The 40,517-nt window shown below is 66.3% G+C and carries 42 protein-coding genes; 36 read left to right on the forward strand and 6 right to left on the reverse strand.

Annotated elements, in window-relative coordinates; genetic code table 11:
• From rho to AC5RTT_RS09220, 5 genes are all read left to right on the forward strand, one after another.
• Positions 1-1,820: transcription termination factor Rho (rho, locus tag AC5RTT_RS09200; protein WP_494144935.1), on the forward strand; the 1,820-nt coding region annotated here is incomplete at its 5' end.
• A gap of 307 nt (positions 1,821-2,127) precedes the next feature.
• Entirely contained in the window at positions 2,128-3,201 is a 1,074-nt protein-coding gene (prfA, locus tag AC5RTT_RS09205; protein ID WP_494008642.1) for a peptide chain release factor 1, read from the forward strand.
• 12 nt (positions 3,202-3,213) lie between these two features.
• Positions 3,214-4,086 carry a peptide chain release factor N(5)-glutamine methyltransferase gene (prmC, locus tag AC5RTT_RS09210; RefSeq protein WP_494144936.1) on the forward strand — a complete coding sequence of 291 codons (873 nt, stop codon included), beginning with the start codon at positions 3,214-3,216 and terminating at the stop codon, positions 4,084-4,086.
• Between the two features lie 12 nt (positions 4,087-4,098).
• A complete protein-coding gene (locus AC5RTT_RS09215) occupies positions 4,099-4,959 on the forward strand; it encodes an L-threonylcarbamoyladenylate synthase (RefSeq protein ID WP_494144937.1) in 861 nt (286 codons plus the stop codon).
• Entirely contained in the window at positions 4,959-5,714 is a 756-nt protein-coding gene (locus AC5RTT_RS09220) for a WecB/TagA/CpsF family glycosyltransferase (RefSeq protein ID WP_494144938.1), read from the forward strand. The genes AC5RTT_RS09215 and AC5RTT_RS09220 overlap by 1 nt, the downstream gene beginning before the upstream one ends.
• A 42-nt stretch (positions 5,715-5,756) precedes the next feature.
• Here the strand turns inward: AC5RTT_RS09220 and AC5RTT_RS09225 are convergent, their stop codons facing one another.
• The gene (locus AC5RTT_RS09225; RefSeq protein ID WP_494144939.1) at positions 5,757-6,653 is read right to left on the reverse strand and encodes a glycosyltransferase; all 897 of its coding nucleotides are present in this window, start codon (positions 6,651-6,653) and stop codon (positions 5,757-5,759) included.
• A gap of 286 nt (positions 6,654-6,939) precedes the next feature.
• Here AC5RTT_RS09225 and AC5RTT_RS09230 point away from each other — a divergent pair, with 286 nt between their 5' ends.
• The 14 genes from AC5RTT_RS09230 (at position 6,940) to AC5RTT_RS09295 (ending at position 20,395) form a co-directional block, all read left to right on the forward strand.
• Positions 6,940-8,052: an MraY family glycosyltransferase gene (locus tag AC5RTT_RS09230; RefSeq protein WP_494008637.1), complete on the forward strand. Its 1,113-nt coding sequence runs from the start codon at positions 6,940-6,942 to the stop codon at positions 8,050-8,052.
• Positions 8,053-8,161: 109 nt separating this feature from the next.
• Positions 8,162-8,644: a Cg1360 family ATP-synthase-associated protein gene (locus AC5RTT_RS09235; protein WP_494144940.1), complete on the forward strand. Its 483-nt coding sequence runs from the start codon at positions 8,162-8,164 to the stop codon at positions 8,642-8,644.
• Positions 8,637-8,975: an AtpZ/AtpI family protein gene (locus tag AC5RTT_RS09240; RefSeq protein ID WP_494050752.1), complete on the forward strand. Its 339-nt coding sequence runs from the start codon at positions 8,637-8,639 to the stop codon at positions 8,973-8,975. Before AC5RTT_RS09235 ends, AC5RTT_RS09240 begins: the two co-directional genes overlap by 8 nt.
• A gap of 81 nt (positions 8,976-9,056) precedes the next feature.
• A complete protein-coding gene (gene atpB, locus AC5RTT_RS09245) occupies positions 9,057-9,857 on the forward strand; it encodes a F0F1 ATP synthase subunit A (protein WP_035751787.1) in 801 nt (266 codons plus the stop codon).
• A 107-nt stretch (positions 9,858-9,964) separates the two neighbouring features.
• A complete protein-coding gene (gene atpE, locus AC5RTT_RS09250; protein WP_009356484.1) occupies positions 9,965-10,168 on the forward strand; it encodes an ATP synthase F0 subunit C in 204 nt (67 codons plus the stop codon).
• Between the two features lie 52 nt (positions 10,169-10,220).
• A complete protein-coding gene (locus tag AC5RTT_RS09255) occupies positions 10,221-10,772 on the forward strand; it encodes a F0F1 ATP synthase subunit B (protein ID WP_009356485.1) in 552 nt (183 codons plus the stop codon).
• Positions 10,772-11,599 (forward strand): F0F1 ATP synthase subunit delta, encoded by an 828-nt coding sequence (locus tag AC5RTT_RS09260; RefSeq protein ID WP_494144941.1) that lies wholly within the window; start codon positions 10,772-10,774, stop codon positions 11,597-11,599. The genes AC5RTT_RS09255 and AC5RTT_RS09260 overlap by 1 nt, the downstream gene beginning before the upstream one ends.
• Before the next feature lie 78 nt (positions 11,600-11,677).
• Positions 11,678-13,315, forward strand: coding sequence for a F0F1 ATP synthase subunit alpha (gene atpA, locus AC5RTT_RS09265; protein WP_494144942.1), 1,638 nt, complete (start codon positions 11,678-11,680; stop codon positions 13,313-13,315).
• A 72-nt stretch (positions 13,316-13,387) separates the two neighbouring features.
• Positions 13,388-14,278 carry a F0F1 ATP synthase subunit gamma gene (locus tag AC5RTT_RS09270; protein ID WP_494050748.1) on the forward strand — a complete coding sequence of 297 codons (891 nt, stop codon included), beginning with the start codon at positions 13,388-13,390 and terminating at the stop codon, positions 14,276-14,278.
• A 78-nt stretch (positions 14,279-14,356) separates the two neighbouring features.
• A complete protein-coding gene (atpD, locus tag AC5RTT_RS09275; RefSeq protein WP_494144943.1) occupies positions 14,357-15,811 on the forward strand; it encodes a F0F1 ATP synthase subunit beta in 1,455 nt (484 codons plus the stop codon).
• A 1-nt stretch (position 15,812) separates the two neighbouring features.
• On the forward strand, positions 15,813-16,097 hold the full coding sequence (locus AC5RTT_RS09280) for a F0F1 ATP synthase subunit epsilon (RefSeq protein ID WP_009356490.1): 285 nt from the start codon (positions 15,813-15,815) through the stop codon (positions 16,095-16,097).
• A 10-nt stretch (positions 16,098-16,107) separates the two neighbouring features.
• On the forward strand, positions 16,108-16,539 hold the full coding sequence (locus AC5RTT_RS09285) for a DUF2550 domain-containing protein (protein WP_494050746.1): 432 nt from the start codon (positions 16,108-16,110) through the stop codon (positions 16,537-16,539).
• Positions 16,540-16,544: 5 nt separating this feature from the next.
• Positions 16,545-17,858: an alpha/beta hydrolase gene (locus AC5RTT_RS09290; RefSeq protein ID WP_494144944.1), complete on the forward strand. Its 1,314-nt coding sequence runs from the start codon at positions 16,545-16,547 to the stop codon at positions 17,856-17,858.
• On the forward strand, positions 17,840-20,395 hold the full coding sequence (locus tag AC5RTT_RS09295; protein ID WP_494144945.1) for a bifunctional lysylphosphatidylglycerol flippase/synthetase MprF: 2,556 nt from the start codon (positions 17,840-17,842) through the stop codon (positions 20,393-20,395). The genes AC5RTT_RS09290 and AC5RTT_RS09295 overlap by 19 nt, the downstream gene beginning before the upstream one ends.
• Positions 20,396-20,550: 155 nt before the next feature.
• Here AC5RTT_RS09295 and AC5RTT_RS09300 read toward each other — a convergent pair whose 3' ends face one another.
• Together AC5RTT_RS09300 and nucS are read right to left on the reverse strand one after the other, a co-directional pair.
• Complete coding sequence (locus tag AC5RTT_RS09300) at positions 20,551-20,754, reverse strand: cold-shock protein (RefSeq protein ID WP_133346276.1); 204 nt, start codon at positions 20,752-20,754, stop codon at positions 20,551-20,553.
• 298 nt (positions 20,755-21,052) lie between these two features.
• Entirely contained in the window at positions 21,053-21,748 is a 696-nt protein-coding gene (gene nucS, locus AC5RTT_RS09305) for an endonuclease NucS (RefSeq protein WP_494008632.1), read from the reverse strand.
• A gap of 104 nt (positions 21,749-21,852) precedes the next feature.
• Here nucS and AC5RTT_RS09310 point away from each other — a divergent pair, with 104 nt between their 5' ends.
• Both AC5RTT_RS09310 and AC5RTT_RS09315 read left to right on the forward strand, forming a co-directional pair.
• Positions 21,853-22,209 (forward strand): Rv1322 family protein, encoded by a 357-nt coding sequence (locus tag AC5RTT_RS09310; protein ID WP_494144946.1) that lies wholly within the window; start codon positions 21,853-21,855, stop codon positions 22,207-22,209.
• A gap of 44 nt (positions 22,210-22,253) precedes the next feature.
• Positions 22,254-23,054, forward strand: coding sequence for an alpha/beta hydrolase (locus AC5RTT_RS09315; protein ID WP_494144947.1), 801 nt, complete (start codon positions 22,254-22,256; stop codon positions 23,052-23,054).
• Between the two features lie 16 nt (positions 23,055-23,070).
• On the opposite strand, the gene AC5RTT_RS09320 is transcribed toward AC5RTT_RS09315, so the two are convergent.
• A complete protein-coding gene (locus tag AC5RTT_RS09320) occupies positions 23,071-24,384 on the reverse strand; it encodes an AI-2E family transporter (protein ID WP_494144948.1) in 1,314 nt (437 codons plus the stop codon).
• Positions 24,385-24,575: 191 nt separating this feature from the next.
• Between AC5RTT_RS09320 and AC5RTT_RS09325 the strand changes: the two genes are divergently transcribed.
• The 9 genes from AC5RTT_RS09325 (at position 24,576) to AC5RTT_RS09365 (ending at position 34,260) form a co-directional block, all read left to right on the forward strand.
• Positions 24,576-26,288, forward strand: a complete 1,713-nt coding sequence (locus AC5RTT_RS09325) for a DUF8094 domain-containing protein (protein ID WP_494144960.1) — start codon at positions 24,576-24,578, stop codon at positions 26,286-26,288.
• A 52-nt stretch (positions 26,289-26,340) separates the two neighbouring features.
• Entirely contained in the window at positions 26,341-27,333 is a 993-nt protein-coding gene (locus tag AC5RTT_RS09330) for a co-chaperone YbbN (RefSeq protein ID WP_494144949.1), read from the forward strand.
• Complete coding sequence (locus tag AC5RTT_RS09335) at positions 27,333-28,430, forward strand: NADH:flavin oxidoreductase/NADH oxidase (protein ID WP_494144950.1); 1,098 nt, start codon at positions 27,333-27,335, stop codon at positions 28,428-28,430. Before AC5RTT_RS09330 ends, AC5RTT_RS09335 begins: the two co-directional genes overlap by 1 nt.
• A gap of 22 nt (positions 28,431-28,452) precedes the next feature.
• Complete coding sequence (locus AC5RTT_RS09340) at positions 28,453-28,719, forward strand: DUF3253 domain-containing protein (RefSeq protein WP_494144951.1); 267 nt, start codon at positions 28,453-28,455, stop codon at positions 28,717-28,719.
• Positions 28,720-28,820: 101 nt separating this feature from the next.
• On the forward strand, positions 28,821-29,660 hold the full coding sequence (locus AC5RTT_RS09345) for an ABC transporter ATP-binding protein (RefSeq protein ID WP_494144952.1): 840 nt from the start codon (positions 28,821-28,823) through the stop codon (positions 29,658-29,660).
• On the forward strand, positions 29,642-31,213 hold the full coding sequence (locus AC5RTT_RS09350) for a transporter (RefSeq protein WP_494144953.1): 1,572 nt from the start codon (positions 29,642-29,644) through the stop codon (positions 31,211-31,213). Before AC5RTT_RS09345 ends, AC5RTT_RS09350 begins: the two co-directional genes overlap by 19 nt.
• A gap of 25 nt (positions 31,214-31,238) precedes the next feature.
• The gene (nagB, locus tag AC5RTT_RS09355; RefSeq protein WP_494144954.1) at positions 31,239-32,018 is read left to right on the forward strand and encodes a glucosamine-6-phosphate deaminase; all 780 of its coding nucleotides are present in this window, start codon (positions 31,239-31,241) and stop codon (positions 32,016-32,018) included.
• Between the two features lie 119 nt (positions 32,019-32,137).
• Positions 32,138-32,479, forward strand: coding sequence for a DUF3039 domain-containing protein (locus AC5RTT_RS09360; RefSeq protein WP_494008622.1), 342 nt, complete (start codon positions 32,138-32,140; stop codon positions 32,477-32,479).
• Positions 32,479-34,260 (forward strand): DEAD/DEAH box helicase, encoded by a 1,782-nt coding sequence (locus AC5RTT_RS09365; RefSeq protein ID WP_494144955.1) that lies wholly within the window; start codon positions 32,479-32,481, stop codon positions 34,258-34,260. Before AC5RTT_RS09360 ends, AC5RTT_RS09365 begins: the two co-directional genes overlap by 1 nt.
• Before the next feature lie 59 nt (positions 34,261-34,319).
• Here AC5RTT_RS09365 and AC5RTT_RS09370 read toward each other — a convergent pair whose 3' ends face one another.
• Both AC5RTT_RS09370 and AC5RTT_RS09375 read right to left on the reverse strand, forming a co-directional pair.
• Positions 34,320-34,946: an isochorismatase family protein gene (locus AC5RTT_RS09370; RefSeq protein ID WP_494144956.1), complete on the reverse strand. Its 627-nt coding sequence runs from the start codon at positions 34,944-34,946 to the stop codon at positions 34,320-34,322.
• Positions 34,946-36,274: a nicotinate phosphoribosyltransferase gene (locus AC5RTT_RS09375; protein ID WP_494144957.1), complete on the reverse strand. Its 1,329-nt coding sequence runs from the start codon at positions 36,272-36,274 to the stop codon at positions 34,946-34,948. The genes AC5RTT_RS09370 and AC5RTT_RS09375 overlap by 1 nt, the downstream gene beginning before the upstream one ends.
• 155 nt (positions 36,275-36,429) lie before the next feature.
• On the opposite strand from AC5RTT_RS09375, the gene clpS reads away from it, so the two are divergent.
• The 6 genes from clpS to AC5RTT_RS09405 all read left to right on the forward strand — a co-directional run.
• Positions 36,430-36,813 (forward strand): ATP-dependent Clp protease adapter ClpS, encoded by a 384-nt coding sequence (clpS, locus tag AC5RTT_RS09380; RefSeq protein WP_009356509.1) that lies wholly within the window; start codon positions 36,430-36,432, stop codon positions 36,811-36,813.
• Positions 36,806-37,372, forward strand: a complete 567-nt coding sequence (locus AC5RTT_RS09385; RefSeq protein ID WP_494008618.1) for a DUF2017 domain-containing protein — start codon at positions 36,806-36,808, stop codon at positions 37,370-37,372. The genes clpS and AC5RTT_RS09385 overlap by 8 nt, the downstream gene beginning before the upstream one ends.
• 123 nt (positions 37,373-37,495) lie before the next feature.
• Positions 37,496-38,503, forward strand: a complete 1,008-nt coding sequence (gene murI, locus AC5RTT_RS09390; protein ID WP_494144961.1) for a glutamate racemase — start codon at positions 37,496-37,498, stop codon at positions 38,501-38,503.
• Positions 38,500-39,297, forward strand: a complete 798-nt coding sequence (locus AC5RTT_RS09395; protein WP_494144958.1) for an MBL fold metallo-hydrolase — start codon at positions 38,500-38,502, stop codon at positions 39,295-39,297. The genes murI and AC5RTT_RS09395 overlap by 4 nt, the downstream gene beginning before the upstream one ends.
• 64 nt (positions 39,298-39,361) lie before the next feature.
• Complete coding sequence (gene rph, locus AC5RTT_RS09400; protein ID WP_494008616.1) at positions 39,362-40,120, forward strand: ribonuclease PH; 759 nt, start codon at positions 39,362-39,364, stop codon at positions 40,118-40,120.
• Positions 40,117-40,517: non-canonical purine NTP pyrophosphatase (locus AC5RTT_RS09405; RefSeq protein ID WP_494144959.1), on the forward strand; the 401-nt coding region annotated here is incomplete at its 3' end. The genes rph and AC5RTT_RS09405, both read left to right, overlap by 4 nt.

A 40,517-nucleotide genomic window follows, 5' to 3' on the forward strand; every position in this document is an offset into this window, starting at 1 on the left:
CTGAAGCCCCGCGCACCCGTGGCCGTGGCCGCAGCCGCCGGGCAGTCAGCGACGGCGTGATTGCTCCGGCAGCACCTGAAACAGTTGCCGAGGCACCTGCTGCAGCCGCTCCGGTGGAAGCTCCTGCCGCGCCGGAAGCCGCTGAATCGGAAGCTGCACCCGAGCGCCGCCAGCCGCGCACCCGCAACCGCCGCCGCGGCGAAGCTGCCGGGGCCGTGCAGGAAGCCCCCGCCGAGGCTCCGGCCGAGCAGGCCGCACCGGAACAGGCTCCCGCGGAGCAGCGCACACCTGAGCGCGCCGAAGCCCCCGCCGCCGACTCCGTCGAAGCCGGCCAGCGCACCGACCGCCGTGAGGGCCGCACGCGCAGCGGGCGGGACACCGCAGGACGCGACTCCGACGGCGGCCGCGACAACGCAGGCAGCCGCGAGGCCGGGCAGCGCGAAGGCACGCGCGACAACCGCCGTGACGACAGCGACGATACCGACGGCGGCAGCCGCAGGAACCGCCGCAACCGCCGCGACCGGAACGACCGCAATGACCGCTCCGGCGGCCAGGACCGCGACAGCTCCCGCAACGACCGCTTCCGCGACCGCAACGACCGCCGCCGCGGACGCTCCCAGGGCCCCGACGTCGACGACGTCGAAATTACCGAGGACGATGTCCTGCTGCCCGTCGCCGGCATCCTGGACGTCCTGGAGAACTACGCCTTCATCCGTACCTCCGGCTACCTGCCCGGCCCGAACGACGTCTACGTTTCCCTGGCCCAGGTCAAGAAGTACAACCTGCGCAAGGGCGACGCCGTCGTTGGTGCCATCCGTGCACCCCGTGACGGCGAGGACCGCAGCCAGCAGTCCAACCGCCAGAAATTCAACGCCCTGGTCCGGGTCACCTCCGTGAACGGCAAGACCGCAGAAGAACTCAAGGACCGCGTCGAATTCGCCAAGCTGGTTCCGCTGTACCCGTCCGAGCGGCTGCGCCTCGAGACCGATCCCAAGAAGATCGGCCCCCGCGTCATCGACCTCGTGGCACCCATCGGCAAGGGCCAGCGCGGCCTGATCGTCTCCCCGCCCAAGGCCGGAAAGACGCTCATCCTGCAGTCCATCGCGAACGCTATCACCACCAACAACCCTGAGGTCCACCTCATGATGGTGCTGGTGGACGAACGCCCCGAAGAAGTCACGGACATGCAGCGCACCGTCAAGGGCGAGGTCATTGCCTCCACCTTCGACCGCCCCGCCGATGACCACACCACCGTGGCCGAACTTTCCATCGAACGCGCCAAGCGCCTGGTGGAAATGGGCATGGACGTGGTGGTCCTGCTGGACTCCATGACCCGCCTGGGCCGTGCCTACAACCTGGCAGCACCGGCCTCGGGCCGCATCCTGTCCGGTGGTGTGGACTCCGCAGCCCTGTACCCGCCCAAGCGCTTCTTCGGTGCCGCCCGCAACATCGAAAACGGCGGTTCGCTCACCATCCTGGCCACCGCCCTCGTGGAGACCGGATCCAAGATGGACGAGGTCATCTTCGAAGAGTTCAAGGGCACCGGCAACATGGAACTCCGCCTGTCCCGCCAGCTGGCCGACAAGCGCATCTTCCCCGCCGTGGACGTCAACGCGTCCGGTACCCGCCGCGAGGAGAACCTGCTCTCGCCGGAAGAAGTCAAGATCATGTGGAAGCTGCGCCGCGTCCTCTCCGGACTCGAGACCCAGCAGAGCCTTGAACTGCTCACCAACAAGATCCGGGAAACCCAGAGCAACGTCGAGTTCCTCATGCAGGTCCAGAAGACGACGCTTGGTGCGAAGTCGGATAACGACAAATAACGCCCTTTTGAGCCGCTGATTCTGCTGTCCCCGCCCCTACGCCGGGTGGCTTGCGATCTACGATCCCAAGCCACCCGGCTTCGGCAGGCCCGATAAGAGAGACGACGAGGGCCCCGACCTGAGCTTGCGAAGGTTGGGCAGTCGTCGAACGCTCCCGGGGCAGCAGAATCAGCGGCTCGTTTCGTTTGTCCGTCACCTGAACGGGGCGGTCGCCTCCCAGCGGCAGTTCGCCCCGGTCGCCTTCCCCGTTTGTCTACCTTCGCCCTCGGGTTACTAGACTTGTACAAGTCGAAAGAGGTTTTGAAAAATGTTTGAGTCCGTACAGGGCCTGCTTGATGAGCATGATTCCATCCAGGCGCAGCTGGGGGATCCTGCTGTTTATGCTGACCAGCGGCTTGCCCGGAAGCTGGGGCGGCGGTCGGCTCAGCTGAATGGCATTGTTGAGGCCTACCACCGGTGGGAGGCCATCCGCGACGACCTTGCTGCCGCCAAGGAGATGGCTGCCGAGGATCCCGAGTTTGCTGCCGAGGTGCCCGAGCTTGAGGCTTCGCTGGAGGCTGCTGCTGCAAAGCTTCGCCGGCTGCTCATCCCGCGCGATCCCGACGACGCCCGCAACGTGATCCTCGAGGTCAAGGGCGGTGAAGGCGGTGATGAAGCCGCGCTGTTCGCCGGCGACCTCCTGCGCATGTATACCCGCTACGCCGAGTCGCGCGGCTGGAAGACTGAGATCATCTCTGCCACCGAGTCGGACCTCGGCGGCTACAAGGACGTCCAGGTGGCCGTCAAGGGCAACTCGAATGATCCCGCCGAGGGCGTGTACGCCCGGCTCAAATTCGAGGGCGGGGTACACCGCGTGCAGCGCGTTCCCGTCACCGAATCCCAGGGCCGTATCCACACGTCCGCCGCCGGCGTCCTGGTCCTGCCGGAAGTCGATGAGCCCGAAGAGCTCGAGATCAACCAGAACGACCTCAAAATCGACGTGTACCGCTCGTCCGGCCCCGGTGGACAGTCCGTGAACACCACGGACTCCGCCGTCCGCATCACCCACCTGCCCACGGGCATTGTTGTGGCCATGCAGAACGAGAAGTCGCAGCTGCAGAACCGCGAAGCTGGCATGCGGGTCCTCCGCGCCCGCATCCTGGCCCACCAGCAGGAGCAGATCGACGCCGCCAACTCCGAACAGCGGAAGTCGCAGATCCGCACCATGGACCGCTCGGAGCGCATCCGCACCTACAACTATCCGGAGAACCGCATCGCGGACCACCGGACGGGCTACAAGGCGTACAACCTGGACCAGGTCATGAACGGCGACCTGGAGCCCGTCATCCAGTCCGCCATCGAGATGGACGAGCAGGCGCGCCTGGACGCGCTGAACGATTAGTTCCTGCCGGGTATGACCAACGGGCCGGGCCAGTCCCTCGCTGCAGCGGTCAGCGAGGCAACTGCCATCCTTCGCGACGCGGGTGTCCCCAGCCCGCGCGTCGATGCCGAACTGCTGGCCGACCACCTCCTGAAGGTGGGTCTGGGCCGGCTTCGCGCCCTGATGCTGGGCGATGCGCCCGCCCCCGACGGCTACGCAGAGCTGGTGGCGGAGCGGGCCGGCCGGGTCCCCCTGCAGCACATCACCGGGGTGGCGCATTTCCGCTACCTCGAGCTGGCGGTGGGTCCCGGAGTGTTCATTCCGCGGCCGGAGACGGAGTCCGTGGCCCAGCTCGTCATCGACCACGTCAAGGGGATGCCGTCGCCCCGCATCGTGGACCTCGGCACCGGATCCGGCGCCATCGCCGGATCGATCGCTTATGAGGTCCCCGGGGCGGAGGTGCACGCCGTCGAATACAGCCGCCTGGCGCATGCCTGGGCGGCAAAGAACCTGGCGCCCCTGGGCGTCCACCTGGTGCTGGGGGACCTGCGTACGGCACTGCCGGAGCTTAACGGCACCTTCGACGTCGTGGTTTCAAACCCGCCCTACATCCCGGCAGAGGCCATCCCCAACGAGCCCGAAGTTGCGCTTCACGACCCTCCGGAAGCACTCTACGGCGGGGGAGCGGACGGCATGGAACTTCCGACGGCGGCAGCGGCCTCGGCTGCCCGGCTGCTGCGGCCAGGCGGCTTCTTTGTCATGGAGCACGCAGAGGTCCAGGCCGGTTGGATTGCTTCGATGATGGGCCGCGCGGGAACGTGGCGCAACATCACCACGCATGTGGACCTGAACCAGAAGGAGCGCGCCACCAGCGCCGTGCTCGCGGAACAGCACCACCCGGAATGAAAGAATAGGCCAGTGACCACAACCTACGACTGCACCGTTGACGACCAGCGCGCCCAGGGGCTGGAGCATGCCCAGCGCGCTATCAGCGAAAAAAGGTGCGTGGTGTTTCCCACGGATACTGTGTACGGCATCGCGGCCGATGCCTTCTCACCACAGGCCGTTACCATGCTCCTGGTATCCAAGGGACGCAGCCGCACCATGCCGCCGCCCGTCCTGATCCCGCGCATCAATGCCCTGGACGGCCTGGCCACGGATGTTTCGGCTGACGCCCGGAAGCTCGCCGAGGCGTTCTGGCCCGGCGGCCTGACCCTGATCCTGCACGCGCAGCCGTCCCTGGACTGGGACCTCGGCGAAACCAAGGGAACTGTCGCACTGCGGATGCCCGCGGACGACATCGCCCAGGAGCTGCTGACCCTCACCGGGCCGCTTGCCGTCTCCTCGGCGAACCGCACCGGCCACGCGCCGGCGCAGACCGCCGCGGCCGCCCGCGAGCAGTTGGCAGACTCTGTGGAGGTCTACCTGGAAGGCGGCTTCCGCCCTGCCGAGGGTGAAGCTGCGGTGGCCTCGACCATCGTGGACGCCACCGGGCCGCGTCTCCGGGTAGTCCGCAACGGCGCCGTCAGCCTGGACCAGCTCCGCGAACACGTGCCCGGCGTTCTTGGACTCGGGGAGATTCCCATGGCGGAGGAGGACCCGGCTGCTGAGGAGCCTGCTGGCGTGGTGCCCGCTGTGGTGCCGGCTGATGCCGTGCCCGTGGGGGAGGAACGCATCGAAGATGCGCCCGCGGCCGCAGGCTCCTCCGCCGTAGCTCCCGCACCCGGCGGTTCCCCGGCACAGGGCCAGGCTGCTCCGGACCAGAGCCAGCAGCCTTGATGACCCTGGAACGCCAGCAGATCCCGTTCCTGGAGGTTGATGCGACCCCGCTGCGGGTTCCCGAACTGGTGGAAGCGCTCAGCCGCTATATCCAGGACGGATCCACCCGGACGGTCCTGGGCCACAACCTGCACAGCGTCACCCTGACGCTGTCCGACGACGGCTTCCGCTCCCTGTACGAGCGCAGCGACGTGGTGCTCCTTGACGGTGCCCCGGTGCTGTGGCTGTGGGGGAGGACCGGCAATGCCGAGGGCCCGGTCATGGACTACCGACTGGGCTCAACCGACTGGCTTCCCGCCCTGGACCAGGTGCGGGGACTGGAACGGATCGCCGTCGTGGGAGCCGGCGCCGAGGCGAATGCGGGTGCGGTCGCGAGGCTGAAGGCCATCGTTCCCGGCGCGCACGTGGCCGGATTCCCGGGAGAGAACTGGAACCCCGGCCTCGAAGATGCCGCCGTTCAATGGCTGTACCGCCAGCAGCCGCAGCTGGTCCTGCTGGGGCTTGGCATGCCGCTGCAGGAACAAGTTCTCCAGCGCCGGCTGGAGTCGCTGCCGCCCGCTGTGTATTGCGCCGTGGGCGGTGCCATTGAGCAGCTCGCGGGTGTCCAGAAGCTGGCACCCCGCTGGCTTGGCCGCCTTGGCCTCGAATGGGCCTGGCGCCTCCTCCTGCATCCCCGGCGCGTCGCCTACCGGGTCTTCGGCGAGCCGTGGGTCCTCCTGTGGCTCCTGGCCGGCAGGCGGCTGCGCAGGAAGTAAAGGCCGCAGGAAGTAAAGGCCGCAGGAACTGCAGGACGCGGCCTAGAACTTCTGGTCCTCCAGGGGTGCAAAGCCCTTGCCCCGCAGGCCTTTGCTGAACGATGAGGCCCAGCCCAGGAACCCTGCCAGGTCCCGTCGCTGCAGGAAGTAGCCCGCGTACCCGCCCACATCGGCCACCAGCGAACGGACGCGGAAGTAGCGCCGGATCAGGTACCCGCGGTTACGGTAGTAGTAGTACCGCTTGAACGCATTCTCGGGAACGATGACGTGCCAGCGGGCGCCATAGACGTGCTGTGTTTCGGCAAAGGCATGGGGATGCGTAATGGCCGTGGTGGTCACGGTCCCGAAGCGTATCCCGGCCTTCCGGAGGCGGATGGTGAAGTCAACCTCGTCGCCGCGGATGAAGAGGCGCATGTCGGGCAGGCCCACCTTGAAGAAGACGTCGGAACGGATCAGCGCGCCGTTGAAGAAATGCCCGTCGTTGGGCAGGAACCCCAGCTTTTCAACCTCGGCCCTGCTGTGAGTGACTTTTCCGTCCAGGCGGAAGAAGAAGGACAGCCGGTCCGGATGCCCCGGGGCCGTCACCAGCGGGACCACCGCTTCAAGGTCGCGCGCCTCCGCCTCCCGCAGCAGGGTGGCGAGGCATTCGGGATCCGCAGGTTCGGCGTCGTCATCCATCATCCAGATCCACCTGGCGCCGCTGGCCACCGCCTTGAGCGCGGCCAGCGCGAAGCCGCCTGCTCCGCCCAGGTTGGCCTCCGACCTGACGTAGTCCACATTTTCGTGCCGGCCGGCGACCTCACGCGCCGGCTCCGTTCCGCTGTCCACCAGGCAAATGGTGTCCACCGCCGCCGTCTGCGAGTTGATCGAATCCAGCAGTACAGCCAGTTCCTTCGGGCGGTTGAAGGTGACGGCGGCAACTGCAATGCGGGGGGTCATGAAGGGTCCTTTCAGCATGGCTGTCAGGGAGTTCCCCGCTCGTAATGCGCCGTGTGGCGCGGAGCCATGAAGCCGGTGGCGCTAGTATCTTTGACTAGAGTCCACTGTAATACAGCCCTGTAAGGCACTGCGTGTCAGCCATTTCGCACTGCCTGCTGCGTGCTCGGCGACGGAGAAGTTTCATTTATCGAAGAACAGATTCCCTGCCAGTGAGCCCACCCGCCGGTGTACAGCCGCCAACGCTGCTCCGCTGCATTTCCACCCCAGTTGAAACGGCCGACACCCCATGATCATGTACCTGCTCATGGGGCTGACTGCTGCCGTCGTGTCCTATGCCGCCACCTGGGGTGCCCGCGTGGTGGGCCACCGGCTCGAACTGCACCTGCCCATCCGCAGCCGCGATGTGCATTCAACCCCCGTCACGAGGCTCGGGGGAGTCGCAATCTTCCTGGGCGTGATGGTGGCGCTGATCGTTGCGAGCCAGTCCTTCTTCGTCAAGGACATCTACCGGAACAACTTCTCGCCGTGGGGCGTCCTTGCCGGCGCTGCCGTGATCGTCCTCGTGGGTGTGGCGGACGACCTGCTGGACATCCGGTGGTGGGTGAAGCTCATCGGCCAGAGTGCCGCCGCCCTGACCGTGGCGGTCTGGGGCGTCCAGATGACCATCGTGCCCTGGGTACCGGAACCCATCTACCTGGAAAACGAAACCATCCGGGTGGTGCTCACCGCGGGGCTGATCGTCACCACCATGAACGCCTTCAACTTCATTGACGGCCTGGACGGACTGGCCGCCGGCGTGGCCATCATCGGCGGCACCGCGTTCTTCTTTACCGCGTACTGGGTGCACCGCAACGCCGTCCTCCTGGACTATTCGGACCTCGCCACCCTCATCACCGCAGTCCTGGTAGGCAGCTGCCTGGGCTTCCTGCCGCACAACTGGTTCCCCTCGAAAATCTTCATGGGGGACTCCGGCGCCATGCTGATCGGGCTGCTCATGGCCTCCGCCGGTGTGGTCTCCACCGGCCAGATCACCAGCGGGCTTTACGACCGGGCCAACGGTATCTCCACCGTGATTCCCATCCTGCTGCCGTTTGCCGTCCTGTTCCTGCCGCTGCTGGACCTGGGCCTTGCGGTGGTCCGCAGGACCGCGCGCGGCCGGTCGCCGTGGTCCGCCGACCGGGGCCACCTGCACCACAAGCTCATGGACATCGGCTACTCGCACCGCACTGCCGTAGTCCTGATGTACCTGTGGACCGGCGTGCTGTCGTTCGGGGGACTGGCTTTTGCCATCTTCCCGTGGCAGATCGTCCTCGCTGTTGACCTCTTCGCCACCCTGGTGATGGGCCTCGTCACCGCGTGGCCCTACCTCGCGCGCCGTAACGAGGAAACTGCGGCGTAACGCCGGTGCGTAACCATTTCTATCTCATGTAGAATTTAGGGGCAGCCAAAGCTGCCCCTCCACCCCGCCGTGCGGCTTGCTGCCGCTTGGTACCGACGATTGGGATCGCATGACCTCCAACGCCGAGTCCGGACCCGCGTCCGGCAAAGGACCCGTTGGTGCTTCCGGTCCCACCCGGTCCCTTTGGCTGCATCTCCTGAAGCTCAGTTCCGCAGCTGCGGCGGCGGGACTGGTGCTGTGCGCCGGGGCTGCATCGCTACTGGACGGCTCCGCCGGTGCGGTGTCCGTTCTGCTGGGTGGTCTCCTGGTGATGCTGTTCTTCGGAACAAGCCTCCTGGTGGGCCATTTCGTGGGACGCAGCAATCCCTCCGGTGCCATCGGCGTGTTCGTGGCCACCTACTTCATCAAGGTGGTGGGGTTCGCCGCGGTCCTGTTTGTGGTGGGCGCTCCGCAATGGCTGCACGGCCGCTGGTTTGTTGCAGGTGCGGTGGCCGCCGTCGTTTTGTGGCAGGTCGCTGAGCTCTCTGGTTTCAGCAAAGCCCGCCTGCAGATCTACAACGATCCAGAAACCAAGGAAGCCTCCGATGCGTGACCCCAAAAAGTCCGGAAAAGCCTCCGCCGGCAAGCCCGTATCCGGCGGCTCCGCCCCCGGCGTCTCAGGCAACAACTCCGACGGCGGATACAACGCCGGGATGGCCGTCTTCAGCTACATCATTGGCGGAATCATCGTCTGGAGTTTGATAGGGTGGGGACTGGATTATATGTGGGGAACGCGCTGGATTGTGCTCGCAGGCGCTCTGCTTGGAGCCGTCGGAGGTTTTTACCTTTCCCACATGCATGGCCTCACCAGTTCTCGTAAAAATGCTGGCGAGCGTCCTGCTGCCAGCGGGCCGTCCACGGACGGCGACACTAATGCCAAATAATTTCACAGGGGGAACAGCAGGCCGTCAGGCTGCCGGTCCCCGCCCAACGCCCAATGATGGACACTGCAGAGAGGAAACGCGTTGATCGCGCTTGCGCTCCCGGCCCAAGATTCAGGAGAGTTCGCTCCTCCTGGTATTAACGAAATGCATTTGCCGGCAATCCTGCCGTGGGGTGCCGCAGAAGGATTCTCCAAGCAGATGCTGCTGGTCCTCCTCTCTGTCGCCATTATCGCCACCTTCTTCGTGCTGGCCGCACGCAAGCAGCAGCTGGTACCCGGCAAGCTCCAGTTCGCCGGCGAAGCCGCGTACGGCTTTGTCCGCAACGGAATCGCCAAGGACATCATCGGCGGCAGGGACTTTATCAAGTACGTCCCGCTGCTGTTCAGCCTGTTCTTCTTCATCCTGGTGAACAACATTTACGGCGCCATCCCGCTGATCCAGCTCCCCACCTTCTCCCACGTTGGTGGCGCGTACGTGCTGGCCGGCCTCGTCTACTTCACCTGGATCGCCATCGGCGTCAAGAAGAACGGCCTGCGCTACTTCAAGCTGGCCACCGTTCCCTCGGGTGTTCCGTGGTTCATCCTTCCGATCGTCATCCCGATCGAGATCATCTCCAACTTCCTGGTCCGGCCCGTCACGCACAGCCTCCGTCTGTTCGCCACGATGCTCGCAGGCCACCTCATTGTGATGATCGCCGGCTCCGGCATCGAATACCTGGTCATGCAGGAAAACATCCTGCTCAAGGGAACCTCGGTCCTGGTCCTGGCAGGTGCCATCGCGATGTACATGCTCGAGGCGCTGATCATGGTCCTGCAGGCCTACGTCTTTACCCTGCTGACCGCGATCTACATCGAAGGCGCACTGCACGCCGACAGCCACTAGGCAATGCCGCCGGATGCAATTCCGGCAGGCACACAGACTTCCCCTTCGCGGGGGATGAAGCAACCCAAACAACCTGCCACTGAAGTGGCATCTTGAAAGGAAGAAAAATGGAAGGCAATCTCAACCTCGTAGGTTACGGTCTGTCCGCAATCGGCGGTGGTATCGGTGTTGGCCTCGTATTCGCTGCTTACATCAACGGCGTTGCCCGTCAGCCTGAAGCTCAGCGCGTGCTGCAGCCGATCGCGTTCCTCGGCCTTGCGCTGACTGAAGCCCTCGCCATCCTCGGCTTGGTCTTCGCCTTCGTTCTCTAGTCCTGGAACGAAGCGAACTTACAGAACCGAGTAGAAAAGGACGGGTGAAAAAATGGCTCAGCTGATCATCTCAGCCGCCACTGAGGGCGAAGTCAATCCCCTGATGCCCAACATCTGGGAAATGGGCGTTGTCCTCGTGGGCTTTGCCATCCTCATGTTCATCGTGGTCAAGTTCGTTGTCCCGATGTTCGAAAAGACCTTCGCCGAGCGTGCCGAGGCTATTGAAGGCGGCATTGCAAAGGCTGAAAAGGCCCAGGCTGAGGCGTCTGCTGCACTCGAAGAGTACAAGCAGCAGCTGACCGACGCCCGCACCGAAGCCAACCGCATCCGTGAGGAAGCCCGCGCGGAGGGTGCCCAGATCCTTGCGGATCTCAAGGAGAAGGCAGCTGCAGAGTCTGCCCGCATCACCGCGCAGGCCCACGCACAGATCGAATCCGAGCGCCAGGCGGCCGTTGTGTCCCTGCGTTCAGAGGTGGGCACCCTGGCCACCACCCTTGCCGGCCGCATCGTGGGCGAATCGCTCAACGACGATGAGCGCGCAGCGCGGGTAGTTGACCGTTTCCTGGCAGATCTGGAGACCCAGAACGCAGGTGCAGCAAAGTAATGGCAGGCGTATCGAGCGAATCGCTGGCAACAGCGCTGGCCGCGCTGGAAGCCAAGCTTCCCACCGCGTCGCTGCAGCTGGCAAAGGAACTCTTCGGAATTCTGGAAATGGTGGACAGCTCGGCTGGCTTGCGCCGCGCCCTGACTGACCCGTCGCGTTCAGGTGACGAAAAGTCGGCGCTGGTGAGGCAGCTGGTTGGCGGAAAAGTCTCCGCTGATGCTGCAGAGATCGCATCCGGACTGGCCAGTTCACGCTGGGCATCGGCGCGCGATATCGGCGATGCACTCGAGACTCTTGCCGCAACGGTGGTCATTTCCGTTGCTGAAAACAAGTCGGCCGTTTCTGCCTCCGGAATCACTGGCCTGGAAGAGCTGGAGAACGAGCTGTTCTCCTTCAACCAGGCTGTTGCCTCCAGCCACGAGGTACAACGTGCTCTGTCCGAGCCGCAGGCCAGTGCAGCCGCCAAGGCTGCCCTCGCCGCGAAGCTGGTGCCCGGGGTGGGTGAGGAAGCAAAGGTCCTCATCACCCAGGCAGTTTCCCAGCCCCGGGGCATCAAGCCCACCCGGCTCGTTGAACGGTTCGCCGAACTGGCGGCCAAGCGGCAGCAGCGCTGGATTGCAACGGTCAGCGTGACCCGACCCCTGACGCAGACGCAGCTGGAACGCCTCCGGGCGGGCCTGAATGCTCTGTACGGGCGGGAACTGAAGATCAACGTCAATGTTGATCCAGCACTCATTGGCGGAATCCGCGTCCAGGTCGGTGACGAAGTGCTCGACGCTTCGGTCATCACCAGGCTGGGCGAGCTGCAACGCCAGCTGGCCGGCTAGCCGGACAAGCACCAACAAACTGATAGAAACCCCGGTCACCTTAACGGTGATCACAAAACAGGAGAGCAGGGACTGCAGATGGCCGAATTGACCATCAACGCCGACGACGTCCGTATTGCGCTGAACGAGTTCGCGGCGTCCTACGAACCCGGAAACGCAGAGCGCGTAGAGGTCGGCCGCGTAACCACCGCTAGTGACGGCATCGCCCGTGTTGAGGGCCTCCCCTCGGTCATGGCGAACGAGCTGCTGCGCTTCGAGGACGGCACCCTGGGCCTGGCCCAGAACCTCGACGTCCGCGAAATCGGCGTCATCGTCCTCGGCGACTTCACCGGCATCGAAGAAGGCCAGGAAGTCCACCGCACCGGTCAGGTACTGTCCGTGCCCGTGGGCGACGCCTTCCTTGGCCGTGTTGTTGACCCGCTGGGCGTGCCCATCGATGACCTCGGCGAGATCAAGGCCGAGACCACCCGTGCACTGGAGCTGCAGGCTCCAGGCGTGACCCAGCGCAAGTCGGTGCACGAGCCGATGCAGACCGGGCTCAAGGCCATCGACGCCATGATCCCGATCGGCCGCGGCCAGCGCCAGCTGATCATTGGCGACCGCCAGACCGGCAAGTCCGCGATCGCGATCGACACCATCATCAACCAGAAGGCCAACTGGGCTTCCGGCGACGTGACCAAGCAGGTCCGCTGCATCTACGTGGCGATCGGCCAGAAGGCGTCCACCATCGCCGCCATCCGCCAGACCCTCGAGGACAACGGCGCGCTGGAGTACACCACCATCGTGGCGTCCCCTGCTTCCGACCCCGCGGGCTTCAAGTACCTGGCACCGTACGCCGGTTCGGCCATCGGCCAGCACTGGATGTACGGCGGCAAGCACGTCCTCATTGTGTTCGATGACCTGTCCAAGCAGGCTGAGGCCTACCGTGCAGTGTCGCTGCTCCTCCGCCGCCCGCCGGGACGCGAAGCCTACCCGGGTGACGTCTTCTACCTGCACTCCCGCCTGCTGGAGCGTTGTGCCAAGCTCTCCGACGAACTGGGTGCCGGTTCCATGACGGGCCTGCCGCTGATCGAAACCAAGGCGAACGACGTATCGGCCTACATCCCGACCAACGTCATCTCCATCACCGACGGCCAGATCTTCCTCCAGTCGGACCTCTTCAACGCCAACCAGCGCCCCGCCGTTGACGTGGGTGTCTCGGTGTCCCGCGTGGGCGGTGCCGCACAGGTCAAGTCCATGAAGAAGGTCTCCGGCACGTTGAAACTGGATCTCGCCCAGTACCGCGACATGCAGGCATTCGCCATGTTCGCCTCGGATCTGGACGCGGCATCCCGGCAGCAGCTGACCCGTGGTGCCCGACTGATGGAACTGCTGAAGCAGGGCCAGTACTCGCCGTTCCCGGTTGAGAACCAGGTCGTCTCCATCTGGGCCGGTACCAACGGCTACCTGGATGACGTTCCGGTTGAGGACATCAGGCGCTTCGAGCGCGATTTCCTGGACCACCTGGGCCGGAAGTCCTCCATCCTCACCACGCTGGCCCAGACCAACGTTCTTGACGACGACACCGTTGCAGCTCTGAAGTCCGCCATCGTGGACTTCAAGAAGGGCTTCTTCGGTGAAGGCGACAACCACCTGGTGGGTGCGGGCCACGAGGAGCATGAGTCCATCTCCGAGGGCGACGTTGACCAGGAAAAGATCGTCAAGCAGAAGCGCTAGTTCCGCTCACCGGGTGTGCCGGGCCTCAGGGTCCGGCACACCCGGTTTACGGAATGTTAGGAAAGGATAAGTATGGGAGCCCAGATTCGGGTCTACCGCCAGAAGATCAGCTCGACCACGTCGATGCGCAAGATCTTCAAGGCGATGGAACTGATCGCTACCTCGCGCATTGGCAAGGCCCGTGCGCGCGTAGCAGCTTCACTGCCTTACGCGAACGCGATCACGCGTGCCGTTTCTGCTGTCGCAAGCCAAAGCGAAATCGACCACCCGCTGACCACCGAGCCCGAGCAGATCCGCCGTGCCGCAGTCCTGGTAATCACCTCGGACCGTGGCCTGGCAGGATCCTACTCAGCCAGTGTCCTCAAGCAGGCGGAAGGTCTCAACGAGCTTCTCCACGCTGAAGGCAAGGAAGTCAAAACCTACCTCGTGGGCCGGAAGGCGCAGGCTTACTTCGACTTCCGGAACCGCCAGTACGCGCGGGTCTGGACCGGAGGAACGGACGCGCCGGAGTTCGGCACCGCCCGTGAAATCGGGGACGCGCTGCTGGCCGATTTCGCCACAGACTATGAAGACGGTGGGGTGGACGAGATCCACGTCGTCTACACGCGCTTCAAGTCGATGGTGACCCAGGAGCCCACGGTCATCCGCCTGCTGCCCCTGGAGGTAGTGGAAGAGGAAGCCGCCTCCGAGTCGGACCTGCTGCCGCTGTACGAGTTCGAGCCGGAAACCGAGCAGGTTCTTGATGCCCTGTTGCCGCGCTACATCGAATCGCGGCTGTTCGCAGCCATGCTGCAGGCCGCTGCATCCGAACTGGCTGCGCGCCAGCGTGCGATGAAGTCGGCAGGGGACAACGCCACGGACCTGATCAAGAAGTACACGCGTCTGCGCAACACGGCCCGCCAGGCCGAGATTACGCAGGAGCTCTCCGAGATTGTTGCCGGCGCCGACGCCCTCGCGTCATAGGCCTGGCCGCGGTTCCGTTGAACCTGCACCACACAGATAAACTTAACCCCACGCCATCTACTGAGTGAAGTGAGAGAGATGACTGCCACTGCTACCGAAAACGTAGCCGCAACGACCGGTGCCACCGGTCGTATTGCGCGCGTCATCGGCCCGGTTGTCGACGTCGAATTCCCGGCTGACGCAATCCCGTCGATCTACAACGCACTCACCACCGAGATTACTCTCAACGGTGAGACCAAGACCATCACGTTCGAGACCTCCCAGCACCTGGGTGACAACCTCGTCCGCGCCATCTCCCTGCAGGCAACCGACGGCCTGGTCCGCGGCACGTCCGTGGTGGACAGCGGCGCCCCGATCTCCGTGCCCGTCGGCGACGGCGTCAAGGGCCACATCTTCAACGTCCTGGGCCAGCCCCTGGACGTTGCCGAGTCGGACCTGGACATCAGCGAACGCTGGCCGATCCACCGCAAGGCACCCTCCTTCGCCCAGCTCGAAGGCTCCACCGAGATGCTCGAAACCGGCATCAAGGTCATCGACCTCCTGACCCCCTACATCAAGGGTGGAAAGATCGGCCTCTTCGGCGGCGCCGGTGTGGGCAAGACCGTTCTGATCCAGGAAATGATCACGCGTGTTGCCCGCAACTTCGGTGGTACCTCGGTATTCGCCGGTGTTGGCGAGCGTACCCGTGAAGGTAACGACCTCTGGGTTGAAATGGAAGAGGCAGGCGTCCTCAAGGACACCGCCCTTGTGTTCGGCCAGATGGACGAGCCGCCGGGAACGCGCCTTCGTGTGGCCCTGTCCGCCCTGACCATGGCGGAGTACTTCCGCGATGTCCAGAAGCAGGACGTGCTGCTCTTCATCGACAACATCTTCCGCTTCACCCAGGCCGGTTCCGAGGTTTCCACGCTGCTCGGCCGTATGCCGTCCGCCGTGGGCTACCAGCCCAACCTGGCTGACGAGATGGGCCTCCTGCAGGAGCGCATCACCTCCACCAAGGGCCACTCCATCACCTCGATGCAGGCCATCTACGTCCCCGCAGATGACTACACCGACCCGGCTCCGGCAACCACCTTCGCGCACCTGGACGCGACCACGGAACTTTCCCGTGAAATCGCCTCCCGTGGTCTGTACCCGGCCGTTGACCCGCTGACGTCCACCTCCCGAATCCTGGATCCCCAGTACATCGGCCAGGACCACTACAACACGGCTGTCCGTGTGAAGCAGATCCTGCAGAAGAACAAGGAACTCCAGGACATCATCGCCATCCTCGGCGTTGACGAACTGTCGGAAGAGGACAAGATCGTCGTGTCCCGTGCACGCCGCATCCAGCAGTTCCTGTCCCAGAACACCTACACCGCCAAGCAGTTCACCGGCGTTGAAGGCTCCACGGTCTCCATCAAGGACACTGTTGAAGGCTTCACTGCCATCTGCGACGGAGACCTCGACCACATCGCAGAGCAGGCGTTCTTCAACGTCGGCGGCCTGGATGACGTTGAGCGCCAGTGGGCCAAGATCCAGGAACAGACCAAGTAATATGGCTGAGCTTGAGGTTGAGATTGTCGCAGCGGACCACTTCGTGTGGTCCGGAGCGGCCAAGATGGTCAAGGCCCGCACCAGCGATGGTGAAATCGGAATCCTGCCCGGCCACTCGCCCCTGCTGGCGATCCTGGCCGAAGGTGAGCTGGCTATCCAGCCGGTGTCCGGTGACCGTATTGCAGTAGCTGTCGACGGCGGGTTCTTCTCCGTGGACAACAACCGCGTGGTTATTGTGGCTGACAACGCCCACTTGGGTGAGTCGGCTACCGCTGGGATTCGCTAGCATCACCTTGATGGACGCATCTAGTCTTCCGTTCATCGCACTGGCAACCGCCTTTGGTTTGCTGATTATTGCACTGTGCCTTTCGGGGGTGCGCCGCTTCAACCTGCGGCGTGCCCTCGGCACGGTGGACGCCTCCATCTGCATGGCTGGAAACAGCTGGCAGATGGGGGTTTGTCGTTATCAGGACAATGATCTGGAGTGGTTCCGGCTGCTCTCGCTCAGTGTCCGCCCCAAACACCGCTTCAAGCGGCACTCGCTTGAGCTCCTGGGCCGCCGCAAGCCCACTGAGGCCGAGGCCGTCAAGGTCCAGCCCGACGTCGTGATCGTTGAACTGCGCTATGAAGGCCAGGACCTCCGGCTCGCCATGAAGTTCGACGCCTACACTGGCCTCTCCTCGTGGCTGGAGGCCGGACCGGTCATCGGCGTGGGGACCTGGCGCTAGCCGGCGTGGACTGGTTCTTCGACGCCAGGCTGATTGACGGCCCCCTGTACTGGGCAGCCCTCGTCCTGGGTGCCGCCGGGGCTGGCTACCTCCTGTTGCCGCCCCCTTCGCCTCCGAACGGACGCCGCTGGATCTTCCGCATCATCGCGGCCGGGGCTGCCGCCTTTGCCCTGGTGGCCACTGTCCACTGGGCCCTCATCAACGTTTTCACCGTCTTCCCCGAGAACATTCCGGACACCGTCCTGCTCTGGGTGGTGCCCGCCGTCGCCGCCGTGCTCCTGGGCCTGATGCGCCTTCCGCACGCCAGCTGGCCGCGCCGCGGGACCGCCATCCTGGCCGCACTCCTGGTGGTCGCGCTGTCTTCGGTGCAGATCAACGCCTACTTCGGCCTGAACAGGACTGTCAGCGACCTTTTGGGAACAACCTTGTCGCGGATTCCCACCCTTGAAGCCGGGCTGATGCGCCAGCCCGGTCAGCCTGACGGCGCGCCACTGGACGGCTGGAGCCCGCAGGGGGAACTTCCGGCCGGGGGAGCCCTTCGCAGGGCCTCGATTCCCGGAACCCTGTCCGGGATGGACACGCGGGAAGCCTACATCTACCTGCCGCCCGCGTACTTCGCCCCCAACCGCCCGGCGCTTCCGGTCCTGGTCCTGATCGCGGGCCAGCCGGGCGGCCCGGCGGACTGGCTGACGGGCGGGACCATCCAGGCCCACATGGACTCCTACGCCGCAGCACACGGCGGGGTGGCGCCGGTAGTGGTGATTCCCGACCCCAACGGTTCCCAGTCGGCCAACACCATGTGCATGGACAGCCGGATTGCCCGGGCCGATACCTACCTCACCAAGGATGTCACCGGGTGGATCAGCTCCACGCTCGTGGTAGACACCAGCCACAGCCGCTGGGCAACGGGCGGTTTCTCGTTCGGCGGCACCTGCGCAGTGCAACTGGCCACGCGGCACCCGGAACTCTTCCCTGCGGCACTGGCATTCTCTGCGGAAGCCGAACCGGCCATCGCAAAGGAACGGCAGAAAACCATCGACGCCGCCTTCCCCGGTGATCCCGAGGCCTTCAACCGGCAGACGCCGCTGGCCATCATGCAGCAGCAAAGGTTCGAAGGCAGCGGCCTGTACCTGACGGCCGGACAGAACGATCCCGAGTTCGTGGCGTACTTGCGGACACTGGCGGCAGCAGCGGAAACGGCGGGTTTCACGGTACGGGCCTATGAGGTGGAAAACACCGGCCATTCCTGGGACACGTCCTCGCGGCGGATTGCGGATGCCCTGGATTTCCTCATGGACCGATGGGGGCTTCGGCGGTGAGCTCCGGGAGGGAGGTCCGCACCGCAACACTGGCCTGGGACACCGTGATCCGGCCAGCACTGGCCCGTGCCGCCGGCGAGCTGCGGTCCGTACCGTTCAGCCTGTGCGTCCTTGCGGTGTTCCTCGCTGCCGGCGCCGTAACAGGCAGCTTCCTGGCGGGGCCTCCGGAGCACCTGCTGGAACTGGCCGGCGTGAGCGGGCCCGGTCTCCGTGACGGCAACTGGTGGCAGCTCTTTACCAGCCTCTTTTTCGCTACCAACCCCCTGGCGTACCTGGCAGCGTCACTGATGATCATCGTGCTGCTGGGGCTTGCGGAGCGGAAACTGGGGTCCCGGGCAGCGGCCGCCCTGCTGTTCGGTGGCCAGTTTGCCGCGGTGACACTGTTCCTGCTCATCACCCAGCTGGCGGCGTACGGCGGAGACGGGTGGCTGGACCAGATGGCGGACGACATCCTGATCGGGCCCTACGGTCCGGTCCTTGCTGCAGGCCTGGCCGGCAGTGCACGGCTGCCCGTGCTGTGGCAGCGGCGGCTGCGGACGGCGGTGATCTCCGTTTCGCTCCTGCTGGTCCTGTACGTGGGGCACGCCGAAACGGTCATCGGCCTGCTTGGCGCCCTCCTCGGCCTCCTGGCTGGCTGGTGGATCCAGGGCGACCAGGGCCACCTGCACCGGCACCGGTCAACGGGCCGGGAGGCGAGGAACCTCCTGGCCCTGACCGTCGCCGTCTTCGCTGTCGGACCTATCCTCACCGGAATAGCGCGTGCGCCCACCGGGCCGCTGGCACTGCTGCGCGACGTGGTGCTGAACCCGATGCCCACGCTCAGCCAGCTCGCACTGAACTGCGGGGCAACCGTTGAGGCCTCCTGCCTGGAAGCGGGACGTGCAGGATTCGCCGGCCCGTTCGGGCTCGCCCTGGCCGTTGTGCCGGTTCTCCTGCTGCTGATCTGCGCCGACGGCATGCGCCGGGGCCGGAGGCTGGCACTGAACATCGCCATTGCCATCCAGCTGGCCGTCACGGCACTGGCGGCCGTCTATCTCGCCCTCTTTGCGCTGGTGCCCTCGCGTCCGGAGGGGCCGCAGGCTGCCCCCATGGGATCGGCCTTCGCGCACGTGCTGCCGCTCGTCGTCGTGCCCCTCCTGCTCGCCGTAGTCCTCTGGCTCAACCGGCGGCAGTTCCGGGTGCAGACGCTGCCTGCTGCCCGCCGCACGCTGGCCCTGGTGGTCGGCGGCACCTGGGGAGTCCTGGCAACCGCCTACGCCGGCGCATGGTTCTGGTCAGGCGGCCTGGAGCGCGACGGCGGGCTGCTGGGACTTTTCGCCGAGCTGGCGAGGCAGTACGTCCCGGTTCCCATCCCGCAGCACTACCACCGGGTTTTTGCCGACCGGAACAGCGTGGAGGCAGTCCTGTTTGCCTACTCGGGCCCCGTGTTCTGGGTGGTGGCACTGGTGGCCGTGTGGTGGGTGCTGATTGGACACCATGGCCATGACTCCGGATGGCAGGACCGAGCCAGGGCGCGGGAACTGCTGCACCAGGGCGGCGGCCCGCTGTCCTGGATGGCACTGTGGGAGCCCAACACCTACTGGTTCAGCCCGGACGGGCAGGGTGCAGTTGCGTACCAGCGGCACGGCAGCGTGGCATTGACCCTGGGCGGGGCAATCGGACCAGGACAGTCACAGCCGGCGGTCACAGAGGGGTTCCTGGCCTATTGCCGCAGCCACGCCCTGATCCCGGCGCTCTACTCCTGCGACGGCTCCATGTGGCCGGCGTTGCAGGAGCGCGGGTTCGCCCGGGTGCCGGTTGCGCAGGAGACCCGGCTCGCCATCCGGGAGCTGGAGTTCAAAGGCAAGGAATGGCAGAACGTCCGGACCGCGCTGAACCGGGCGGCAAAGCTGGGGGTTGAGGCGGTGTGGGGCCCCTACCACGCGCTGCCGGCCTCACTGAGGTCGAAGCTCAACGAGGTCTCGGAGGAGTGGGCGGCCAACAAGTCCGTCCCCGAAATGGGCTTCACCCTGGGCGGGGTGGACGAGCTGGACGACGACGAGGTCCTGTGCTGCCTGGCCGTGGACGGCAACGGCACGGTCCATGGCGTGACCAGTTGGCTTCCGGTGTACGACGGCGGGCGGCTGGTCAGCAGGACGCTGGATGTCATGCGGCGGGGTGCGGAAGGATTTCCGGGCGTCATGGAATTCCTCATCGCCTCGGCCGTGCTGGAGCTGCGCGGATCAGTGGAGGTGATCTCCCTGTCCGGCTCCCCGCTGGCCAACCACGGCGGCGCGAACGACAGTACCGGGGACCGGGACGGGGCCGAAAACCTGGTCCGCATCCTCGACCTTGTGGGGCATGCCTTGGAGCCGGTGTACGGCTTCCGTTCCCTGGCCGCGTTCAAGTCCCGGTTCAAGCCCGAGTACCGCGCCCTGTACCTCTACTACCAGGACCCGCTGCACCTGCCGGCGATCGGCCGCGCGCTGACCCGCGCGTACCTGCCCGGGCTTTCCCTGCCGCAGGGAGCACGGCTGGTCAGCAAACTGGTCAAGTAAGAATAATTCGGAATAGGTGTAAAACTTGCGGCCGGGATGCGGGAAAAAGCATATCGAAACGCGAAAGGGAGCACCCATAAAAAATGATCCCCGGCGGCAATTGCCGGGGATCATTTTATTGCTGCATATCGCCGAAGCGGGTATGCGGCGGGGGATTAGACCAGCGTTACGCCGGTAGCCTGGGGGCCCTTGGCTCCCTGGCCGATCTCGAACTGAACGCGCTGGTTCTCATCGAGGGTCTTGAAGCCGTTGGTCTGGATCTCGGAGTAGTGAACGAAGACATCACCGTCGGAGTCATCCGGGGTAATGAAGCCGAAGCCCTTTTCAGCGTTGAACCACTTGACGGTTCCCTGTGCCATTTATTTCTCCTCATTGTGGAACTTTTTTAAGATCGGCACACCTCGTACCGGCCTTGGTCACTCCGCGAGAAGAATCCTGAATTCCGGGCCCTATTCGGGGATCCGGGTTGCAGGAGCTTCGCGCTCGCAACATGTCTTGCGAGCATGAAAAACACCTACACAAAGACTGAGACAAGAATTTCATGCCTCTTCGCGCCGGTCAACGGTTTTACGGTGAAAGGGCCAAAAATTTAGGTTAAAACCGGGTTAAATGCCTTGTCAGAAGGCTGTGGCATTGACCGGGCGCGAATGTGACAGGTCAGAAAAGGCGCGATTCACTGTCATCGACGCCGCGCATTGCATCGTAGTCCAGGGTGATGCAGTCGATGCCGCGGTCAGTTGCCAGCACCTTCGCCTGCGGCTTGATCTGCTGGGCCGCAAAGATTCCGCGCACGGGTGCAAGCAGGGGATCGCGGTTGAGCAGTTCCAGGTAGCGCGTCAGCTGCTCCACACCGTCGATGTCGCCCCGGCGCTTGAGCTCGATGGCCACGGTGCCGCCGTCCGCGTCCCGCGCCAGGATGTCCACCGGTCCAATGGCAGTGAAGTACTCCCGGCGGATCAGCGAGTAGCCGGCACCGAGGGTTTCGATCTGTTCGGCGAGGAGCCGCTGGAGGTCGGCCTCCACGCCGTCCTTGATGAGGCCGGGGTCCACCCCCAGATCGTGGGATGATTCGCTCAGCTTTTCGTGGATGTTGATGATGAGACGGTCATCCGTCTTCGCCGACTGGACGGTCCACTGCTCCACCACCCCCAGCTCAAGGTCCACGTCCTCCGGGGAGGAGACCCGCAGGGTGGCGGGCGGGCTCATCCAGTTGAGCGGCTTATAGGATCCGCCGTCCGAGTGAACCAGTACGGAGCCGTCCGCCTTGACCAGGAGGAGCCTGGTGGCGAGGGGGAGATGGGCTTTGAGCCGGCCAACGTAATCAACGGAGCATCGGGCTATGACAAGTCGCACGCCGTACAGACTACCGCGTGCAGCCTTGCTGCCAGGTTTCGACGGCGGCAGGCACTGCGGTTCCGCGGTGGGGGAGAGATGCACGGCTGGGGCAGAATGGATGCATGCCGCGTTCCAACCGTCCCCGCCGTCCTGCCTCCGGAAAAGGTGCAGCTCCGGGAAAATGGGGTGCCGGGAAAAAGGGCGGCGGGGAGGTTCCCGAGCTGGACCTGGAACGGGCACGGGCCGGCATCGCCCGCCGGGAAAGCGCTCCTGACGGCGAATGGATGGTCCGCACCATGACGGCCAGGAACGCCGAAAAGACGTACATCTGCCCGGAATGCTCCACCGCCGTGCTGCCGGGGGTGGCGCACCTGGTGGTCTGGAAGGACGACCACCTCTTTGGCGCCGCCGCCGGACTGGCGGAGCGGCGGCACTGGCACACCAACTGCTGGATGTCGCGCAGTTACCGTTACCGCTGACCGGAGCGGGCGGAGGGACCCCTGCTGTCGCTAAGCTGGCAGGCATGACTTTTGATCCGGCGTCGTATGAATTCACCCCCGCCCAGGGGCCCGCTCCCATCCGTGCCGCCACCGTCCTGCCCGCCCGGCGTGAGAACGTGGAGCTGCAGACGGACGACGGCCACACCCTGGTGGGTGAGCTCGCGCTGCCGGAATCGGGGCCCGTCCACGCCACGCTCATCACCCTGCACCCCCTGCCCACGCACGGCGGTTTCATGGATTCGCACGTGTACCGCAAGGCCTCGTACCGCTTGCCGGCGCTGGCAGGCGTGGCAGTCCTCCGCTTCAACACCCGAGGCACGGAATCCCCGCGCGGCACCAGCTCGGGTGCCTTCGAAGAAGGAATCGGCGAACGGTACGACGTCGAGGCGGCGGTACGGTTCGCCGTCGAACGCGGCCTGCCCAACCGGTGGCTGGTGGGCTGGTCCTTCGGCACCGAACTGGCGCTGATGTACGGCGCGGTGGAGCCCGTGGCGTCGCAGGTGGAGGGCGCCGTCCTGCTTTCGCCGCCGTTGCACCGTGCCACGGACAAGCACCTGCAGCAGTGGGCCGAATCGGGCAAGCCGCTCACCGTCCTGGTTCCCGAGCACGATGATTTCCTCCAGCCCGCCGAGGCGGCCGCACGGTTCAGCCTGGTGCCGCAGGCGCGGGTGGTGGGCGTCGACGGCGCCAAGCACCTGTGGGTGGGGGAGAAGTACGCCACCCGGGTCCTGAACGAGATCGTGGACGACGTCACCGAAGCCGGCTCCGGGGCTGCCGGGCTGCCGACGGAATGGGACGGTCCGTCGGCTACTGCTTCGGCCTAGGCTGCAGGGGCGGGATTCAGTGTTGGTCCTGCCGGACGATGTAGATCTCCCGGATCAGCAGCAGGACGGCCGCTGCCGTGGGAATGGCGATCAGGGCGCCGAGGACCCCCAGTAAGCTGCCGCCGGCGATAACTGAAATGACTGCCACCGCCCCCGGCACTGCAACAGCCTTTTGCATGATCCGCGGCGAGATGAAGTACGCCTCGAACTGCAGGTAGGCGAAGTAGCAGATGGCGTAAACCGCGGCCGTCTGCCAGCCCTCCGTCAGGGAGACAAGCAGCACCACCACACCGGCAATTAGGCCGCCAACCAGCGGGATGAAGGCGAGCAGGGCAACAACGAAGGCCAGCAGCAGGGCGAAGGGAATGCCCAGGATGGACATCACGACGAAGGCGAAGGTGGCATTCAGGAGCGCCACGCAGGCCTGGCCGATCACGTAGTTGCCCACAGAACGGGTGATCTCCTCGGACAGGGCCTCCACGCGGTGGCGGCGGGAGCGGGGTGCCAGCCGGTACCCCCACTTCTTCATTGCCGGCAGGGCCGCCAGGAAGTACAGGCTCAGCACCAGCACGATCAGGGCCCCGAACAGGCCGTTCGCCACAGTGGAACCGAAGCCCACCACGCCGCCGAAAATGCCGCCCACCGCCGCGGGGTCGTTGACGAACTTGTCCAGTTCCTCCGCCACCCGGTCACGGACGCCGAACTGGTCGTCAAGGCTGCGGAAGAACTCGGAATTGATGAAGTCCCGGATCCATATCGGCGCCTGCTCCACGATTTCCGTCACCTGCTCCACGATGGTGGGGATCAGGGTGGCAAAGAAGCCGACGACGGCGCTTACCAGGACAGTCACCGACACCAGGATGCCTGCCGGACGCGGGATCTTGCGGTTCTCCAACCAGCCCACCACCGGTTCCAGGCCCAGGGCGATGAACAGGGCCGCCACGATCCACAACAGCAGCTGCGTGGTGTTCGAACCGATCCAGTAGACCAGCAGGGCAAGCCCAACGCCCACGGTTCCCATGAAGCCCATATAGAGGGGATGCTGCGGCGACATCCGTGGGCCGGGGCGGCCGAACTGCGGGCGTACCTCGCCGTCAGGGTCGGTGGTGGTGACCTCGTGCTCCTGGACGTACTCCGGCGGCATCTCGAACCGCAGCCTCGGCTGGGCGCCCGGCAGGGGCTGGCGAAGCCGGCGGGCCACAAAACCGAGCGCCGCCGCGGCAGTGCCCTTCCTGCGGGCGTGCGGGGCTCCCTCGGGTGCGGCTGCCGGTGGCTCCTGGCCCCCGGGGTTGTTGGATGCCGCGGAAGACTCGTCCGTCTTGTCAGTCACTGGTTTTGAGGGCCTGTTCCGTGCGTGGCGCCGCGTCAACGGGCCAATGTGATGATCATCGCAAACACTATCAGCAGCCTTGTCAACAGCTGCGGACGGGGACGGTCCGTGGCATTTTGGGGAGGCGGCAAGCGCACCCAATCCGGGGCCCTGGTAACAAAACGGTTACTATGGGAAGCAAACCCCCGCTGATGATAGGTGTTCCCTTGCGTTTAAAGACTGCAGTCGCACTTGTGCTGCTCGGCCTCCTGACACTTTTGGCCGGTATTGGCCAGAGAACCATCTGGGCCCCTTCCGAGACCTTCACGGCAGCCGCGCCGGCCGATACGGCGGAAGCGCCGCTGACCGTCATTGACCAGAACCTGCGCACCCTGCATGGCGGTACCGTCAAGATCAGCATCGAGGGCGACGGCAACTTCCTGCTCGCCGCCGGCCGGCCGGATGACGTTGACGCCTGGGTTGGCCAGTCCGCGCACAACACCATCAGCGGTGTTTCGGAGGACGGCAAGTCCCTTCAGGTTGAGCACACCGACGGCGAAGCCACCGCCCCCAACCCGGCAGGCTCCGACCTTTGGGTTTCCAGCGAAAATGCCAGCGGCGAACTGGAATACTCGTGGACCCCTCCGGCAGACGGCGACTGGACACTCCTGCTCGCCTCCGACGGAACAAAAGCCGCTCCGGCCTCGGTCTCCATGACGTTCCCCAACGACACTTCCACTCCCTGGGCCGTTCCGCTGATGCTGCTTGGGTCCCTCCTGATCCTTGCCGGCATTGTGCTGGCACTGCTGTCCGCGCGCAAGCGGAACGGTGAAGGCGATGGCCAGGGCAGCGGCTTTGCACAGCGCGCCCGTGACCGGAGCCAGTCGGGGGCCGGATCTTCCAAGGTAACCTCGCGCGCCGGCATGGTGGCTGCGGGTATTACCGCAGCGGTCCTCGCGGGTTCCGGCACGGCCGCGTACGCTGCCACGCCGGCTCCGGAAGCCACCGGTTCGCCGTCGGCACCGGCTGCCCCGGAGGCCGGATCGCCGGTCCTGCTTGACGCCCAGTTCCGCCGGATCCTGGAGCAGGTCTCCAGTGCCGTCGACGCCGGTGATGCCGCCAAGGACGCGGGCCAGCTCGCCGAGCGCGTGGGCGGCACCGAGCTGGAAGTGCGCACCCAGAACTACAAGATCCGTTCCCAGGTGGGCTCCTACGAAGCCAGGATGCCGGTGCGGTCCACCAAGCTGCTCACCACCGTGGTCACCAGTGACCGCGACTGGCCCCGCTCCGTCCTGGCCGTGACGCAGGGCGACGGCAATGTGGTGCCACAGCTGCTGACCCTGGTCCAGCCCTCGCCGCGCGAGAACTACAAGCTGGTGGAAACCACCCCGCTCCAACCCGGCGCCACGTTCCCCACCATCAGCCGTGGGGGCACGGACACCCTCGCCGCCGGTGACAAGACCGGCCTGCTGTACAGCGGGGAAGAGGCACTCTCGGGCCTCGCCGACCGCCTTACCACTCCCGATTCCGCCTTCAAGGACAAGCTTGTTGAGGGCGAGTCCTCGCCCTACATCGCTGACACGCTGTCCTACCAGGCAGAGGTGGTCAAGGCCGGCGAGAACGGCAACTTCTCCTTCACCCACAAGGTGGTACCGGAAAGCACGGTGGTCTTCCGCACCGATGACGGCGGGGCGCTGGTCCTGGGCCGGATCAACTTCGGTTTTGAAGGCACACCGAAGGCTGCCGGCGACAAGCTGACCATCGGTGATGATGCAGCAGCCCTGGCCGGTGGCAAGGAAACCACCACGGGCATGGTGCTCAACTTCGCCGAGTCCATGGCGGTCTACATTCCGCCTGCCGGCTCCACCGACCCCATGAAGCTCGTCGCGGCAACCCGCGGCCTGGTCGGCGCCAGCTTCAAGTAGCCCCGGCACAGCGTTACTTCCGGCAGCGGCCGGAGTGGCTAAAGTGGAAAGCATGAGTTCGCCTGCTTCCCGCCCAGTCCCTCCAGCCGCTGCCAGCCTGCTTAACCTGCGCGGCGCCGTCGACCTTTCAACCCTGAAGCAGCGCCCGGCCGCGCCCGCCGGAACCGGTGCCGCCGCTGGCGCCGGCACGCCGGAAGGGCCGCAGTCCGGAGGAGCCGCCGGCGGACCGGACCTGCGGGTCAACGTCACCGAGGCCAACTTCCAGCAGCTGGTGGAACTTTCCGCGCAGGTCCCCGTGGTGTTCGCCCTGTGGGCCCCGTACTCGCCGGAGTCCACCGGGATGCTGCAGACGCTGGACAGCGTGGTGAAGAGCTACGGGGGCCGGCTTGTCCTCGGTGCCGCCGATATCGAGGCGTTCCCCCAGCTGGCCCAGGCATTCCAGGTGCAGGCGGTGCCTACCGCCGTCGCCGTCCTCAGGGGACAGCCCGTGCCGCTCTTCCAGGGCAGCGCGGACGAGCAGCAGGTGCGTGCCCTGTTTGATGAGCTGTTGAAGGTGGCTGCGGCGAACGGCGTGACCGGCAGCCTGAACGCCGGCGCCGGCGAAGAATCCGAACCCGCGCCCCTGCCGCCACTGCACCAGGCCGCCTACGACGCTATCGAGGCGGGCGACTTCGACGCTGCCGCGGATGCCTACCGGCAGGCGCTCAAAGAGATGCCCTCGGACCACGAGGCCAAGGCAGGGCTTGCCCAAGTGGAGCTGATGGCACGCCTGCAGCCGCTGTCGGCCCAGGACGGCGAGTCCGTCCGCACGCTCGCCGCCAATGAGCCTGACAACCTGGAAGCCCAGCTGGCTGTCGCGGACCTGGACATCGCCGGCGGACACGTGGACGACGGCCTGAACCGCCTGGTGGCATTCATTGGCAGGAACTTCGGCCCGGAGCGTGAGACCGCCCGCCTCCGCCTGCTGGAACTCTTCGACGTGGTTGGCGCATCCGACGAACGCGTTTCCAAAGCGCGCCAGGCCCTGGCGAGGGTCCTCTTCTAGTGCCGGGCCTGTTCGATCCGCTGAAGCTCCGTTCCCTGGAGCTCCAGCACCGCGGCTGGCTGTCACCCATGTGCCAGTACAGCTGCGATCCCGACGCCGCGCCGGGGGTTCCCAACGACTGGCACCTGATGCATCTGGGTTCCTTCGCCGCCGGCGGGGCCGCGCTGCTGCTCACCGAGGCGGCTGCGGTGGGCGCGGAGGGCCGCATCAGCCCCCGCGACGCCGGGCTCTACAACGATGAGCAGGCCGAAGCGTGGCAGCGGATCACCACGTTCGTGCACCGTCACGGAGCGGCCGGCGCGAAGATCGGGGTACAGCTGGCGCATGCCGGACGGAAGGCGTCCACGTGGTGGCCCTTTTCCGGCAGGCACGGGAGCGTGGCAGCATCCGACGGCGGCTGGGGCACAGTGGGCCCGTCGGCAGTGGCCTTTGACGGCTATGAGGTTCCAGCCGTGATGACAGCGGAACAGATCCAGGCGGTCATCGCCGACTTTGCAGCAGCGGCGAAACGCGCGGTGGAGGCCGGCTTCGACACCGTGGAGATCCACGGCGCGCACGGCTACCTGCTGCACCAGTTCCAGAGCCCGCTGACCAACCTGCGCAACGACGAATGGGGCGGGGACGAGGCCGGCCGCAACCGGCTGATGCTTGCCGTTATCGATGCCGTGCGGGACGCCATCCCCGACTCAATGCCGCTGCTGCTGAGGATTTCCGCCACCGACTGGGCTGAGGGCGGCATTGACCTGCCGGCCTCCGTCCGCCTGGCACGGCAGGCAGCGGGACGCGGCGTGGACTTGATTGATGTGTCCAGCGGGGGAGCAGTGGCCCACCAAAGGATCACTCCCGGTCCCGGATACCAGACCGGATTTTCTGAGGCCATCCGCAAGGAGGCCGGCATCCCCACCGGGACGGTGGGCCTGCTGACCTCAGCCGGGCAGGCCGGGCATGCCATCGCTACCGGGCAGGCCGATGCAGTGCTGATCGCCAGGGCCGCGCTCCGCGACCCGCACTGGTGGCTGCGTGCAGCCTTCGAACTGGGCCATGAAACCGGCTGGGCTCCCCAGTACGAGCGGGCGCTGCCGCGGCGCAGCTTCTGAGTATGTCCGGAGAGGATCAGCAATGACGGCCAATGATTCCAGCAGCCTCGACCAGCGGCTGGAAGACACCATCCTTGGGCTCCTGGCTGCGAGGGCCGCCACGTCCACTATTTGTCCGTCCGATGCGGCGCGAGCGGTCGGCGGCGAACACTGGCGCGACCTCATGGAGCCGGCCCGGCGGGCGGCGCGGCGGCTCGTCGATGCCGGCGAGGTGGTGATTACCCAGGGCGGTTCGGTGGTTGATCCTGCCACTGCGAAGGGGCCCATCCGCATCCGCAAGGCCACTTAGGAAGAGCGGGCAGGCCAGCGGGGCGGGCAGCTGCCGTACGCCTTTGTTTCTACTCCTCCCGGAGGACCCCGCAGCCGTGTTCCGGGGGCTAGTCTGGCTTCATGACCGCCCAGTATCCCGATCCCGCGGGCGTGCCGCTGCATCCTACCGACGCCGCCGCACCCCCTTCCGCTGCCGCCGCCGGCGCCGTTCCGGCCTTGGCCATCCGCGGCCTGGCCAAGCGGTTCGGCCAGAAGATCGCGGTGGACGGCATCAGCCTGGATGTGCCCGCCGGCTCCTTCTACGGCATCGTGGGCCCCAACGGGGCAGGCAAGACCACCACGCTGTCCATGGCCACCGGGCTGCTGCGGCCTGACTTTGGCACGGCGTTAGTCCACGGCGTCGACGTCTGGGCGCACCCGCTGGAAGCCAAAAAACTCATGGGCGTCCTGCCCGACGGCGTCCGGCTGTTCGACAGGCTGACGGGTGAGCAACTGATCACCTACGCCGGACTGCTGCGCGGCATGGACCGGAACGTGGTGGCCTCCCGCGTGGGCGAACTGCTGGAAGCGATGGACCTGGCCCAGGATGCGGGAACGCTGGTGGTGGACTACTCCGCCGGCATGACAAAGAAAATCGCGCTCGCCTCCGCCCTGATCCACGCGCCCCGTCTGCTGGTCCTGGACGAACCTTTTGAAGCTGTGGACCCGGTCTCGGCGGCGAACATCCGCTCCATCCTGGACGGCTACGTGGCGTCGGGCGGTACCGTCATCATGTCCAGCCATGTCATGGACCTGGTCCAGCGCATGTGCGACCACGTGGCTGTGGTGGCGGGCGGCCGGCTGCTGGCTGCCGGGACTGTTGACCAGGTCCGCGCCGGGGCGTCTTTGGAAGACCGGTTCGTCCAACTGGTCGGTGGGCGCAGCCGCACGGAAGGGCTGGAATGGTTGCGCACCTTTTAAGGCTGAAACTGACCCTGCTCCGCAACGGCCTCCGGCGCAGTCCGTGGCAACTCGTGGGCCTGGCCTTCGCCGGACTCTACGCGCTGGGCCTGATCTCCACGCTGGTGGTGGCCCTGGTCCTGCTGCGCTCCGCGGACGCCGGGATCGCGCAAACCGCGGTGGTGCTCGGCGGCTCCGCTGCCGTCCTGGGCTGGGGACTCATCCCGGTGGTTGCTTCAGCCACGGACATGACCCTGGACCCGGCCCGCTTCACCACCTTCGCCATCCCGATGCGGCAGATGCTGGCGGGCCTGGCCCTTGGCGGGCTGATCGGCATCCCGGGTCTGGCCACTGCCCTGGTGGCGCTGTCCACGGTGGTGACCTGGTTCCGCGGAGTACTGCCCGTGTTCGGCGCACTGCTGGGGGCGGCGCTCGGCGTGATGACGTGCATCGTCCTCTCAAAGGTGGTTACCACGGCCACCGCCAGCCTTGCTGCGTCCCGCCGGTTCAAGGACATCAGCGCCATTGCCTTCATGGTTCCGCTCGTCCTCCTAGGCCCCATCATCGCGGGCGTCGGCCAGGGCATCTCGAACTCGACCGGCTTCCTGCCGGACTTCGCCAGCGTCCTTTCCTGGACCCCGCTCGGGGCCCCCTGGTCCCTGGGCGGCGAGCTCCACGCAGGCCGGTTTGGTCCGGCGGCCGCCAAGTTCCTGGTGGCAGTGGCCTCACTCGCTGCGCTGGCCTGGTGCTGGAAGCTCCTTCTGGAAAGGGCCCTCGTCACGCCGCCGTACGCCGGCAGCAGCAAGCGCAAGGGAAGCAAGCTTGGGCTTCTGGGGCTCCTGCCGCCCGTACCGGCAGGTGCTGTGATGGCTAGGTCGCTCACCTACTGGTTCCGCGACCCCCGCTACTCCGGATCGCTGGTGGTCATCCCGCTGCTGCCCGTTGTCCTGGTCTTCCAGGGATCCCAGACAGGAGAGTACTCCAGCCTCGCATTCCTGGCGCCGATCTCCGCGTTCATTATCGCGTGGTCCATCTCAGCCGACGTGTCCTACGACAACACCGCGTTCGCCCTGCACCTGGCCACCGGGGTATCCGGTGTGGCTGACCGGCTGGGCCGCGCCCTGGCCTGCATGTCCTTCGCCCTTCCGGTGGTGGTCATCTTTGCCGTGGGCTCCGCGGCGTTCACCGGCGACTGGCCCGGGCTGCCCGGCCAGCTCGGGCTGGGCCTGGGTATCCTCTTCACCTGCCTGGGGCTGGCATCAGTGGTCTCCGCCCGTTACACCGTGGCGGTTCCGCTCCCCGGGGACAGCCCGTTCAAGAAGCCGCCGGGCAACGTGGGGCAGACCCTCGCAGTGCAGTTCGGGGGAATGCTGGTCCTGGTGGTGCTGGTGCTGCCTGAAGCGGCGCTGATGGTCGCGCAGCTGGTGACCGGAAACAGCCTCTTTGGCTGGATCAACCTCGCGGTGGGAACGCTGCTGGGCCTCGGCCTGTTCGTGGCCGGTGTACGGCTGGGCGGAAAATGGCTCGACGCCCGCGGGCCGGAACTCCTGGCCCAGGTGGGCGTGAACAAGTAACGGCAGGCACGGCGGAAGGAACAGCATGGAAGTCGTCATCCTGGGCGGCAGCAGGCAGATTGGAAAGCTGGCGGCGGATGCCATCGAGGAGCTGCTCGGGCGGAAGCCGGACGCGGTGCTTGGCCTTGCCACGGGGTCCTCGCCGTTGCCGGTGTATGACGAGCTGGCGGAACGGCACGCCCGGGGCCTGGACTTCAGCCGGGCCACCGCGTTCACACTGGATGAGTATGTCGACCTGCCCGCCGGGCACCCCGAATCGTACCGGGAAGTCATCCGGCGCGAGTTCACGGACCGGGTGAACATCTCACCGGAAAATGTCCATGGCCCCGATGGGACGGCCAGCGATATCCCCGCGGCCTGCCAGGCTTATGAGGACGCCATCGCGGCAGCCGGCGGCGTGGACCTGCAGCTCCTTGGGGTGGGTACCGACGGGCACATCGCGTTCAACGAGCCCGGTTCCTCCTTTGCCTCGCGCACCCGGATCAAGAGCCTGATCGAACAGACACGCCGGGACAACGCCCGCTTCTTCAAGAGCCTGGCCGAAGTCCCGCACCACGTCCTGACGCAGGGCCTGGGCACCATCATGGAGGCCCGGCATGTGATCCTGCTCGCCACCGGGGCGCAGAAGGCACAGGCCGTGCGCGAGTTCGTCGAGGGGCCGGTCGCCGCCATTTGCCCCGCATCTATCCTGCAGTTCCACCCGCATGCCACCGTCCTGTTGGATGAAGCGGCGGCTTCGGCGCTCAAGCTCGCGGATTTCTACCGGCACACCTACGACAACAAGCCCGCCTGGCAGGGGCTCTGACCCGCGGCAAGGGAGGCCGGAAGGCAGGAAACGGCACGACGGCGGCGGGCGCTGCTCGGCTGCATCCGGCCGCCCGCGCCCGGGCCGGCGTCGGACTCCCGGCCACCGGAACAGCTAAGATGGTTGGCATGACTAGCATGACGGACCCTCTCGAAAACGACCCGATGCGTGAGCTTTCCGGGGCTGGAACGTCCACAGCCACCATTGAGCGCGAAGAACTGCGCGAGGAACTTGAACCGGGGGACCGGGAGCGCTTTGCGCACTATGTGCGCAAGGAGAAAATCATGGAGTCTGCGATGACCGGCGAGCCCGTCATCGCGCTGTGCGGCAAGGTCTGGACGCCGGGCCGGGATCCGAAGAAGTTCCCGGTATGCCCCACGTGCAAAGAGGTCTATGAGGGCCTCCGCCCGGGCAACGACGGCGGCAAGGGTCCCGGAGGGGACTCGGGCAACAACAAGTAGTGACGGAAACGCTCTTTGGCGGCCCCACCCTGCCTCCGGCCTATCCGGAACGCGCAGCCTGGGGAACCGCCCCGAAACTCCGTGCCTGGCAGCAGGAAGCCCTTGACCTCTATCTCCGGAACAGCCCCCGCGACTTCCTGGCGGTAGCAACCCCGGGCGCCGGTAAGACCACCTTCGCCCTGCGGATAGCGTCAACGCTGATCGATTCCGGCGCCGTGAACCGGGTGACCATCGTGGCGCCCACGGACCACCTCAAGCGGCAGTGGGCCGACGCTGCGGCGCGGGTGGGCATCGCCATCGACCCCAACTTCAAGAACTCGGACGGCCAGCACGGCCGCGGGTTCATCGGTGTTGCCGTCACGTACGCCCAGGTGGCCAGCAAGCCGCTGCTGCACCGGGCCAAGACGGAGGCGGCACGCACGCTGGTGATCCTGGACGAAATCCACCACGGCGGCGAGGCCCTCTCCTGGGGCGACGGCCTGCGCGAGGCCTTCGATCCGGCGGTGCGGCGGCTGTCCCTGACAGGTACCCCATTCCGTTCGGACACCTCGCCCATCCCGTTCGTCGAGTATGCCGAGGACAGGGACGGCATCCGCCGGTCAAAGGCGGACTACACCTACGGCTACGGCAACGCGCTGCGGGACCACGTGGTCCGGCCCGTGATCTTCATGGCCTACTCCGGCCAGATGCGCTGGCGCACCAGCGCCGGTGAGGAAATGGCGGCATCGCTGGGCGAGGCCGCCGTCACCAAGGACATCACGTCCCAGGCCTGGCGGACAGCCCTGAACCCCGCAGGCGAGTGGATTCCTGCCGTGCTGGCTGGGGCTGACAAGCGGCTGACCGAAGTCCGCCGCACCGTCCCCGATGCCGGCGGCCTGGTTATTGCCACGGACCACGAGGACGCCAGGGCCTACGCGGGCCAGCTGAAGAGGATCACGGGGGAGTCACCCACCGTCATCCTCTCCGACGACGCCAAGGCCTCGAGCAAGATCGAGGAGTTTTCGGCGGGCGACACCCGCTGGATGGTGGCGGTCCGCATGGTGTCCGAAGGAGTGGACGTTCCCAGGCTGTCCGTGGGTGTCTACGCCACGTCAACCTCCACCCCGCTCTTCTTCGCCCAGGCTGTGGGGCGCTTCGTGCGTGCCCGGAAACGGGGTGAAACGGCGTCGGTCTTCCTGCCCTCGGTGCCGCAGCTGATGGCACTGGCCAACTCCATGGAAGCGGAACGGGACCATGCCCTGGACCGCCCGGAGAAGGAGGACGGAGACGGCCTCTTCAACCCCGAGGACTCGCTGATGGCGGAGGCCAACCGCGAGGACAAGGCCTCGGACAGCCTCACCAAGGGAAAGTTCGAAGCACTGGACTCGCAGGCTTCCTTCGACCGCGTGCTCTTCGACGGCGGCGAATTTGGCACCGGCGGCGACATCGGGTCCGACGACGAACTGGACTTCCTGGGCATCCCCGGCCTGCTGGACGCGGAGCAGGTGGGCACGCTCCTGCGGCAGCGCCAGCATGAGCAGCTCAACCGGAAGAACCGGAAGGCTCCGGCGGCCGCCGAGGCTGCCGCACCCGCTGTCCCGGACCACCGGATGCTCATGGACCTGCGGAACGAGCTCGCCAAGAACGTGGCCGCCTGGTCCGCGCGGACCGGCACCCCCCACGGTGTCATCCACACCAAGCTCCGGACCGTATGCGGGGGCCCCGCCGTGGCGCAGGCCAACGAGGAACAACTGCAGGCGCGGTTGAGGAAGCTCCGGGACTGGTTCATCGGCCGCAAGTAGCGGTGACCTGAAGACACGAGTGGCCCGGTGCAGCGCACCGGGCCACTGTTGCACCAGCGTCAGGAAACGTCCACCCCGCCGAGCTCCATCTCGGCCACGGCCTCTGCGAGGTCCTCGGCGATGCCCGCCGTCAGATGGCGGATGACAGTGACGGAGTACCCGGCCTGGACGGCGTCCAGCGAAGTGGCCCGGACGCAGTAGTCGGTGGCGATGCCCACCACCACAACGTCTTCGACGTCGTGGCTCTGAAGCCAGTCATCCAGGCCGATTGCGTCCTCGTCCGGTGCGAACCGGCTTGCGTCGGCACCACCGGGCTGGCGTTCCCCGGTGGGGACGGCATCCTCTGGCGCCAGGAGCCCTTCGAAACCGGAGTAGGCAGCCGCGTACTGGCCCTTCTGGAAGTACGCCTGGATGTACTCCGTGTCCAGGTCCGGATGCAGTTCGGCGCCCCGGGTACCGGCGACGCAGTGCGGCGGCCAGCTGTCCTTGAAGTCGGGGGTGTCCGAGAAATGGCTGCCCGGATCGATGTGCCAGTCCTGGGTGGCAACAACATGGTCGAACTCGTTGTGGTGGGCGTCCACGTAGTCACTGATGGCCCCCGCTACCGCGGCGCCGCCCTGGACAGCCAGGGAACCGCCCTCGCAGAAGTCGTTCTGGACATCGACGATGATCAGCGCACGCGACATCAGTTCTCCTCGTACATGGTAGGGATGGCGGCCTCTCCGCGCTGGAGGCGGTTGACCACGGGCGGCAGTTCGGCCATCGAATCGGCGTGGCGCTGCCGCGCCCGGAGCACGCCTTCATGCCCGGTCCACCCGGGGACCAGTTCACCGTTCTTCATGAATTGGTGCAGCAGCGGGCGGTCGTTGCCGTCGTCATCCGGCCGGCGGCCGACACCCACGATCTCGGCAGTGGCGATGCCGTGCTCGTTCATCTTCCGCAGTGCGTACTTGCGTCCGCCCACGCTGGCTTTGTTCTTGGCGGCCTTGGCCACCGAGACGAAGTTGCCGTCATCGTCCGTGCGGCTCACCAGCTTGTAGACCATGCTGGCGGTGGGTGCGCCGGACCCGGTCACCAGGGACGTTCCCACGCCGTAGGAATCCACCGGCGCGGACTGCAGCGCGGCAATCGCATACTCATCCAGGTCCGAGGTGACCACGATCTTGGTGTCCTCGTTGCCGAGGTCGTCCAGGAGCCGGCGCACCCACTGCGCCTGGTCCACGAGGTCGCCCGAGTCCAGCCGGACGGCACCCAGCCGGGGACCCGCAAGCTCCACGGCCGTGCGGACGGCCGCCTCGACGCCGTACGTGTCCACAAGGAGGGACGTGCCCTCGCCGAGCGCCGCGATCTGGGCCTCGAAGGCGTCCCGTTCGGTGTCGTGGAGCAGGGTGAAGGAGTGGGCGGCGGTGCCGACGGTCTTGATGCCGTACCGGGCGCCAGCCTCGAGGTTGGACGTGCTGTCGAACCCGGCGATGACGGCGGCCCGGGCGGCGGACGCCGCAGCCTCCTCATGGGTGCGCCGGGAGCCCATCTCGATGCACGGTCGGCCGTGCGCGGCGCTGACCATCCGCGAGGCGGCCGAGGCAATGGCGCTGTCATGGTTGAGGACGGACAGGATGTAGGTCTCCAGCATGCACGCCTCGGCGAACGTGCCCTCAACGATCAGGATGGGGGAGTTGGGAAAGTACGCCTCGCCCTCGGCGTAGCCCCAGATGTCGCCCGAGAAGCGGTATGACTCAAGGTATTCCAGGGTCTGTTTATTGACCACTCCGGTGCGGGCCAGGAAGTCCAGTTCCGTCCCGCCGAAGCGGAAGTTGGCGATGCCTTCCAGGAGCCGGCCGGTACCGGCCACGATCCCGTAGCGCCGGCCGTCCGGCAGACGCCGGGCGAACGCCTCGAACACCGACTTGCGGTGCGCGGCTCCGGAATGGAGCGACGCCTGCAGCATGGTCAGCTCGTAATGGTCAGTGTAAAAAGACGTGCGGGGATGGTCCCAGCCGGCAGTGGTACTCACGAAAGTCACTCTAGTCCCCACTGGCTCCCACGTCTCGCTTCGCTTCGCCGCGGGGCCCTCGCCAGCGGGGGCCCACCCACCGGCTCCCACGTCTCGCTTCGCTTCGCCGCGGGGCCCTCGCCAGCGGGGGCCCAGCATCCCCATAGAATGGACAGATGACCCTAAGCGTTGCGCTCGGCCCTGATACGCAGGAGGGCACCCGGACCGGAACAGCGGAGGCCACAGACTCCCTGACCGCCCCGGACATCCCCTGGAACCTGGTGATCTGGAACGATCCCGTCAACCTCATGAGCTACGTCAGCTACGTGTTCCAAAGCTATTTCGGCTACTCGGAGAGCAAGGCGAACAAGCTCATGATGGAGGTTCACAGAAAAGGCCGTTCGATCGTGGCGCACGGCAGCAAGGAACAGGTGGAGCGGCACGCGGTGGCCATGCACGGTTTCGGGCTGTGGGCCACCGTGGAGAAAGCGAGCGGCGGCCCCGGCGGCAACTCCGGGAAGTCCGGCGGACCGGGACAGGGCAAGGGGAAACGTGGCTAAGGCATTCAAGTACGGGCTCAAGGGCATTACCGGCTACCTCGAACCCGCCGAGCGTGAGCTCCTGCGCAGCCTGATTGACGACGTCATCTCCATGCTCCAGCCGGAGGAACGCGCTGGCCAGGATCCGCTGGCGGCGCTCATCGGGCTGGACATGGACGTTGCCGAACCGACAGACCGGGCCGTCAGGCGCCTGCTCCCCAACGTCGTGAAGGACGACGGCGCCGCGTCCCTTGAGTTCCGCCAGCTCACCGAGCGCTCGCTCCGGGAGACGAAGATCGGCGCGCTGCGCGCGGCCGCGCTGGACCTGGACAAGGACGAGATTGTGCTGACGCCCGAGGGGGCGAAGCACTGGTCCATGGCACTGAACGATGTCCGCCTGGTCCTGGCCGAGCGCCTGGACATCCGGGACGAGGAGGACGCCGAACACGTCCACCTGATGCAGGACTGGTCCCAGGCAGAGGACGTGGAGAGCTACCTGGCCCTGGTCTACAACTTCGCCACCTGGCTGCAGGAATCACTGGTGCAGGCGATGCTGCAGTCGTTGGAAACCCGGCGTTGAGCATTTCCGGCCGCGCAGCCCCGGCGCCGTGTGACAAACTAGACATGAGTCACAGGCCACAAGATGATGGCTGAGGCATCGGGGAGCACCTATCCTCGAATAATCATGACAACAGCCTCGAGCATGGATCCGCCGGCAACCCGGCAGGCATCCGAAGCGGACGACCTTCAGGCCGCCGCCCTGGAAGCGCGCCCCATTGGGGTCTTCGATTCCGGTGTAGGGGGCCTCACCGTGGCCCGCTCCATCATCGACCAGCTTCCCAATGAGTCCATCCTGTACGTGGGGGACACGGCCCACGGACCGTACGGGCCCCTGCCCATTGCGGAAGTCCGGGCCAACGCCCTGGGCGTGATGGACGAACTCGTGGACTCCGGCGTCAAGCTGCTGACCATCGCCTGCAACTCGGCGTCGGCCGCGGTGCTCAGGGACGCCCGCGAAAGGTACACGGCCAAATATGGCATCCCCGTCATCGAGGTCATCCAGCCGGCGGTCCGGCGCGCTGTAGCCGCCACCCGCACCGGACGCGTGGGCGTCATCGGGACATCCGCCACGATCGGATCGCGGGCGTACGAGGATACCTTCGCTGCTGCTCCGGACCTTTCCATCACGTCCGTGGCCTGCCCTGAATTCGTCAGTTACGTGGAGGCCGGCATCACCACCGGTCCCGCCCTGCTGGCAGTCGCCGAGGAATACCTGGCGCCGCTGAAGGCCGCGGAGGTGGACACCGTGGTGCTGGGCTGCACCCACTACCCCCTGCTCACCGGCGTCATCTCCTACGTCATGGGGGCGGACGTGACGCTGGTCTCCAGCGCCGAGGAGACCGCCAAGGACGTGTACCGGGCACTTGCGACGCACAACCTCCAGCGCAGCGCCGGGACACCGCCGGAGCACCACTTCGTGGCAACTGGTGACGCCGGCCAGTTCGAGGCCCTGGCCCGCAGGTTCCTCGGCCCCGAGGTGCTGTCCGTCCGCCACGTGGACCATGTGGCAGCGCAGTACCCCACCGGAAGCCTTGCGCGGATAACCCCGGAAATGATTGCCGCGGCCCGGAGCGCCAGGAACCGGCCCCGGATTTCCAACTTCGTCGCAGGACTGGCGGACGCCGGCCGCGCCGGGGGTCCGGCGCTGTGAAACTGACCATCGTGGGCTGCACCGGCTCGTTCCCGGGCCCCGGTTCGCCGGCGTCGTGCTACCTCCTGACCGCCACGGACGGGGAGCGGACGTGGAAGGTGGTCATGGATCTCGGCAGCGGTGCGCTGGGGGCAATCCAGCGCTACACGGACCTTGAAGACATTGACGCGATCTTCCTCACCCACCTGCACCCGGACCACTGCATGGACCTATGCGGCCTGCACGTTGCCATCCGCTGGAAGCCGGGTGGCTGGGGGCGCGGTCGGATCCCCGTCTGGGGGCCTGCCGCAACTGCCGACCGGATGGCCACGGCCTACGGCCTGGCCCTTGACCCGGGCATGCACGAGGAATTCGAGTTCACGAACTGGACCGAACGTGAGCCGGTGACCGTGGGCCCGTTCACCGTGACGCCCTTCGCCGTGAACCATCCCATCGAGGAGGCTTATGCGCTCCGGGTGGAGGTGGTGGAGCCGGACAAGGACGGCAACATGGTTGCCCGTACTTTGACCTATTCCGGCGACACCGATTCCTGTGCCGGGCTGGAGGAAGCCGCCAAGGATGCGGACCTGTTCCTGTGCGAGGCCGCCTTCGAGGAGGGCCGCGACAACGGCATCAAGGATGTCCACCTGACGGGCAAACGCGCCGGCGAGGCCGCCACGGCGGCCGGTGCCCGGCGCCTCCTGCTCACCCACATCCCGGTGTGGACCTCCCAGACCACCGTGATGGCGGAGGCGCGTCCGGTGTTCGCCGGGGACGTGGCCGTGGCCGTCGCCGGAGTGCACTACACCATCTAGCGCCCGCCTGCCGGGCTGCCTTGCCGGAACTGCCGGTACCGGCAGCAGTGGATAAGCTAAAGGCATGACTTCTGAAGCAACTGCAGTGCCCATCGTGCGCGCCGACGGCCGCGCCCCGGACCAGCTCCGACCCATCAGCATCACCCGCGGATGGTCCAACCAGGCTGAGGGTTCGGCGCTGATCGAATTCGGCAACACCAGGGTCCTGTGCACCGCCTCCCTGACCGCCGGCGTTCCCCGCTGGCTGAAGGGTGAGGGACGGGGCTGGGTCACGGCCGAGTACGCCATGCTGCCGCGGGCAACGAACACCCGCTCCGACCGGGAGTCCGTCAAGGGCAAGATCGGCGGCCGCACGCACGAAATCTCGCGGCTCATCGGCCGGTCCCTGCGGTCCATCATCGACACCAAGGCCCTGGGCGAGAACACCATCGTGCTGGACTGCGACGTCCTGCAGGCCGACGGCGGAACCCGCACGGCCGCCATCACCGGCGCCTACGTGGCACTTGCCGATTCCATCCGTTTCGCCCGTGACAACAAGCTCATTGCCAAGACCGCGCAGCCGCTGATCGACACCATCGCGGCCGTCTCGGTGGGCATCATCGACGGCGTGCCCATGCTGGACCTGCCGTACGTCGAGGATGTCCGTGCGGAAACCGACATGAACGTGGTGGTGACCGGCGCCGGCAAGTTTGTTGAGGTGCAGGGCACTGCCGAGGGTGCGCCGTTCGACCGCGAGGAGCTGGACAAGCTCCTGGACCTGGCCCTGCTGGGCACCACCCAGCTCGCGGCCATCCAGCGTGAGACCCTGGCAGACACCCTGTGAGCGCGGCCGCCGCCGCCCCCCGCTTGGTCCTCGCCACGCACAATAAGGGCAAACTCCGGGAGCTGCGTGAGCTGCTGCGCGGCCAGGTCCCGGGGCTCGACGTCGACACGCAGGTGGTGGACGCGGCGGAGGCAGGTGCCCCCGACGTCGTCGAAACCGGCGTGACGTTCGCCGAGAATTCGTTGCTGAAGGCGCGGGCCGTTGCCGATGCCACCGGCCTGGTGGCCATCGCCGACGATTCCGGGCTCGCGGTCGACGTCATGGGCGGGGCCCCCGGCATCTTCTCCGCGCGCTGGTCCGGCAGCCACGGCGACGACGCCGCCAACCTCGCACTTCTGCTGAACCAGCTTTCGGACGTCCCGGACCGGCACCGCGGTGCGGCGTTCGTGTGTGCGGC

It is taken from the genome of Arthrobacter sp. Y3221157, from assembly GCF_059089865.1.

What these genes read in the sequence shown, in the direction of transcription:
- prmC (WP_494144936.1), top strand. Translation starts at nt 3,214, where the DNA reads ATGACCAACGGGCCGGGCCAGTCCCTCGCTGCAGCGGTCAGCGAGGCA.
- murI (WP_494144961.1), top strand. Translation starts at nt 37,496, where the DNA reads ATGGATCCGCCGGCAACCCGGCAGGCATCCGAAGCGGACGACCTTCAG.
- AC5RTT_RS09340 (WP_494144951.1), top strand. Translation starts at nt 28,453, where the DNA reads ATGACGGCCAATGATTCCAGCAGCCTCGACCAGCGGCTGGAAGACACC.
- atpE (WP_009356484.1), top strand. Translation starts at nt 9,965, where the DNA reads ATGGAAGGCAATCTCAACCTCGTAGGTTACGGTCTGTCCGCAATCGGC.
- AC5RTT_RS09325 (WP_494144960.1), top strand. Translation starts at nt 24,576, where the DNA reads ATGATAGGTGTTCCCTTGCGTTTAAAGACTGCAGTCGCACTTGTGCTG.
- clpS (WP_009356509.1), top strand. Translation starts at nt 36,430, where the DNA reads ATGACCCTAAGCGTTGCGCTCGGCCCTGATACGCAGGAGGGCACCCGG.
- rph (WP_494008616.1), top strand. Translation starts at nt 39,362, where the DNA reads ATGACTTCTGAAGCAACTGCAGTGCCCATCGTGCGCGCCGACGGCCGC.
- AC5RTT_RS09315 (WP_494144947.1), top strand. Translation starts at nt 22,254, where the DNA reads ATGACTTTTGATCCGGCGTCGTATGAATTCACCCCCGCCCAGGGGCCC.
- AC5RTT_RS09295 (WP_494144945.1), top strand. Translation starts at nt 17,840, where the DNA reads ATGGGGGCTTCGGCGGTGAGCTCCGGGAGGGAGGTCCGCACCGCAACA.
- AC5RTT_RS09300 (WP_133346276.1), bottom strand. Translation starts at nt 20,754, where the DNA reads ATGGCACAGGGAACCGTCAAGTGGTTCAACGCTGAAAAGGGCTTCGGC.
- AC5RTT_RS09270 (WP_494050748.1), top strand. Translation starts at nt 13,388, where the DNA reads ATGGGAGCCCAGATTCGGGTCTACCGCCAGAAGATCAGCTCGACCACG.
- AC5RTT_RS09255 (WP_009356485.1), top strand. Translation starts at nt 10,221, where the DNA reads ATGGCTCAGCTGATCATCTCAGCCGCCACTGAGGGCGAAGTCAATCCC.
- atpD (WP_494144943.1), top strand. Translation starts at nt 14,357, where the DNA reads ATGACTGCCACTGCTACCGAAAACGTAGCCGCAACGACCGGTGCCACC.
- AC5RTT_RS09225 (WP_494144939.1), bottom strand. Translation starts at nt 6,653, where the DNA reads ATGACCCCCCGCATTGCAGTTGCCGCCGTCACCTTCAACCGCCCGAAG.
- AC5RTT_RS09230 (WP_494008637.1), top strand. Translation starts at nt 6,940, where the DNA reads ATGATCATGTACCTGCTCATGGGGCTGACTGCTGCCGTCGTGTCCTAT.
- AC5RTT_RS09370 (WP_494144956.1), bottom strand. Translation starts at nt 34,946, where the DNA reads ATGTCGCGTGCGCTGATCATCGTCGATGTCCAGAACGACTTCTGCGAG.
- AC5RTT_RS09260 (WP_494144941.1), top strand. Translation starts at nt 10,772, where the DNA reads ATGGCAGGCGTATCGAGCGAATCGCTGGCAACAGCGCTGGCCGCGCTG.
- AC5RTT_RS09280 (WP_009356490.1), top strand. Translation starts at nt 15,813, where the DNA reads ATGGCTGAGCTTGAGGTTGAGATTGTCGCAGCGGACCACTTCGTGTGG.
- AC5RTT_RS09240 (WP_494050752.1), top strand. Translation starts at nt 8,637, where the DNA reads ATGCGTGACCCCAAAAAGTCCGGAAAAGCCTCCGCCGGCAAGCCCGTA.
- nagB (WP_494144954.1), top strand. Translation starts at nt 31,239, where the DNA reads ATGGAAGTCGTCATCCTGGGCGGCAGCAGGCAGATTGGAAAGCTGGCG.
- AC5RTT_RS09310 (WP_494144946.1), top strand. Translation starts at nt 21,853, where the DNA reads ATGCCGCGTTCCAACCGTCCCCGCCGTCCTGCCTCCGGAAAAGGTGCA.
- AC5RTT_RS09360 (WP_494008622.1), top strand. Translation starts at nt 32,138, where the DNA reads ATGGTTGGCATGACTAGCATGACGGACCCTCTCGAAAACGACCCGATG.
- atpA (WP_494144942.1), top strand. Translation starts at nt 11,678, where the DNA reads ATGGCCGAATTGACCATCAACGCCGACGACGTCCGTATTGCGCTGAAC.
- AC5RTT_RS09345 (WP_494144952.1), top strand. Translation starts at nt 28,821, where the DNA reads ATGACCGCCCAGTATCCCGATCCCGCGGGCGTGCCGCTGCATCCTACC.
- AC5RTT_RS09220 (WP_494144938.1), top strand. Translation starts at nt 4,959, where the DNA reads ATGACCCTGGAACGCCAGCAGATCCCGTTCCTGGAGGTTGATGCGACC.
- AC5RTT_RS09285 (WP_494050746.1), top strand. Translation starts at nt 16,108, where the DNA reads ATGGACGCATCTAGTCTTCCGTTCATCGCACTGGCAACCGCCTTTGGT.
- AC5RTT_RS09235 (WP_494144940.1), top strand. Translation starts at nt 8,162, where the DNA reads ATGACCTCCAACGCCGAGTCCGGACCCGCGTCCGGCAAAGGACCCGTT.
- prfA (WP_494008642.1), top strand. Translation starts at nt 2,128, where the DNA reads ATGTTTGAGTCCGTACAGGGCCTGCTTGATGAGCATGATTCCATCCAG.
- AC5RTT_RS09350 (WP_494144953.1), top strand. Translation starts at nt 29,642, where the DNA reads ATGGTTGCGCACCTTTTAAGGCTGAAACTGACCCTGCTCCGCAACGGC.
- AC5RTT_RS09330 (WP_494144949.1), top strand. Translation starts at nt 26,341, where the DNA reads ATGAGTTCGCCTGCTTCCCGCCCAGTCCCTCCAGCCGCTGCCAGCCTG.